Below are 57,671 nucleotides of genomic sequence, written 5' to 3' on the forward strand. Positions count from 1 at the left end.
AACCCCGTTCGGGACTTACACCCTAGAGTTATCGCCCATGCTGGGCGCACTGACAAAGCCACCTTTTGCGGGTGGCTTTTGTTGTTCCTACAGATCGATAGTTATTTAAGTAACGGACAAATTGTATGAATTTATTCCGACAGGTAACCGTGATTTTCGATGAATGTTTATACATTGTGTTGAATGACTGTCTGATTGCTGTGCATTATTCTTTTGAGGAACTATAAATTTTCTTATTTTTCAAATAATTTAACGGGAGGACTGTATGAACAAGTGGCTACTAGGCATTTCTACTGCTGTTTTGTTGTTTAGTCTCTCAGTCGGCTGTAGCTCGAAACCCGCCGACAATATCCAATCCCCTCCACCGCAAGCGACAGCAAAGCCTACTACCTCAGAGCCAATGGTCTTGCAATGGAGCATCACCGGGGAGCCGTCTACGATGGATGCTGGCATTGCAACAGATTCAACCTCAATGGACATGATCAATCTCACCTTCGAAGGACTGACCAGCGTCGACCGTCAAGGCCAGATGATCAACGCCATCGCGGAGAGCTACACGCATACTCCTGACTTCACTCATTTTACTTTTACCATTCGAAAGGACGCCAAATGGAGCAATGGTGATCCTGTGACCGCTCACGATTTTGAGTACGCCATCAAGCGCAATCTCGACCCCAAAACCGCTTCCGGCTATGCGTATCAGCTCTTCTATATCAAAGGGGGCGAGGACTTTTACACCGGAAAAGGCAAGCAAGAGGACGTCGGGGTAAAAGCAAAGGACGACTACACACTAGATTTCACCTTGCGCTCACCAACACCGTTCTTCCGGGAATTGACCTCATTCACTACCTACTACCCGCTTCATAAAAAGACCATCGAGAGCAACCCCCAGTGGGCAACAGAAGCCAAAACGATTGTCGGCAATGGCCCGTTTGTAATGGATAAGTGGGAGCACAAGTCCAAGCTCACCTTCAGCAAAAGCCCTACTTATTGGGACAACGCCAACGTCAAGCTAGATCAGATCCAAATTGTCATCATCGAGGATAACAACACCGCCCTGTCCATGTTTGAAAATGGCGACCTGGATTGGGGAGGCTACCCTTCCTTTGGCTTGTCGCCGGATGCGGTCGGACAGATCAAGGAAGAAGGCAAGCTGCTCGTCGCAGATAACCCCGGCACCAAAGCCGTCATCTTCAATACAGAGAGGCCCCCTTTTACCAACAAAAAAATTCGCCAGGCGTTTTCGTATTCTATCAACCGACAGCAATTGGTGGATAACATCCTGCAGACCGGTGTTCCGCCCGCTTATGGCTGGGTTCCCGTCTCCATGGGGTTGAATCCGGACGGCTACTTTAAGGAGGATGTGGCGAAGGCCAAGCAGCTCTTGGCAGAAGGCATGGAAGAGCTCGGGCTGTCTCAATTCCCTAAAGTCACGTACTACTATGACACCGGAGAAACCGACAAGAAGTTGGCTCAAGCACTCCAGGACGAGTGGAAGAAGACACTGGGAGTCGACATTGACATTCGCACCTCAGAATGGAAAGTGTTCAACGAGGATGTCCAAAATGGCAAGTACGACTTCGGCATCTGGCTATGGGGAGCCGATTTCAACGACCCGATCAATTTCCTCGAAATGTACAAGGACTTGGGTGGCAACAACGTCGTTCGCTTCAACAACAAGGAGTACCGCGATCTGCTGAATAAAAGCTACTATGAGACCGACGAGCAAAAGCGCAAGCAGCTGTTGTTTTACTCTGAAAGAATTCTCATGGAAGAAATGCCGCTGGCACCGCTGCACTTCCGCGGCAATGCTTATATAAAAAACGACAAGGTGAAGGACTTCGTGATCTTCCCTCTCGGCGGTTCCTACTTTAAATACGCGTATATTGAAAAATAACAAAGCGCGGGCATCCTCTCTATGCGAAATAGATAGAGAGAGATGCCCGCGCTTCCATCATAAATACCGAGCGATCATCCGAACTAACTTTGCAGGGAACTCATGCAAATTGGTAATATCCAAAAATCTTTCATTCCCATAGATTTCACTTATCACATCCTTGTCTTGACCGATTGCCGCTGCTAGAAAAGTAACTCCTTTTCGTTCATATTCCTGTATGGTCTGTTTCATATCTGTAACAGCGTAGCTTCCGGTATAGTCATCCATTGCTTTCGGTTGTCCGTCACTTATGCTAATCAACAGTTTTGTTTTTTGGGGGGACGCGGCTAATCGTTCCGCCATCATTCTAAGAGCCATTCCATCGCGATTATTACTTCTCGCATGAATTCTCATTAACCTGAAGCGATCATTGGCATCCGCTTTATCGAAGTCGACATAGGCAAAGATCGACATTTGCTCCAATCTGGAAACATCCGCCGTATCGCCGTAGATCAAAATGGGGATATGACAAAGCTGACAATATTCATATACGGCGATCACTGCTCGTTTTGCTGCTTCTAATCTCCCGTAAGCTGACATAGATGCAGATTCATCAACCCTTAGGCCAACCACAAGAGTAGGGGATTCCGTTGGAGGACGTTTCTTGGCAAAATACTTGTAATCCCTGTAAGCAACGCTGTCTGCTTGAAATTTGCTGCCATAGTAACGATTCCTCGCAAAGTCGGAAGAGATCTCATGCTCCAGGTACGGAAGTGTCTTTCTGGCAATCTCTTGCACGATAGGCATGAGTCCTTGGCAAAGACGAACATATTCTTGTTGGTTTTCTTCATCGTAGTCGGGACGGTGAACAATGAGCTTTACTTTTTTATGAATCGAATCGGAAATGACCTCTCTTGCATCCCGATTCAGCTTTTTACGGAAATCGCGTTCCTTTTGTTTCGCTTCCTCTGACATGGATTCAGGATTTGCCTGATGATAGTTAGGAGAGCCATCTTCCCCCAAACCTGAACTTTCAATATGGGTAGAATCATCAGAGCCACGGGAAGAGCTTTCGTCACTATCGGCAGATTTTTTCAATGCGATTCCCTTTTCCTCTCGATGATTGTCTTTGCCAAAATCAGTGTCGTCTATATCTCCCCATGTCCTGATCTCTATGGCATCGTCAGATTTTCGTTTTTTTTTAGCTCAATCTCGGCTTCTTCCAAGCTGGCAAACAAACCTTGACTTTTTAGTGCTTCTTCCAAAAGCTTTATTTCTTCCGAATCGGTTGTGATCTTGTAGATGACCTTATGATAAAGGGATTCTTTTGCGGAAGCTCCTCCGCCAATCGCATCTGCCCAGTAGAAAAAGGAACGCATTCCAGCCACGCCCTTGATCGCATTGGCCCGCGCTGTTCTGTCTAAAACCATAATCATGTCCGCTAAAATACCCAACATCTTTCCATCTTGAAAACCAGTTTTGGCTATTACACGTTCGATCATGATTTCTTTGGTCGGCAGGTCCATCTTTTCCGTATGCTGAACCCTGTCGCGCAGCGCTTCGTTTAACGGTCTGGTTCCCGCATAACTGCGGTTTGTTGTGATAACCGCGATGAAGTCTGGGTGCCTGCGTATGATCTCGGTGGGAAGATTGATGCTGCCATCCAGCTCCAAGGCAGAGTTTAACGCCATTAACACCGCAGCATCACGAATCACGTTTGGTTCTTGGATTTCCAGAAGATAACCCTTTTGATAGGCTCTGACGATCTCCGAAGGGTAAAATCGATACTCAATCGCTTCACCATCGGTGTTTTCCGCTGCTGCAAGCTTCAGTAATTGCTTCATTTTTAAAGCTGCCTGTTCCTGTGTAATCCCCAGTGCATCCATCAAAATTTCAGCTATGCTTTGAAACCCGTCGCTTTCATATAAAGCTTTCCATACTGTTTGCTCGGCAGGCTCCATTTTCTCTAAACGTTCAGAAGAAATTACGGGCAAAATAGCGCCAATAATATCCGATTTATCCATATCAGCAAAACAAGTCACTTTCGTATACGGCAACCCGAAATCAGCAGATAATGCTTTGGCTAGTTGTGTTTTACCAGAACCGGCATCACCTTCTAATAATATATTGGCGATTTTCATTTCCCCGCGATTCCAGTTGCGTTTTATTTCTTTACGAATGCGCTGTTCTTCTTCACTGACCTTATGAGTGGAAGGCTTTTTCCAAACAAGCTTTTTTTCTGCATCCGTCAGCTGTCTTTCGGGTGACAAATCATATTTTTCATTTTCAGTCATCACATTTCTACTCCCCTCATAATGCTGGTCCACTTTGATCTTTGTTCCTTTTCTCACCAAGAAGAGGAAGCAGCAAAGACGCACCGATCATAATCAACACACCGCTCACCACATATATCCCAACCAACGAGAGCGTCTCCTTCAGATAGCCGGATAGAAACATACCAATCACCATCATCCCCATAAAAACTGGCGTGATCGCACCAGATACCCGGCCAATAAATGCCCCTTCCGTGTTACGTACAATCAGCGTCTGGATTCCGCCTTGAATAAAAGGGAAGAAGAAACCGCTGATCACTAATAGAACAATCATCAACCAAATCGTTGTGGTAGCGCCTACTACCATCGTACATACGGCAGAGACAAGCAAGCCTACTATGAGCAGCATCTGTGGACGTACCTTTTTGGCTATCCCGATTATGATTGCTCCTCCTGCCAACATGGCTAACCCATTGGTCATTACCAACCACTGCAAAAATTGTTTGTCCTGCCCCAAATTCTCGATGACAAGAAAAATCTGAAGCGGTTGTGTCAGACCTGACGCCAATCCGACAGCAGAGAAAGTCAAACAGAGTGTGCGTAAGGATTGATTGGTCCCAATATAGCGCAGCCCCGCCTTCAGCTCCTTTATGAAACCGCCCGCATAGTCAGACTTCGTTTCCTCCGCGTCACGGGGAAGCGTCGCCAATACAAGGGAAGACCCTAAGAACAGAACAGCAGTCAAAATCAGAGAGGCTGTAATTCCAAACTGGATGAAAATAAACGTACCGATGACCGGACCTAAAACCGTAAAGACAGCGACCAGCGTTTGGGACATTGCCATCACGCCTTGTAGTTGTTCAGCTGGTACATGCCTCTTGTACAGTTTCATGGCTGAGGGTTGGGAAAATTGAGACAGGCTTGCAGAAATAAATGTTCCAATGAGAAGTGCCATCCATCCACCATTCATAAGTGCAAGCAGCACAGCCCCGACGGACACGGCAGACAGCAGATCGCTCCAAACCATTGTCCGCTTCGGCAGCCATCGGTCGGCAAAGGTCCCGCCAATAAGGCCAAATAGAAAGATCGGAGCGAATTCCGCAACCGAAATCAGTGATACATAAACCGGATTATTATTCGTCAATTCGCTAACGAAAAGAAGAACGGCATAATTCCGGATCCAGATCCCCAAATGCAACAGCACGCGGGAGAGGATAATCGTACGAACATAACGATTGGAAAACATTTCAATACCCCATATCCTTTACTAGTTTTGATAATGTGCGCAGACGTTCGCCGATCATCTCATCATCGTTGCTCAGCCCTTGGCTAAACAGCTTAATGTCTTCATGAAGACTCTCATTGTCCGTACATATCGCCACGGTCATTGCATCCCCTTGCAGGGCAACCCGGTCGATGACGGGCTCCTGCGGGTCATAATAATGCTCATATCTGTATGCGTCGCGAAAATGGGCCAACGACCGACAAATCAGTATGGACATATCAAGAACACGATGGAGAGGCAGTTCCTCCGATTGTTTTGACCATTCTTCTCCCGTGTATCTCCATACCTTGGCAGATATATCGACCTTTCTTCTGGAGTTGCCCTCTGCCACTCCCAGAGAAAGTGCTTTCGCATCTGTGTTCCTGGCTAATCGGCCATCAACGCGCTCATAGTTATCCGACACGACAACAGGCTTATGGTTCAAGTTCGTAGGTATTTTCATTTTCTTTCCCTCTTTTCGTTTGATTATTGCTCTTTCTGTTTTTCCTGGTTGTATCCGCGCTCTCCGTACGGCTGGAGCTGGTCGAGCCATTTTTGTTCCAGTTTCTTCAGGGCATCCTTTTCATCAAAGTATCCGTCTTCCTTCTTTTTTAAAATCTCCAACACTTCAAAGACGAATGCCTCTTCTCCGTACTCATTCCATTCCTGTTGAAGCTGCTTGTTTATATGCGAACCCATTTTGAGACTGAACAGCTTTCCGTTCATCGTCTTGAGGTTGCGGGTGGCACTGATCCAGATTTTTTGGTTTTGGGTGTTTTTGATCTGATACACCCCTGCCTGCGTTTTCGATTCTTTATACAGTTGTTTCAGTTCTTCTCGATTCATGGTTTCTCCCCCACTTTTCCACTGACCAAATTAATAAACAAAATTCATTTTTGTTTGTTATTTAATAAACATAATGATTTATCGTCTTGTAATTGTCAAGTAAACAAAAAAAGCACCGGAACATGTCCGGTGCCTAATTTGGGTCGGGTAACAACGAGTACAGGGCCAATGAATCTCCAATAAACAATAGAGAGAAATGTCTACGCTTATGCTTGTTAACTGGATGAAAATCGGTACGTATGGTACGGCGTATTGCAAGGTTGACCCTTGGACAATTCAAACTGTCCTTCTGTCAGATTCATCACGATGGAAAATAACGTGCGACCGACCAGCTCTTCTGCTCCAGTCGACTCCACGTCTCCATGTCGGCATATGGCTTCGGGAAAACTCATATGGTCACGAAAGATCGCCTTGATATAGTCAGCTTCGATCTGTCCTTGCGCTGCCGCCAACAGTTTCACGGCCCGCCCCATTCGCAGATGCGTATCGGCTTCCCCCATTTTCGCTTGATCATCTACAGCTATACGGGACCCGACAAAATGATTGGCATGCGCGATATACCCTTCCATTGGATAGAGGACATCGTGCGCTCTTGAAGTCGCTTCCACATCCACCGTCTCTCCTTCCCGATGCGCAAGCAAATAATTGGCTGACGTGCCACGTGGTAGACGGGTTATTTGCCGGATGGCTTGTGAGAGCGTCCCACTATTCAAGATTCCCCGCAATACGATATGAATAGGAACCCCGACGGTTCGCTCTGATATTCGCAAAAAATTCAGACAAACACCCATACCTTTGTCGTTCATTCCGATCTTACCTACGATCCCCGCTTCGGTAATCATCAAAATGTTCGGACGTGGCTGTTGCTCGATCTCCAGTACAACAAGCCCCTTTTCCATGAGGTGTATCCAATCCCAGTTTTGCCCGATGATGGTCTCTTGGTTTTTCGTCACAGGAGGGACAGCCGCCACACTCGTGCACCCATCTGTTTTTCCAAATGGATCGCCTAAGTTGGTCATGATTTCACTACGAACATTGAGCGTCACAATATCAAGCAGATCCCGCTCCGCCCCTTCGCTAATTCCTCTGATTTCCTCCATAATCTCCTGGTCATACCTCTCGATCCAGGGGATGAACTGAGTAGCATATTCGGTTGCGTCCTTCCAGTGAAGACCTGCTCCATCTCGAAAGGTTCTTTCGTACGCTTCGAGATTGATCCATATTTGCTCTTTGGTGAGTTGGCCCATTTGTTGTCCCCGTTCTCGCGCTGTCCCCCTGATCCGATAGACAGGAAACCGTTCCATCGTAAGCGACTCCCCTTCTATAGCGTTTTCACCATATAATAGCGATCGTTTCCACTACCATATTCCGCAATCCGTGTCTCGATAACCGCAAAGCCTGCTTTTTGATAGAGTCCGACTGCTCCAGTATTATCAGGGCTTACGGTCAGGCAAATCTGACGAAACCCATCCTCACGCAACTGCTCTAGCAATCGGTTCAAGAAAGAGAACCCATACCCCATCCCTTTACGATCTGCTCGGATGTAATACCCATACATGTAGCACTTGTCCGGCTGACGAAAATCCCTCAGGAGCTGACATACCCCTACAGGACGCGCCTCCTCTGCTTCCATGAAAAGAGCGACGCAGCCATGTCGCGCAAGCGGTACGAGCACCCATTCATCAATCGCTCCCTGTATACCAAAAGCCTCCTGCTCCATTGCCTTGATCATCTGAAGCTGGTCTTCTGTCAATGCCTCGACGATTTCTACGCGCGTATTTTGCATTCAGTCCTCTCCCTATACGGGTTGCCGCTTCGCTCCGATGACCTGCTCTGACCTCTCCGTTATGTCGGCAAGCACCGCTTCGTCTAGCTCTACACCTAACCCTGGCTGATCTGACACGACAATTTGACTTCCGTGAACCATAAGCTGGGCTACGTCCCGCGAAATGATCGCTGGTCCTGCCAATTCGTTAGAAATGATGTTCTTTTTCGCAAGCGACAAATGTGCACCAGCTGCACTGCCAATCGAAGACTCCAGCATCGAACCAATCTGACACTCCATCCCGGCCATCTCCGCCTGGTTCACCAATTTAAGAGCAGGATATATCCCTCCACTTTTCATCAATTTGATGTTTACTTTATCTGCAGCTTTCTTCGTGATGACTTCTCGCATTTCCTTCGTCCCGTGCAGTCCCTCGTCTACCATGATTGGAATCGTTGTTTGCCTGCGAATTTCCGCGAGAGCATCGAGATCATCAGCCAAGACAGGCTGCTCCATCCAATCAATGTGACAATCCTCGATCTGTTGCAAAACAAGCAAGGAGTTCGCACGGTTCTCCCAACCTTGGTTGGCGTCCACCCGCAACCCTACGCTAGGACCAACTGCCTGCCGAACAGCCCGGATTCGCTGGATATCTGTCTGAAGATCAGCTCCCACCTTTATTTTGATCGAGCCATACCCAGCTGCCACTGCTTGCCTAGCTTCAGCTGCCATGACCTCTGGCTCTAAAATACTTAACACATATGGGAAGGAAAGAGTCGTGTGATATTTTCCGCCCAAGAAATGATAAACAGGTTGGCCAGCCGCCTTTCCCATCAAATCATAGCAGGCAATATCAATGGCGGCTTTTGCTGCTGGGACTCCCCAAACAGCCTGGTTCATCTTCTCATGGATTCTCTCGATATCAAACGGATTCTCACCGATCACAACAGGCGCCAGGTTATGAACGAGCATCGTATAGGTAGACTCCCACGTCTCTCCGGTGACATTTTGATCCGGTACCGCTTCGCCTAGTCCGACCAAGCCATTGTCTGTCTCCACTTTTACAATAATAGACGGCATATCCTCATAAGAGGCGTACGCGATAATAAATGGGCGTTTTAGCGGCAGCTTAATGGCATGAACCCATACAGACGTTATTTTCATACTCGACTACCCTCCGTAGCTGCTACTCGTGGAATGATTCGATAAAAAAGGGACATGGCTTTTACAGAGCCGTCTTCGCCTTTCACAAAGCCAACTGTAAACTCGCTTCCCTCCCTATCGATGATAAATTGATGCTCTCCAATTGGTCGCAATGGATAGTTCAGCTTTTTTTCACCAAACGCATCCGACGTCTTATCTATCATCATCAGGACACCCTCTACCACATATATGATGATATCCATTCCTTCCCCACTAACGTATCGACCGGCATACTCTCCTAATTGGGCAAGAGGGACACTGTATGTCTCGAATTGGTACTGTGGTGTATTCAATGAACGCCCTTCTATCGCATGGAGTGCTGTCAGTGTGGCTTTTTCCACTGGGCTTCCGATCAAATTGGCCAAGGCCATAGATGTAATACCCCGCTCCGGAACAATCGCTAAATGGGCGGCGACACCTTTGATCGCTCCACCGTGCTTGATCAAGGTCCCCCCATAGTAGTCGGGTTGAATGGATAAGCCATATCCGTAATACCTTCCGTAGCTGTTCTGGACATGCGGATAGGTCATTTGTTTGACGCTCTCCTCGGATAAAATCCTTTCCTTGCCCACGCATCCGCCTGTACGGAAGATTTCAGCGTAGTTCAACATGTCATGTACTGTTGAATTCAAATGCCCCGATGCCGCTACGAGTAGCCCATCCTCCCAGTTTGGATCAGGGTAAATCTCAGATACGCCATTGCTCTCTTTAAAATGATAGATGGTCGTTACATCCGGTAGGTGAGGCAGATCGCTCAGAAGGAAGGTGCTGCTCTTCATATTTGCTGGTTCCAAAATGTGCTCTTTGACATACACGTCATACGACTTCCCACTCACTCTGGCTATGACCGCTCCCAATAGAGAGTAGCAATCATTCGAATAGCTGAACAATTGTCCTGGAGAGCCCACCAGCTCATATTCCGCTAAGGCAAGAGCTTCCATCAGCTCCTCGAACGTATAGATCGGTTTCTGGTACTCCTTTTTTAAGTACCGATGCATCGGGTTATCCTCGTCAGGCATGTCATCGAGCATGGAGTTGCGAATCGCCAGGTTATCAATCGGCAGCGGCGGTATGCCCGTCGTGTGGGTCATAAAATGGTGGATCGTCATCTGCTCCGTTTTTTGACGATCCGGGGTACGAAACTCAGGGAGGTATTTGATCACCGGATCATGAACAGAGAGCTTTTTCGCTTCCTGTAGCTGCATGATCGCCATACATGTAAAGGACTTCGTAACGGAGGCCAATCCCATCACGGTATCAGGAGTGATTTCGAGTTCCTTTTCTCGATCCCGGTAGCCAAGGCTTTTGCGAAACAGGCTCTGCCCATCCAGATTCACACCCATGACGAAACCCGGAACTCTCCCTGCCTTCATTTCTTTTGCAACCAGCTCTTCCCATTCTACTAACCAGCCTTGCTGTCTCATTTCTTCCACCTCTTTCGAATGTTGTTGTCATGCCATGCCCTACTCGTTCACCCACATGTCCTGAATAATCAAGGTTGCTAATGGATTTGGCTTGACGCCCTGAATCCGGTTACTGACGACCACGAATGTTTTTGCGGAATAGAGCGGAATCCAATAGGCCTGTTCCACGACTCTTTTTTGAATGTCTGCAAAAACCTGCTGTCGCAGTACTTGATCTGTTGTCGTTCGTCCTTTATCTAGCAGGCTATCGAGCTGTTTATCACTGAGGCGAAAGAAATTCAAGCCCCCGATCTGACTCGAATGCAGTAACAAGTGCAAAATATCTGGATCGACGCTACCATGATCCGTTGAGAACAAATCGAACTCGCCCTTCAGTGCCTGTTCAAGAGCTGTCGCTGATTCATACTTTTGGATATGCAATTCGACACCAATCTCTTTGAACATGCTTTGCACCAGCTGATGTCCGGGATTTGTATCTTCGATGAGCATCGTCAGGCTGAGCGTCTTCCCATCCTTTTCCCTTATCCCTTGCGCGTTTGGCTTCCATCCTGCCTCTTCCAGCAGTTGTCTGGCTTGATCAGCATTGTACTTGTAGCCGTACTGCTCTACTGCCGCATCGTATCCGATCATCGTAGGCGGGATCGGTCCGTAGACAGGCACCCCCTCTCCTTGCAAATCCGCTATGATCAATGCGTCTTTGTTGATCGCCAGGTTCAGTGCCTTTCTCACGCGGACATCCTGCAGGATTTCATTTTCCAGATTCATCCCAATGAAGAACTCTACAGGCTGCATTCCTTCCAACACCGTAAAATCTTTGTGATCCTTGTATTTCTTCGCGTCTTTCGGGGACACAGTGGCAATATCAATCGTCCCACTGTCGAGAGCAGCCATCATAGTCTGATCGTCTTGAATAAATTTCAGAACGAACTTGTCAGGTCTTACAGGTCCTTGATTTTCAGCAAAAGGAGCTGCCCACTTATAATCGTCGTTTCGTACCAGTGTGATCGATTCGCCTGTTTTCCAGCTCTCGAATTTCCACGGACCTACCCCGACAGGATTGCGCCCCAGCTCATTTCCGTATTTGTTTCGTGCCTCTATGGAAATGGGTTGCTGGTAGCCGCTATATGATAAGTTAGAAAGTAACGAAGCGGAGGGCTCATCCAAATGAAAGATCAATGTGGAATCATCAGGAGCTGAAATGGATTTGATCGAAGATACGTCCGGTCCGGTAACCGGTGAGGCTGTTTTCGGTTCGAGTGCGCGTTCATAGCTTTGCTTAAAAACTTCCGCGGTGAGCGGTGTTCCATCATGGAACTTCACGCCAGGACGTATCTTGAACGTCATGGTCTTGCCGTTGTCCGAGATCGTGTACGATTCAGCCAGATGCGGCTTCAACTCAAACGTAAAGGGATCGAGGATCAGCAAGGCTCCCCCCAACAGGCCCCCAACAAAATTTCCCGCTGACAACGACGTCTTTTGCGGGTCCAGCGTATCTGGCTCCATCTGGTAGCCCATGGTGATCGTCCCTCCCTTTTTGGGCTGGGAGCTTTTTGCTGGTTGGCTTGCTTGCTTCTGGTCTGTAGCTGGAGTGGGAGCAGAGCTGCAGCCAACTATGGAAAAAACGAGTATACATATGAGTAAAACGCTGCGTATTTGGCCTTTTGACCGTTCTGATAACATGTCACGACCTCCTTTTTCGAGTCATTTCCATTCGAAGCACGCTTTTGTCGGTATATAGTCGCTAAATAGATCGGATTGTTTCTTAGATGAGAGATGTGGGGGTCCCGGATTTCCATCGTAAAATGGAAAAACCGGGACAGGTTGATGTTACATGAGGAGAGTCATGAATAATTAAGGCGATACACAGCCCGCGGGCGTCCTTGCTGATACGGCTGTTCTTCTCCGACGACCTCTACGACCTGATGCTCGATCAGTTTTTTCAAGGTTCTTTCTGAACTGCGGCGACTGATCTGGAGGTACTCGGCTAAATCGGAAGCGGTGAAGCGGTTATCGCGGCGAAGTTTGACATACTGCATGATTTTCGTGATGGTAGCGACACTTGCGCCAGTCTTCTCCGCGATCTCCAGCACTTCCTTGTTCTCGCTTTTTAATTGGAACGTCTTCGCTTCCGTATTCAACGGACCGATCACTTCTTTTTCATCCGTCACCAAATACGCACTGCTTTCTTTTGTTTTCTGGGCATGATAGATCGCAATGCGTGCGTTCGCTTCGGCCTCTTTCGCTGTTAGGCCAAAACCAAACCCAATGGCAACCGTCACTTTGGCAAGCAGATCGACATTGCCCACTACTTGCATGATCTTCCCGTATTCAATCATTTGCTCGATGCTGCCTCTCGTGCCATAGATGATGAATTGATCCAGTCCCAATTTTTGAATGGAAGCGTCCGTCTCTTTGACAAGCTCCAGCAGCTCTTGCAACAAAATAATCGTCGCATCTTGCCATTGTGTTTCTACTGGCGGACCATCATTTTGCTGGATCGCTGCAATCCCCACAGCTATCTGCGAATTTTTGCTAATTTTCAATCGGCCGTAAGCAATCGCTTGATTGACGGCATCGCGAATATTTTTATCGGGACTAACGAGGGATGCCGAAGGGATGTTCATCTCACGTAATCGACTGTATACGTAGTCAACACCAGTCAAAGCAAAATGGCTCTTTTTCTGTTCCCAGCGCTCCTTGTGGAATTGAATAATCTCCTCCACGTCAAATCTCGTCCCGCCTTCTTCAATAATCTCACTGTAGTCTTTTACATACCAAGGCGTAGAAGTAATGCCCAATTCTTCAGCAACCTTCTCAATATACTCCGCTTTTGGCAAATCTATCGAGATGCGGTCCAGTCCTCCTGGAACGTTCAGCAAGGTATGAAACAACGAGAGGGAAATGGTATATTCATCGAGCGGAATGTACACCGCAGGCAGCTTCTTTTGCTCTACCTTTTCCTTGGCAAAAAAATAAGGAAGTGGGCCAGCAAAAAGCAGCACGTCGCAGTCATGGATTTGATCAAGCAACGCAGCACTCTCTTTGGGGTTCTGGTATGTATACGAGGTCAGTTGAATGTAATCGATGGATTGGGTATGCTTCAAGATCCTTGGCAAAAATTCTTCCGAAGAGATTACCGCTATCGTAATGGTCAATGTTCCACTCCCTCATCTCTCTATGATTTCCACACGTCCTTGAACACGCGAATGAAGTTTTTGCCCAAAATACGCTCAATCGCTTCATCCTTGTACCCTCTTTTGGCAAGGGCACGCGCAAGCTCCGGAACCTTGGTATGTCCTTTTACGACATCAAAATCTTTGCGTCCTGCTTGGATAAACGCATCGGGAGAATCGTATTTCATAAATGGCTCGATGATGTCCAGACCCAGTCCGACGTGTTCAATGCCAACCAGCTTCACGATGTGATCGACGTGGTTGATCATGTGCTCGATATCAGCCTGGTCGTCTGTGTCCGCTACAAACAGATTGACGCCATTGATGCCGATTACGCCGTTGGTGAATGCGATCGCCCTGATTTGCTCATCCGTCAGATTGCGCATAGAGCTCGCTAATGTCCGGCAATTGGAATGAGAAGCGATGATGGGCTTTCGTGCTACCTCGATCAGATCCCAGAAGCCTTCGTCATTCAGATGACTGACATCAATGATGATTCCCATTGCTTCTGCCTCTTCGACGACGCGGATGCCGAACTCGGTGAGCCCGCCCTTGCGCCCTTCTCGTACCGGACTAAAATGACTGCCGTCTCCAACGAAGTTCCGCCTGCTCCATACAAGGCCCATAAGGCGCACGCCCAGCTCGTAAAAAACACGGAGCATACTTAGATCATTATATAACGGCTCCGCGCCTTCCAGAGAGAGCACAAAACCAATTTTCCCCATTCGATTCGCGGTCTCGATGTCTTCCACACTTTTGCAAACCATGATCTTCTCAGGCGATTCATCTGCCTCCGCGTGCAACGCGCTGATTTGTTGTAGTGCTTTTCTCAAGCCCATCTCCGGCAGGAATTTGTTGTCGATATAAATCGCTGCGACAACCGTCTGCACCCCGCCCGCCACGAAATCAGGTAAGTATTCCGATTCTATTACTTTTCGCCTGCCGTACTCGCGTTGAATAGCGACATCTAGCAAAAGGTCAAAATGCGCGTCGATTCCATGTGTCATGTCTCATGCTCCTCCTACTCTTTCAAGTTTTCCGGATTAAGTGGTGCAAGCTCTGGCAAGAGAAAGCGTCCGTCTCTGCGAATCAAATGGTCATCGAACCAAATCTCACCGCCACCGTACTCTGGGCGTTGAATCATGACCATGTCCCAGTGGATGTTCGATTTGTTACCGTTGGATGCCTCGTCATAGCATCGTCCCGGGGTAAAGTGGAAGCTGCCGTCGATTTTTTCATCGAATAAAATATCCTGCATGGGCTCCCGAATGAACGGGTGGACCCCCAAAGCAAACTCCCCAATGTACCGGGCACCTTCATCCGTATCCAAAATGTTATTCAAGCGCTCCGTGTCATTGGCTGTGGCGCTAACGATCTTCCCGTCCACAAACTCCAGCCGTACCTTTTCAAAGGTAAAGCCTTGATAAGGCGAGGGGGTGTTAAACGATATGACACCGTTCACCGAATCACGAACAGGGGCCGTAAATACTTCACCGTCTGGTATGTTATAGTGCCCCGGACACGGAATCGATGGAATTCCTTTGATTGAGAAAGTCAGCTCTGTGCCAGGTCCCGTGATTTTCACACGGTCCGTTCGCTCCATCAGCTCCTTGAGCGGCTGCATGGCTTTTGCCATTTTGGCATAATCCATTGTGCAGACATCGAAGTAAAACTGTTCGAACGCTTCTGTACTCTTATTTGCTAGCTGTGCCATGGAAGGCGTCGGATAACGGAGATAGACCCATTTCTTTTTGAGACGCACGATACTTACTTCTTTGAAAAAGGACGTAGCCAGCTTCATCTGCTCATCAGGGACATCAGACACTTCATTGATGTTCAGCCCACCCTCGATGATGATGCACGCTTGCATTTTTTCCATTCGCTCTTTGTCCATCTCTGCCTCTAAACGGAATTGCTCCTCTGTTCCCGCTAGCAATAACTGACGGCTAATCGAGGATTCACGCAGGTTCACAAAAGAATGTCCACCTGCTCGCGAAACTGCTTTGACAAGCTCCTTTATCAGAGCGGCGTCCACCTCCATCGCATCGATCAGCACGTTATCTCCCGGCTGCACATTCGTCGAGTAATTCACCAGCACATTCGCCAGCTTCGTAAAACGTGGGTCCAACATCTATCTATCACTCCTGCTCCCTTATTTTGTATAGAGATGACACGCAACCAGTCTGCCGTCTGCTTCTGTGAATGGAGGGGTTTCTGTCTTGCACACGTCCATGCACGCCCAACAGCGCGGGTGAAACTTGCAGCCCTGCGGCGGATTGGATGGAGACGGCAGATCCCCCGTTAAAATGATCCGTTCTTTTTTCTCGTCAGGATCAGTGATGGGAATGGCGGAGAGAAGCGTCTGAGTGTAGGGATGCATCGGGCGCTGAAACAGCTCTTCTTTTTTCGCCAGCTCAATCACTTCTCCCAAGTACATCACCGCTACTCGATCGGCGATATGCTCGACGACACTCAAGTCATGCGAGATAAAAAGATACGTGAGCGAAAACTGCTCCTGCAAATCCTGAAGCAAATTGAGAATTTGCGATTGGATCGATACATCCAGGGCGGACACAGGCTCGTCAGCTATGATGAGCTTTGGCCTGAGCATCAAGGCGCGAGCGATCCCGATTCTTTGCCTTTGTCCTCCGGAAAACTCATGCGCGTATCGTGACAAATGACTTTTGTTCAAACCGACGATCTCCAGCGTCTCTTCGATCATGGCTGCTCGCTCGCGCTTTGGGATACCATGGGCAATCAATGGCTCTGACAAAATGTGCTGGATCGTCAGCTTTGGATTGAGGGTATCAAATGGATTTTGAAACACCATTTGCATATCACGCCGCAGCTTTTGCATGTCTGCCTTCTGTAAGCTGCGGATATTTTGACCCTCGAACACGATCTCGCCGTCTGTCGGCTCGATCAATCGCAAAATGCATCTGCCCAGTGTTGACTTGCCACAGCCTGACTCTCCCACGATTCCCAACGTTTCACCTGCGTTGACAGTCACGTTCACCCCATGGACGGCATGCACGTAACTCGGCTGCTGGAACCACCCTTTGCCGACTAGGAACTTCTTATTCAGGTTCTTCACTTGCAAAAGAGGCGTCTTCATCCATTCACCGCCGTGCTTTCCCTGTTCTCTCGATACAGCCAACAACGGCACTCCGACTGTTGATCCACATCCAGCAACGGGGGATTTTGTTCCAAACAGACAGGCATCACCTTCTCGCATCGCGGTGCAAAACGGCATCCCTTCGGATAATGATCGGGGGCCGGCACACTTCCCGCGATACTGTGCAATCTCTTCTGGCCTTTGGCATTATGTGGCGTTGACTTGATCAAGCCCATGGTGTACGGATGCTTGGGGCTTCGGAGCAGTGTGCGAACGTCCGCCGCTTCAATGACCTGCCCGGCATACATCACCAGTACCCGGTCACATGTCTCGGCGACGACGCCCAAATCATGCGTGATCATGATGAGCGACATGCCCAGTTCTCTTTGGATTTTTTTCATGACATCCAATATTTGCGCCTGGATTGTTACGTCTAGGGCAGTCGTCGGTTCGTCCGCTATCAGCAGCTTTGGATGACAAGCAATCGCCATCGCGATCATCACGCGCTGTCGCATCCCCCCTGACAGACGATGCGGGTACTCATGATAGATTTCATTGGCACGTGAAATACCCACCTGCGTCAACAGCTCGAGCACTCTTTGTCTCGATTGAACTCGGTTCATGCCCTCATGCTTTTCCAGTCCTTCACTCAATTGCTTTCCGATGGTCAGTACCGGGTTTAGCGAAGTCATCGGCTCCTGAAAGATCATAGCGATCTCTTTTCCTCTGATCTTCTGCATCTCTTTTTCGCTATAGCGCAAGAGATCGGCTCCGTTCAGTTGAATACGCCCTGCAATGCTTCCGTTTTTACTGAGCAAGCGCATCATGGATAGAGAGGCAACGCTTTTTCCACATCCTGATTCTCCGACGATCCCGACCGATTCACCTCTTTTAACCTGTAAGCAAAGATTGTCCACCACCTTGAAAGCCCTTTCATTTCTTGAAAACGTGGTAGTCAATCCTGTCACTTCCAACACATTCGTCACGTTACTCACTCCTTTTTCGGGAACGGAAGCTCGCCAACTATGATTTGGGATCAAAGATATCCCGCAAAGCATCCCCGAGCAGATACACCGTAAAAACGACTGCCGTAATCGCAAGACCGGGAAACGTAGCGAGCCACCAAGCTTCTCGCAAGTAATTTTTCCCTTCATTCAGCATCGTTCCCCACTCCGGTGTAGGAGGCTGGGCACCCAAACCGATAAAGCCCAGTGCCGAGGTCCCCAAAATGGCACTGCCAATAAACATGGTCGTATAGACGACCAGCACGTTCGAGATGTTCGGAATGAACTGGCGTGTAATGATCCACCAATTCGAGCTGCCGATGGAGCGACTTGCTTCCACATAGCCGGATTGCTTGATGGAGAGTGCCGCACCACGAATCAGAATCGAAAAGGCCGGAATCGATGATATTCCGATCGCGATCATCGCATTTTCCTGACTCGGTCCGAGCAAAGCTACAATTGCTAGAGCAAGCACAATACCGGGCAACGCCAGCATGATGTCCATGATTCTCATGATCAGATTGTCGACAATTCCTCCGAGGTAAGCGCATGTCACACCAATCAGCGTTCCTGCTACAAACGTCATGACAGACGCCAGCACGGCTACGGTCAGTGTCACTCGTGTTCCGTACAGCATCCGGGATAAAATATCACGGCCAATCGCATCTGTCCCTAGCCAAAAGTCTTTCGACGGCCCTTGCATAAATGCTTCGTAGTACGTTTTCGTAGGATCATGTGGAGCTATCCACGGCCCGATGATTCCCAGCAACACGATGCAGAGCATCATCAGGAAGCTGTATTTCGCTTTCTTTTGCTGCATGATCTTCTCCCATAATTCCAAACGAGGCATGGACCATTGCTTGCTCCAGAACACGCTACATCCCCTCCTTCGCGGTGTAGTCAATGCGAGGATCGAGAATCGCGTACAGGACATCAATCAAAATGACAACGAGGACATATACAGCTCCAATAAACAACGTCGTTCCTTGAATCATCGGAAAATCCCGCGAGCTAATCGCTTGAATCGCCAAAGTACCCACTCCCGGCCAGCCAAAAACCTGCTCGACAATCACAGCCCCACCCAGCAAGCCAGCCAGCTCCAGGCCAATGACAGCCACAATCGGAATCATCACATTGCGAAAAGCGTGCCGCAGCAGCACAATTCGTTCATTCATCCCTTTCGCACGTGCTGTTCGGATATAGTCATTGGACAAAACCTCTACCATGCCAGCACGAGTGAGTCGGCTAAGTGCCGTCGCCATCAATGTCCCCAAGGTAAACGCTGGAAGAACCATGTCTTTTAGCCCCGTCCCTCCCGCAATCGGAAACCAGCCCAAATGGACGGAGAACACAAGGATAACGAGTAAGCCCAACCAAAAGCCGGGTATGGACATCCCAAAGGTGGAAAAGGTCATAATCGCTCCATCGATGGGTGTATCCTTGTATTTCGCCGCTAGGACACCCAGCCCGATACCGATCACAACTGCCACCACGAGGCTGGCTACTGCCATTTTTGCTGTCGCGGGAAAACGATCAGCAATTTCTGTGCTGACAGGCCGGCCCGTTTTCAGGGAAGTGCCGAGATCCCCTTTCAAAACGCCAGAAGCATAGTCGAGATACTGGACGACCAAAGGTTTGTTCAAGCCCAGCTCTCCGCGAAGCGATTCGATTTGTTCCACAGTCGCCCGCTGCCCTAGCATGATCCGCACAGGGTCACCCGGGATGAGATGAATGAGCAGAAATGTAAAAACGGAGAGTCCAAACAGGACAATGATGCCCGACAATAAGCGCTTCACTATATACTGCTTCATGAGGTCTTCACCCAGATGTGAGAAACCGTATAAACTAGCTTCTTCCTGTTGCGTTCCGGCACTTTGTTCTCCTCCCTTTTTCATCACTAACGACACTTGTCGTTATAGTGTCGTTATTAGTTAAAAATAGTCTATTCCAAATTTACAGAAAGTTCAACTCGTTTTTTTCTTGCCCCATTCAAAAAGAGCATGGTCCCTTTCTACCATGCCCCTTCCGAAGAATCGCTCCGTTGTCATTCCTTGCCGTGCCTCATTTGTAGCAATACGTTTGCTGTTAGCTGTGGGTGACTAATCGGAAAATGATGAGCGACAGAGAACCTTTCGATCTCTACATGTGCTTTCATGAAAGCATCCTCTGTTCCTTTTGTCAGCTGATACGTTTTATCCTGTGTCCCCCATACGATCTGGGCTGGAAAAGGGAACGACTCTGCTGTTAGCGCCATTTGCCGGAATTCATTCATAAAATAGCGCAGCACGTCTGTATGCGTCTTGCTGATGCGTGGCGATTGCAGGAGCTTCCCGGCCTTTTCTACATAGCCTTTTGGCATTTCCTCCGCGGACTGAAATACCCCTTGCTCAAGCATTGCTTTTTCCATTTGGGCTGGCGTTACCTGCTTTTGCAAAAAACGCTGTAGAAGGGCTGGACTTTTTCCCAATCCCGCCAGCAGCAAAGAATACTTCGGCGCATGCAGGGGCGGCTGCAAAAGGTATAGCTTCTCGATTTTTTCCGGTACTCGCTTTGCTGCCTCCCATGCCAAAAACCCGCCAAATGAATGTCCTGCAAGATGAACCGGAGACGGCAGCTGTCGCAATGCCTCGGCCATTGCCTCGATAAAGCCCTCGATCGGTTTTTCGTGATGGTGATAGGGCGATCTGCCAAACCCGGGCAAATCCAGTAACCATACTGCCTGTTCACCCAGCTGTTCGGCTAGCGGGAGTAAATCGCTCATCTCACTGAAAAGCCCGTGCACGAGCAGCCACGGAGTACCCGAGCCTTCTTTCTTGTACGCGGCCATGCCTGCGATTTGCTCTCGGTGAAAGTGAGGAGGCACTTTCTGATCCTTGACCGACAAACGGTAGTCGAGATCGGCAATCACACTGGGAAGATACGCCGCTACGTCGTATGCATCGATGCTTTTTTTCGCTTTCATTTGCTGAAAGGGAGCGAGCGGGAAGTCTTTCTTTACGACAAAATCCATCGAATTGGCAGGTACCCCGAGCAAGCCGCTGCCGCCGTTATGCAAGATTTTTTTCAAGACCGATACCGGGAAAGGAATGGCTGGTGGCTTCATCCGTAATTCTTTAGCCATCAACGAAATCAGCTCTGAAAAAGCTGGCGTCGCACTCCGCTCATTTAAGGCGTAATACGTTTGATGCTCGATGTGATTTGTCTCTACAATCCCCACAATGACCTCGGCCAAATCGTCGACGGCAAGCAAGGGCAGCCACCACTCCTTACCACCGGGAAGAACAGGGATCTTACCACGCCGCATAGAGCTGATCACGAGCCCCAATCCATCTGTTTGTTCTGTGTTCCCGGTGCTTCGCGGGCCTATGATCGTACACGGATTTACCACGACCAGCGGCATTCCTTTTTGATACGCCTCTTGTCTGAGGTATAGATCTGCCAGAAACTTGTATTTCTCGTAGCCCCCTGCCTCTCGTAAAAATTCGTTTGTCGCAAAAACATCTGTCGCCAACTTTCCACTCTCATCGTCAAACGGACTCATGTAGCCAACGATATGAATCAGCTTTTGCAGACGCTGTTGTTTATGCAATTCGTTCGCTACTGCTGCAAGGTGACTTGCTCCTTGTAAAATCACGTCCCTCCCCACTGTTTCATCCATCGAAATATCCATCGGGACACCTGCATGGATGATGACAGTAGCGTGCAATACCTGTTCGTAATCGCTCGCCGATAATCCCAAGCCCTCCTTTCGCAAATCACCCCGCACGGCATTGCAATTGGACCTCTCTGTTGGTGTCATCTGCATCAGCAATTCATCCCACTTCTCGGTCGAACGAACCAGCGCCAGCACGGTATGACCAGCTCGTGCCAGTTGTTTTGTTACCTCCTTGCCGATAAATCCAGTCGCGCCTGTTATAAAAACGACAGCCATTGTTTTTGCCTCCTTTATATTTTTAGTACTAATTAGTACTAATTGACTTCAAAAAAATCCTACACTTGAATCAAGTGTAGAAGTGTCTGACCAGCACCTACGAGTGCCTGTGCATGACCCTGCGATTCAGCCATGAGCATCGCTCCTTCCACAATGGTCACGAGCAAGACTGCCGTTTGCTGAATCGAGATATTTTCCTTGAATTCTCCACGGCCGATTCCCTCCACGAGCAGCTTTTCCGCTAGGTTCTGCCATTCGATCAGGAACTCGTTGATTCGCGCTTTGACTTCTGGTATTTGTGCCGACAGCAAGGAAAGGATGGGACAGCCTCCTACGCAGGAGCGCCCCTCCAGTTCCTCTGCGATGGTGGTAAAAATCAGCCCCACCCGTGCGGAAACAGACAGGTCTGCCTGTTGCAGGATGACTTCCAGCGCTCCTCTCAGCACATTGATTCTGTAGCCGAGCACAGCTACGACGAGCTCCTCCTTGCTTTTGAAATGGTAGTAAATGTTGGACTTGGAGACTTTGCTCTGTGCTACGACATCATCCATGCTGGTATTCATGAGTCCTTTTTGCAAAAACAAATCGGAGGCAGTGGCGATGACATGATCACGGTTTGAGGTTCGTTTCATATTAGGACTATATAGTACTAAAAGATTATTGTCAATCGTTCGAGTGGATAGTGGAGGAGAAGAAAAAGCGCAGTTCTCTTCGACTCTGACACGCCAGCAAGGGGGGAATTACTGTCCGTCTACACTTCAAAAAGGGGACCGTCGAGCCAAAGCCACCCCACGGGCGGAAGTCTCTCAAAGAAGAAGTGTTCGACAAGCGTGGTCCCCTTTTTGAAGTTCCGACTGGGTAGGCGTTGTCAAGGTCTGCGAGCCCTGCGCTTTTTCTTCTTACCAGCTTTGCCTTTTAAAACTTCGTATAAAAAAGAAAAGGTTGATGCCGTCTGTCACGGCATCAACCTTCACCCTTTAACTGATCGCAAATCTGTTTAATTTCGTTACAGCAGCAAGCATGGCAGCCGCCAGTTCATTTTCCTGGCTATCTTGTGCCCTTCTTAGATAAAGGCTGCGCAAAAAGTTTTTACTGTTCACTCGAGCGATGACCTGGGTACGACTTTTCGGCAGTTCTGCACAGCTTGCCAAGCCATTGATCCAGTCAGCGAGCTCCTGCTCTGGGAGCAAATCTTTAACTATCATCGTGTCGACAATGCTTGCCAGACGTTCATCTTCTTCGTCATTGAAAATATGCTTTCTGTTATCCAACACGCCCTGGATCGCACGAAGGATGTCTCGCTGTACGGCTTCGTCGCTCTCTGGGCACTGCACTAGCTCTAGGAATACGTCTGCCCCGTGTGCCGTACTGTGCGCCCAGCCTCCTTCTGACAAATAGCCGCGCAAATCCTTTTCTTCTTGAAAATAGCGGAGCATGGTGTTCTTCACATGCTGGAAATCAGCGAGCTCCAAAAAAGGCTTCTGCCTGTGACGTCGCATGATCAAGGCAATCGGCAATGCAGAGAATGTCCTCGTAAATACAGATTGATCACCCTCGCTACCGATCTGATAGAACAAATGCGTATCGTCCGTCAGTTCTCGGAGAAGGCTGCGCAATTGCGCCTCCGTCAGATGTTTCTCATCAAGAATCCAGTAATAAAATGCCGGGTAAATGAGATTATCACGCAGCTCCGGGTCAGGGTCCCCTATGTATTGCAGCAATAACCCGACGAAATCCTGTAGTTGCTCCCCTTCACGAATCAGGTATTGTTCCTGCTCCAATCTTTGCAGGTCCAGTATGAGTTTTGTTCTCGTATCCCTCACGTTTTCATCCGCCTCAACATCATCAAAATTTCCTCGACCACGATATCCGGTTCATCATGATGAATATAATGCCCGCTGCGACCGGCAATTCTTTGCTTGCTTGATGTAGATAGCCGCCTGAAATCGGTTTGCAGATTTTGTTCGATTTTCAAAATTTCCTCGTTCGGCCATTTCTCGTCCCATATGTCCGGTAAGCCTCTCGTAATAATTGAGACAGGTATGTCGCTTTGCAGAAAATGGTCAACGATTTCTTGGTAGCTCCGTATCTTATCGATCTTCTCGCTGTTTCGCATCGGATTCTCGTAATATTCTCGATTGGCTGCGATCAGGTTATCAGGCAAAACCTTTTCATAGGCGAGCTCCTTATATTCGGGAGCAGCGTCAACCAAAACCATCCCCGAAACAAGCTGCGGATATAGACTAGCAAACAGTCTAGCCACCAGACCGCCAAAAGAATGTCCGACCAAGATACAAGGCGCCTCCACCTCAATCTCCTGCAGCAAATCGTATAGCTCCTCCACCAGATCGCGACAAGTCCGGGGGACGACTGCTGCCGCTGGGCTCCTGCCAATCCCCGCACGATCGTAGGATAAGGTAGACGCTTCCTGCGAGATGCGGTCTTGAACGATCTGCCATGTCTCACCGCTATCGCCCATTCCTGCTAAGAAGATCACACAAGGTGCTCCACTTTTTCGCGAATATAGCCTATGTATCCGTCGACACATGATCCCAGTCATCCTCCATGTAACGAACCAGCCAATTCAATGCTCTGTGTCTTTCTACGACTACTTCGTCATTCAAACCGCCTGCAACCGTGCGATTGTTGATGCGCGCATCCACGCATGCCCAGTCATAGCGATAGATTAAATCTGCTTGGTCGAGAATCTCCTGTTTGCTTCTCACAACCGCATTGCCGTAGAAGGTGTCATAGTCACCTGCGCTTCTGAGAGCGTCAATCGCGGTGTTCACATCACAAATTTTATCAGGGAAATGGAGCTCTTCCACATACCCGAGCGCCCACAGCAGTACCCAGTAGCATTCGTACATCCATACCATCTGAATCATATCGGTTCGGTCTGGCTGAGGATCATTCAAGAAGTCTCTCTCTTTTTCCGTAAAGAATTCAGCAGCGCCAAACTGCTCAATAATTCCCTCGATGAACTCCCGCTCTTCCTTGATTTGTCCGTTTTCGGCGATCCCTCCGGCATATACCGCAATCAAGCATAGAGCAATCGCTCGCTGAACCATCTCATCCTTGCTCCTGATGACAGCGTCCTCGTCGCCTACGATGACAGGAAGATGCGGGATGTACGGAATGCCTTGCTCCTGCAATAGCTCGATGCTCCGCTCCTTGCGCGCTTCTCCTGACTGGGAGGGCTGAATATGTCCATCGATCAGGTCTACGCTAACCGTCACCAGAAAATCGTCCACTTGGGACTCTCCTGCCGTATTGAGAATCAACCTTCCTTGTTTATCGAGCATGTCTCCGGTAGGGAGAAAGACGATCCCGTGTACTTCTTCGGCAATCGCCATAATGGCCGCAAACGTCTTCTGGTCGATTTCCTTACTCGCTACAATTCCTACCGCCACGTTGAGCGCTGTAATTTGGTACAACAGCTTTTGCTGGACCTTCTCGTGGGCCGTTTCAATCTGTGCGAAGTAACCGTACATCCCTTTTTTCATCTGAAGAAAGTCTTCTTGGTCATCATCCTCGCGCATAAGATTGAAGGTGATCTTGCTCTTGCTAAACCATTTTTTATCTGTCACGGTCACGGCCCGCTCGTCTGCGGATACCTCTACCAATTGATCACGAAAAGCCTCGACAATCGCAGCGACGACTTTCTCGCATTGTTGGATGGAGACATAGATGGTGCATTGATTCATCTGGCAACCTCCTTTGCTGAGCAAACATTTTCAAGGTGCTGAATTTTGTAATCAATAGTCAATTATGGTATTCTAACCCTGTTTAATCAAGCCCAAATCTTTATAGTTATCGGCGAATCTACCACGATGATTGAAGGTGAAACCTATGAAAAACATCCTATTAGAGGAGTTCTCTCCCATTTGTCCGATTCAAGCTTTTGTCGAAGAGGATGAGAACGGCGTCTTTTTTTATTTGTGGGATTATCCCGGTGAGGAGCATGCCAGCATTCGCTCTTGTTGGGTAAGAAATTACGGACCTGCACCGGACTCGATCGATTTCGATGCCATGCAGGATGGTCAAGCTCCCATGCTGCCACGCGATTGCTGCGCTCATCCGGATGGAGCAGACAGGCTGGACCCGGAGCAGCTCTCGATCGTTTGGCTGGAGGAAGGCGATGCAGCGGCACTTTTGTATGAGGATGAGGTGCTGTGTGTGATTCCCAGCTGGGCTGGCCCTTCCCCGGACGGCTCGCACTATCCTTCGTATGCGCGAGATTGCACCGGAGAATCTCATTTATGCTTTCCGCTGGGAACACCAGAAACGAACGCCATGTTTGCCCGTATCGAGGCCGCCCAGCATTTTTGGACGAGCTGGGATGGCAACCCTTGGCCTGACATCCAGCAGCAGTTCATGGACGCGATTACCTCGACTCTCGGCCCAGTTAAACAGTATTACGGCATCGACGGCGGTCACTGGCCCCCGAAAGCATTGGTGACCATCGAAAAAGGAGACATTACCTATGCGATGACCCTCGGCGTGTCCATATTGCGCCAGCCAAAAGTCGAGCAGTATACAGAAGAGCCAGAGCAATTACGCCGATTCGAGCTAGCCTTTGCCTGCGAAACCAAATGGCTTGCCCAAAACGAACAGCAATTGCTGGCCTACATCAGTGGCCAAACCTCTCTGCCGTGGTCGTATATGACCTTCCTCGCACAAGGTCACACCATTCCGTGCCAGGAAATCAGTCAAATCAACAGCTGCTTCTCCTCCATGCTGCTCGCAAAGCCTGAGGATGCACCGACTATTCCACTTCCGCTCATGGCGGGCGATCCTGTGAATCTGTTATGGATGATTCCGACAACCGCAGAGGAACAGCAGTATGCAGAAATGAACGGTTCTGAGCAATTGTTTCAGCGCTCTGCGGGAGATGGTGCGGAATGGATTTTTAATGGGGAATCAAAATTTATGAAATAAATGTGCTCCTCGTTAGATCGAATTTGTGAAGCAGCCCTGTCAACTATGGGCTGCTTCACGTATCACACCGTTTGCAAAAAAGCCGGGAGGTCGCCGATGAAATTTAGCTTATTTCCAATCATGTTTATCCTTATTGCTTTCACAATGACAGCCTGTTCTAACGAGAAAACCTTACAAATAAATCAAGCCGAGATAGAAAGGCTACAGGCTGAAATCACTCAATTGAAAAACAAAAACAAAGAACTTGAAGCCTCTTTAGTTGAGGAAAAACAAAAGAATGATATGAATACTAAAATCTACGAAATACGAGATATCGTTGATCTACAGGCAAGAGAGATTTTTCGAGCTATGATGAAGGCTGATACTGAAAAAGTTAAACAGTATATTTCCAAGCAAGCTGCTGTGGAAGGAAAGAATTTTGTTTATAAGGTGGAGAACGAAATCATAACCATGCCATTTGTTATGGAGGGAAGCACTTTTCGTCAGAGGTCTTTCGGTATATATAAAGATGGACGATTTATTACAAATTATGAAGTATGGTTAAACGATGAGACTTACTCAGGAACACTAGAATTAGGCTTTACAGAGGAAAATAACGAATGGAAACTAAGTAGTATGCAAGGCGATAGATAATTCCTTGCCTGCAGTCGACGGTCCTCCTCTTCTGCAGGCCTTAGGCCCTAGCCCCACTACAAATCAAGCAACTCCATTCTCTCCATCTCTTTTTTCCTCTTCGCCTTCATCGCTCTTCTGCCTTCCGACCAAGCCAACGATAGAATCGCGATCCCTCCAATTGCTACCAAGATCAACGTCAGTTCACTGCCTTCTTTAAATAAACCAGTAACATAACCGTAGACCAGGTACGCCAAAAAGAAGCCTGGGAAAATAGCCCCCCAATAAGCGTGATTCAGTCTGCCGAGTAAATTTTGCATCCCCACAATACCGAGCCCAACCAAAAATTGAATCATCCCCGTACTCATCTGCTTTCATCTCTTTCTTGTTTGTATTTTTCAATAACGAGCTTGGCTACCTCCAAACTCATCCGTTCGTCAATGACCAGGTTTTTGATCATTTGCACGAACTCTACTTCCGCTTCCTTGCTATGTAATTCGATCTTTTTAATGATTCGGTCGAGCTTGGCCCGAACTGTTGGGTACGATACACCGTACTCATCAGCCATCCCCTTGAGAGAGCCCGAACTGATAATAAACTTCCTGATAAATTCGAGGGTCTCCTTGTCCAGAGCTAACACCCAAGATGGAATTTCGTCGCGTTCCATGAATCGCCTCGCCTCCTGTCTTTCATTATATTAATGAAAACTTTAATTTTATTCAAGTATTTTTTAATAAAATGAAAAATAACCATGGAAAAGGAGCATCCTCACCTGATGCTCCCGCTCGTGTCCTCATCCTTCTATTCAACCTTCGTTAATCGAATATCCATCCAATGTGCCCAACTCTCATTATTGCCCAAATACATTGATTTCGGCCGCACTTGTCCATGGGTTATTGTTTACCTCGCTTAAGGCACGCAGTTTCATATAGCGACCTGTCTTGGCTGCAAAGCTGGTTTCTTTCAACGTAGTATCATTTGCAAAGCTACCTGTGGCTACAGCTGTTCCCCAATTCACTCCATCACTGCTGACGTAGAACTCATAGTTCTTGATCGTTCCGTTCACTTGACCATCTTGTCTGGGCAGGTAACTAAATTTGGAAATGCTATACGTTGCACCCAAGTCAATTTGAATCGTGCGGCATTGGAGCTACAGGGCTCCATTTCGTGTGCCAAAACGTGCTGTTGTTTCCATCAAATGCTTTCGGAGCTTCATTGTACAATTCATCGCTGTCTACGTATTTTAGCGTCCAATTCGTTTTCGGAATCAGACTAGCTTCTCCTGATGTGACTGCCACATTCACATTCATGGCAGAATTACTTGTGCTTGTCGTCGTAATCGTTACTCCCGATTTTTCTCCTGTGTAGGTATTACTGTTCGGATTGGTGTCTGGACTAAAGGAGGCGGCATGATTGTTATTCGTGTAATAGAATGGGTCTTGGTATTCACTCACGGATTGCTCTATGTCAATGAAAGGATGAGGATCATTCGTATTATTACTCATGGATTCATCAACGTGCCAAACCGCGATGCCTCCAGAAACTGTTTGCAAGCTAGCATCGTATCCAACTTTTTCGCGATTCTCAACTAAAAAATACGTATTATCCTTTATAGGAACCTTTAAAACATTATAATTATTCGGGATGGCTTGAAGCGTAAAATTGTTAGTGGCATTTACTACAGTTGGTGTGACAAATCCTAATTTTGCTTTTGACCAGGCATCCATATGAGTGGGTGTCGTTCCTGGTTCCTCCCCTTGGAGATTATTCCAGGTTCCATTTGCCATTATACTTAGACCACTCACATGATTATTAGCACCATAGAGATCCGGAAGGCCCAAGGAATGACCCAATTCATGGGCAGTGATACCCATCGTTGCCATATGACCAAATTGTTTTTCACCCTGCGTCGTATACATCCCTGATACTGTAACCCCATCATGATTTGTGTTGGGAGCATACCACTGATGTGCCCAAATATTTGGCACTGCACCACCACTAGCCTCTTCATTACCAGCAAGAACAGTTACAATGTAGAAGCTATCTTTAGCGTCGATGACTTGATCATTATTTGTATCAAAACTAGCAAAGTTCACCACAGGATCCGCTTTATCCAGTGCATCTGTTATAACCGTCCTAATGTCTTTTCCCGATGTATCCGGATGGGCGTAATCTAATTTTACTTTCACAACTCCATCATTTTGCGTACCATACACTTCGGATGCTGGGGTGATCTGAGCTTTTCCATTACTCACTTCATTATAGTAATTCTTTACCGACTTCTGATTTGCAGAAAAGAATTTGTTGCTCCAATCGTTGTCGTTATAGGCGATATCAACATCTGTAAATCCAATTAACAAAACAAGCAATTTTTGCGCTCCTGTAACTGGCGTGATACTTCCGTCGATATTTTTTTCTAGCGATCCCGAAAATTCTTGTTGAAGCTCATTCAGGAACTCCTGTTTTTTATTTGCTTGAGGGTCGTACTCATTTATCCATTCCATCAAATTTTTCTCATTTACCGCTTCTGAAGGCTTTTCGTCAATTTTATATTTTATCCCCGTCGATTGCAGATCATCTGATGTAAGTTCAGCGTAATTCCAATATCCCTCCTGATCTTGTAAAAGTACATCGCCATCCTTTGTGCTCGCCCAATGGAACCATTCATCTCCATGCATCACGGCTTGAAACGATTCACCAGACGGTTGCTTCATTTTGACAACTCCATCGTATGCGGGTGCGGCAAAAACATCCGTTTGAAAGTACAAAACACAAATCAAAGAAAAAACAGACGTGAACAGGCCTTTAAAACTTCTTTGCATAAATGTTCCTCCCGATTTAGAAGTTGTTATCCTGTTGGAATAGTTTCCTCTATAGATTCATGAAGATCGCCCCCCCCCTTTTTATGGCATCCTGAATATTCCGTCGATAAATGGACCTGATTCATACGTAGAATGAATCGACAGATCATCTATACAGAACTACCAGAATGCCCTTACCTACATTATTGGGAATTTTTGGTAACATGTTAACTTTTTCTATAAATCGGGGATTTTTTTTTTATCATTAACTAATAAAGCGCCCCCGTTCGGGACTTTCACCCTAGAGCGACGCCCATGCTAGGTGTACTAAAAAAAGCCGATATTGCTACGAGAGCAAATCGGCTGTTATGTCATTTATTGGCGGGACACTTTGATGAGCTTCCCTGTCGAAGCATCGATAAAGCTATAGCCACTCTTCCATTTCTGTTGATAGACTAGTTGCGGTTCGGGAGCTCTTTGTCCATCATACTGCTCCCACACGTAGACCAGCTCCAGGTCAATTTCTTGTTGGATCGTTTCTTTAGCTTCTGCTGCACTTATAATCTTTTTGGAATCTGGAAGGGTAACACCCGGGTTGAGTGGATGGAGGTTTAAATCGGTAATCGTCCCCGTCGCCTTGTCTATACCCATCATATAAAACTCGTCAGACACTTCGATCCCGTTGCGTTTTCCCTGAAAAGTGAATGAATACACCTTATCTTCTTCCTTATCCAGCTTGTTCATGTCTACCCACTCCGGAATATCTTCTTCAGGAGACTCTACGATAAGCGTTAGCTCCGTTAACGCCGGGTCAAGATAAGGTACCAGTGCTGCGATCGCTTTTTTCTTCGCTTCCTCTACACTGATTTTCTGCTCTGTTTTTCGTTCGTCTGGGAAATTCAGATCGAAGTCGATGAGCCGATCACTTTGTTCATCTGTAATGAGGCTAACCATCTCAAATGCAGGCGTACCTTTATTTGAATCGTTCATCCACCGATAGGATTCGATTGTCTGAAGTCCTTCTAAAAGATTGTCCTTGTGATCATCGTATTCAAAGGTCGCACCAGAAACATCAATACCAAACTGTGTTTTCAGCCATTTCTCTCCTTGTTCGCGGGAAGCTATTTTGATGCTTTTCCCTTCTCCTTTTATATGAACACTCTCCCCTGCCATTTCTGTTTCTTCCCCTGTGACTTTACCGGTAAGAGCATCGATCCAACCAATGGTATTCAGTTGATAAATAAGCATCGGTTTCTTTTCTGCCGGTTTTCCATTTTGAGCATAGGAAATCGGTTGCTCCCATACGTATACCAGGTCCAGCTTAAGCTTGTCCTTATAGATTTTGCTTGCTTCCTCAAGTGTTATCGCTTTTTTCGGATCAGGCCAGTTCACTTTGCTAGGATCGATGAAACGATACGCTTCATAGCTAATAATATGGCCAGCATGATCAACGGATACGGAGATAGAGTTGTTAGACAGAGGGAGGTTATTGATGAGAGAGTGGTATTGCACAGTGGAGTGAGCCCATTCCAGCTTGTTGCCCTTCCCGTCACCTGATCCTGCTTTTCCCCTGCTAAGTTTTTGAGCGGCTTTCAGCTGTTTGGCTTCCGTACCGAATAAGTTCTCGATAAAAGCGGAAGCCTTCTCTCTGGCAAGCTCTTCTTCCGGATAATCGGCTGAAGCCCATGCTGGATTTTGGATATCCATGAGGAGCAATTGGCCTGTCTGTGCATCCAGCTCAAGGCTAACGGATGAATATGCGTCATACTCTTTTTTTTCATCTGTTTTTGGCCTGTTGGTGAAGTGCAAGCTCCAGATCGGTGCCGGATAACGGCGAAAACCGTCTTCCTCATAATGCTTATGAATTAGTCGATACCCTTTTAGCTCTGGAATCACCTCAAATAGCTTGTCCAAAGAATTCTGAACATCTTGGGAATAATCCTTTTCTTGAGACTCTGGCTTTTTCATATCGCTTGCTGCTTGTACCGTTGGTTGATGGGGAGTCCATACAGGTGCAGAGGCAAGTAAGCACGCCGCTATAACCGTCATCATGGATGGCTTAAGTTTCATTGGGCACCTCCAAATTGTATTCAGATTTGGGGATCAGTTCTGTTTGACCTTACCAATAGTAAGACGGAGGGGCAAATACTCTCGTCACATATTATTCCATTTTTTCTATAGAACCCCTTATCTCTATTGAAAAAACGTCCTCGCGTTAATCGGCGAGGACGTGTAGTCTAAAACTATATTTCCACGGAACAGTCCGTTCTATCTGACCCCCTGAAAAGCTCGCGTATCTTCGTATCCGTTTTCTTCGTTGGAAAAGAGGAAAGCTTATCCTGTGGTCCTCCTCTCTGACACCGTCAACCACGAGGGTGTTTTGCATTTTCTTCAAACCGATGTATCCGTTTGTAGAACGTACTTCTGGGGATTCCCAGAAGCTTTGCCGCTTTCGACACACTCCCGTTCGTCTTTTGCAGCGCCTCGACCATTTGCTGCTGAAGTATCTGATCGCGAAACGAAAGAGAAGCCCGGTGCTCCTCCGTCCTCTGTTCAGGAAAGCTAAGGTTGGTAGAGACGCTTTTGCTCAGCTCTGCGTTTTGATAGAGCAAGGAATGCAGAAGATGTAAGAGGTCGTCGCATCTGTTCCTAGAGAGAATCCGCAATTTATCCAGCAGATTCATAAGCTCGCGAATGTTTCCTGGCCAGGTGTAATCCATCAGCGCGGCAAAGAATTCCGGAGGGAAAACAGCGTCCCAGTCATGCTTTTCACAGTAATGGTGAACAAGGTGCGGGATATCTTCCGCCCTCTGCCTGAGTGCCGGAACAGGCACGGGATATACGTACAGACGATAAAAAAGGTCTTCTCGGAACTTCCCTTCTTTGACCAGTTGATGGATATTGCGGTGCGTAGCCGCAATCACGCGAAAATCGACGGGTATCTCTTGGCTGCCGCCCAGCGGAGTTATTTTACGTTCCTGCAAGACACGGAGAAGCGCCACCTGCATGGAGTGCGGGATTTCCCCAATTTCGTCCAAGAAAATAGTTCCTTGGTGGGCAAGTTGGAATTTCCCCTTCGCCCCGGTTCGCTTCGCCCCGCTGAATGCCCCTTCCACATAACCGAATAGTTCGCTTTCCAGCAGCTCTGCCGGGATCGCCCCGCAGTTCACCGCAACGTACGGCCCGCTTGCCCACTTGCTGTTCTCATGAATCGAACGGGCGATCACTTCTTTTCCGGTGCCTGTCTCTCCCAGGATGAAGACATTGATGTCCTCGGAAGCTACCCGCCCAAGCTCTTCCAGCGTCTTTCGAAATGTACGGCTTGTGCCAGCCTCGCCAAGGAACCGAAACGGCTTGGCGGAACCCTTATCCTGATAGACGACCTGCCTTACCTGCTGCTCCCCTGCATTCAGAAGGTAGATATATTTTCCGATGAAACCACCGTGCTCCGCAGAGCAAATCGGCACTTCCATCCGATTGCGGTACCAACGCATGTATATTTCTTCGGTACGCATCTCGCGCCAGTTCGGAATGTTCTGACGAATCAATCTGCTCGCCGCGACGACTTTTTGACGAGGGTTGCAAATGATGAGCTGCTGTTCCTTTTCCAGTACTTCCATCGAACCCTGAATCAATTCCATCTCGTCCCGATGAAAGCGGATCTTCACTTCTTTCTCCAGCGTATAGGCGGCCTGGGTGACAATCCCTAGTATGTATGGATGCGCCTGGTCGACCGGGCACGAAACGTCGAGGATACCCAGGACCTCTCCGTCATCGTTGCGTATTGGAGCGGCAGCACAGCTCCAACCATGGGAAGCTATGGAATAGTGCTCCGAGCCGGTTACCATAATTGGCTGCCCCAGCGACAACGCCGTCCCAATTGCATTTGTCCCCATCTCGGCTTCCGTCCAGCGCACGCCCTCTACGAATCGTATTTTTTCGGCTACCTCTCGAACACTTTTACTTCCCTTCATCCAGAGCACGTAGCCTTCCGGATCAATTAAAAGCACGATCATTCCCATCTCGCTCGCGAGTCGATCCATTTTTTCGAGAAAAGGGGCAGCGACGTCCATAAGCAAAGCATTCTTTTGCTGTTGGTGCCTAAGAGATTCCCCGCTCAGAATATGCCTTCCCCGATCCAAGTACGGGCTGACTTGGGCGTTCCGGGAGCGATACCACGATTCGATGATGGATTGGTGAATCCGTGAAGAATCCAGTACGCCTTCCTGAACGAACCGCTTCCACATCTGCGAACTTAAAGCGAATTCAAACAAGATACATTCCCTCCCTCAGTAACGCGCCTGAAGTAACTCCTGCCAGAATGTATGCAAGATCGTCTCCTTTTGTTTAAATTCTAATCAATAATGGCAGCGCTTACAATGGCCCAAAGCAAAATTCCCCCTGGGTTACAGGGGGCTTTTGGTTAGGTCAATGCTTCAGGCGTGTACGGCATGACCGATGGCAGACAGCAGAGCTTCGTGAAGAGCTTCAGACAACGTCGGGTGGGCAGAAATGAACGTTTCCATCATATCCGCCGTCATTTCCCCGTGGATCATGACCGTTCCTTGCCCGATCAACTCCGTCGCCCGTGGACCTACGATGGACACACCCAGTATCTCATTGTATTCCGGTTCCGTGATGACCTTCACCTTTCCGATCGCTTCACCGAGAATCATTGCCTTTCCATTAACGGAAAACGGGAATTCTCCGATTGTTACGTCCCCGTATTGGGATCTAGCTTGCTTCTCGGTGAGGCCGACACCAGCGATTTCCGGCGACGTGTAGATGCACCTCGGTACAGCCCGATAATTGGCTTTGGCGTCCAGACCGCATGCATGCAAGGCTGCTACCGTTCCCTCATGAAAAGCGACATGGGCGAGCTGGATACCCCCGACAACATCCCCGCATGCGTAAATATGTGGGACGTTCGTTTGCATATGCCCGTTTACGGAAATACCTTGCTTGCCGAATACTACACCCGCCTGATCAAGTTGCAGTTCTGACGTCCGCGGCATCCTTCCGACGGCAACCAGCACGATCTCTGCTGTGGCTTCCCCGCTACCATCGGGGCTCTTGAAACGAACGGTTTTCGTCTGCTGGTCGACTGATGTCAACGACGTGGAGGTCAAGATTTTCACCCCGCTTCGTTCCAGCTGATCTTGCAGAACACCCGCAATATCCGCATCTTCGCCGGGGAGAAGCTGATCCGCCATTTCAATCACTGTCACGTCGCACCCCATGCGACTGTAAATGCTAGCAAACTCGCATCCGATGACGCCTCCGCCGATGATCAGCAATGTCTCGGGAATCGACGAAAGCGACATCGCGTGTCCACTGTGGATGATCCAGCGACCATCAAACGGCGCAAACGGCAGCTCAATCGGCTCCGCTCCCGAAGCGATGATGATTTTATCGGCTTCAACAATTTCTTCTCCCTGATCCTTCTCTACTGCTATTTGGCGTTGGCTGACAAAACGAGCCTTGCCCGTAAGCACCTTGATTTTGTTTTTTCTCATAAGAAATCCGATTCCCATAACGAGCTGCTGCACGATTCTGTTTTTGTAGCTCTGCACTCCCTGCCAGTCAATCGATACTTCCTGTTCGGGCACGCGAATGCCGAAACGGCCGGCATGCTTTACTTTCTCGGCCATCTCCGCGGACTCTAGGAGCGATTTGGTTGGCATACATCCTTCGTTCAGACAGGTCCCACCCAACGCCCGCTGCTCGATCAGGGTGACCTGTTTGCCCTTTTGGGCGGCGACAATCGCCGCAACGTAGCCGGCAGGTCCCCCTCCGATCACTGCAATTGCACTCATCCCATCACGTCCTTCACAAGAGCATCCGATACGGCTCTTCCAAGTATTTTCTCAGTGTGTGCAAAAATTCGGCTGCCGGTGCTCCGTCCAGTACGCGATGATCGAACGTCAGGCTGAGCGGGAGAATGCTCCGCCGCTGTACTTCCTCACCGATGAAGACAGGCGTTTCCTGCACGGCCCCTACGCCGAGAATGCCTGCCTCCGGCGGATTCAGCACCGGCGTAAAGAAATCAATTCCGTATGCCCCAAGGTTCGTGATGGAGAAGGTAGACCCTTGCATCTCCTCCATGCCGAGCGTCCCTTCCCGCGCCTGTACAGCCAGCGCTTTGATCCGGCGGGAGAGGTCCAGCACCGATGTTGATTCCGCGTACCGAACGACCGGAACGACCAGCCCTTGTTCGAGCGCGACGGCTATTCCCAGGTGGACGTTCCCGTACCGATGAATCCGGTCATCGATATAGGCGCTGTTTACATGCTTGTGCCTTTGGAGAGCAAGAACCGTCGCCCTCGCAATGAGATCAGTCACGGTCAGCTTGATGTCGTGCTCTTTTTGCGTGACTTTGTTCATTTTCTTTTGCAAAGCGATCAAGTCCGTGACATCGGCCCGTGTGGTGATCGTAAGCTGGGCGCTTTCCTGCAAACTGGCCATCATCCGGGAAGCAATCACCTTCCGCATGCCCGTGACAGGCAATTGCTCCATCGTTTCCTCCACGGCAACAGCAGGTAGCCGATCATCCTCCGCTGCTACAGCCTGCTTCACCTCCCGTTCAGCAATCGCCTTTTCTACGTCTTCCTTTGTGATCCTGCCCACCGGTCCCGTGCCGATGAGAGATTCGACGGGGAGGCCTGCCGCCTCGGCCAACTTGCGCGCGACCGGGGAAATTTTCACTTCTTTCGCATTTTCCAGACTTGCCGCTATCGTGGCCGACTTCGCCGAAGCCACGGGCTCCTCCGGCTTTTTCTCGGGAGCAGCCGTCTCCAACGTCGCCGTTGCGGCCGTTTCCTCCGCGATTTGCTCGTTTGGATGACCGATATATCCAATGACCGTTCCAGGCGGCACACCCTCCCATTCCGAAACAACGATTTTCAACAAAACGCCGTTCGCCGGTGCTTCCAAGTCCGCCTCGATTTTTTCCGAACTGATGCTAGCGATCACTTCTCCTTTGGATACCAGATCGCCGATTTGTTTGTTCCAATGGGAAACCGTTCCCTCTTTCATCGCCATTCCCATCTTCGGCATGAGCACCTCGACTGCCATCGGTTTTCCCTCCGTTTTCTTCTATCTTTCTGAATCAGACGCTCAACAGCGATTTATCGCCAAGCAGTTCGGATACCACTTGAATCACCATTTGCGGCGTCGGTAAATACAGGTCCTCCAGTACAGGCGAAAACGGAACCGGGGTATGCGGTGCCGTAATCCGCTTGATCGGCGCATCCAGACTATCGAAGCCTTTATCCGCGACCAAGGCCGCGATGTCGGTCGCAATGCTGCAGCGTGGATTCGCCTCGTCGATGACAATCAGCCGATTCGTCTTTTGAACGGACCCCAAGATCGCATCCTCATCGAGCGGCGACAGGCTGCGCGGATCGACGACCTCCGTTTCAATTCCTTTCCTGGCGAGCTGCTCCGCCGCCTCCAAGGCTGTATGCACCTGTTTACCGACCGCGACGATCGTCAAATCCGAACCGGCACGCTTGATGTCCGCCTTGCCGATCGGAATTGTGTAATAACCGTCTGGCACCTCCCCTGTCATGTTGTATAGCGTCTTGTCCTCAAAGAAGATTACAGGGTCATTGTCCTCGATGGATGCCAGCAGCAGTCCTTTCGCGTCAGCAGGTGTGGACGGAACCACCACTTTAATGCCCGGAATGGCCGTGAACAGAGCATAAAGGCTTTGCGAATGCTGCGCCGCCGCCCGGAATCCAGCGCCGTGCGTCGTGCGGATCGTAACCGGCACCTGTGCTTTGCCCCCAAACATGTACCGGAACTTGGCCCCCTGATTCAGCACCTGGTCCAGGCAGCTCCCGATGAAATCGTTGAACATCAATTCTGCAATCGGGCGAAGACCAGTGGTCGCAGCAGCCATCGCCGCCCCGATATAGCCCGCTTCGGTAATCGGGGTATCCAGCACCCGTTCTCGGCCGAACTCCTGAACGAGGCCTTTCGTTACCCCGAGAACGCCTCCCCATGCTTCTTCATCCTGTAAATGGTCGACCTGTGCCCCGCCAGCTACGTCCTCGCCCATCAAAATCACGTTCTCGTCTCTGCGCATCGCGAGTTTCATCGCCTCGTTGATTGCCTGCGACATGGTCATTTTTTTAGTCATGTTCCTTTCCCCCTTTGCTATCATTTTTTCAGTACGATACGTATACGTCAGTCAACAGTTCGGACGGTTCCGGGTACGGACTGTTTTCCGAAAACGCGACTGCTTCCTCGACCGCTTTGTCAACAGCGGCTTCGATTTCATCTAGCTCGTCTACAGTAAACAGCTTTCCAGAGAGCAGATCATTCCGGAATTTTCTGATCGCGTCTATCTCCGACAGATGCGCCTTCTTCTCTTCTTCTTTTTTGTATTTCTGGGCGTCGCCCTCAAAGTGGCCGTAGTTGCGGTACGTCACGCACTCGATCAGAGTCGGTCCCTCTCCCCGACGGGCACGCTCGATTGCTTCCTGTGCTGCCTGATAAACGGCCAGCACATCCTTGCCATCCACTCGGATACCGGGAATGTTGTAGGCGATCGCACGGTCCGCAATGGTTTTGCAGCTGGAGGCGTACGAAAACGGCGTGGCTTCCCCATATCCGTTGTTCTCTGCTACGAACACGGCTGGCAGCTTCCAAATGGCTGCCAGGTTAATCCCTTCATGGAACGTACCCTGGTTGTTCGCTCCGTCTCCAAAGAAACATACGCTTACAGCGCCTGTCTGCTTGTACTTGGCTGTCAAAGCGGCTCCGCAAGCAAGCGGATAGCCTCCCCCGACAATACCGTTTGCCCCGAGCATTCCTTTGTCCAAATCCGCAATGTGCATGGAGCCTCCCTTTCCTTTGCAAAGTCCCGTGACTCTGCCGTAAATCTCCGCCATCATTCCATTCAGATCGCACCCCTTTGCGATGCAGTGTCCATGCCCTCGATGCGTGCTGGTAATGGTGTCGCTGTCGTCCAGGTGCGCGCAAAGCCCGACTGCAATGGCCTCCTCCCCCGCGTATAAATGGACGAAACCGGGGATTTTCCCTTGGCCGAACAGGTCGTGCACCTTGTCCTCGAACTTCCGGATCTCCAGCATTTTTTGGTACATCCAAGCTGCCTTTTCACGGGACAACGGAATTCCTTTGACTTGCTGATCCACTTTCGTCATTTGCGTGTCTCCTCCTCGAATATGTTTTATTGGGGTCCAGCCTTTGACACAAGGGATATCGCAAAAAGTATGCCAACCGTCGAAGCAGGTCACATTGCGTTTTTTTGTAACCGCTTTACTTTTGGCGGGGAACAAAAGTGGACACCTGTCTCGTTTTGTCTCCTTTTGTACAATGGCTCACCGCGTGCCTTTGGACGGACTGTGTCTTCCTTTTCAAGCGCTATCTGGATATCCCGTGGCGGAACGGAGTGCGGCAACGCAAAAAAACCTCCCGGCGTTATACCAGAAAGGCTTCATCTGCAAATCCTATTCTTTACCCGGAACAGCCTTATGCTGCTTTAATGCCTGTTGGTACTTGCCCATTTGGCGTTTAAAGACATCTTCCAGCATGTTGAAACAAGGGAGTATCTTGGTCTTGAATCAATTGTATAAGCGATAATTTATCTTTTGCAGTAAACTCAGACAAAAAACTGTAGCCGCCATGACACTGTCGTCTATCGGCGGATTTGCTTCCGTTGCGTCAGTCATACCCGGCAACCTCGAGCCCAGGGATAAACGGTGTGCTGTGTGCCTGCTAGTGCTTACCGTGGCTGCAACAAGCAAGCTGGCCGCGGTTGCAGATGTATTCCTGCTCGGTGTCTTCAGCTTCGGCATACTGCCTTGCCTGACCGTCTACGTCATGAATCAGGCCATGGGGGCTCCAAATCTGGTCACCACCCTAAACGTGTCCGCCCTGCACATCAGCAATGCAGCGGGTGCCTGGCTCGGCAGGCTTGTCATTGAAAGCCGGTTCGGCCTGCCCATGGTGCCGTTGTTTGCCTCGTTCGTGACGATGATCGGGATAATGTTGCTGTTAGGCAGCATGGCATTGGCTGGCAATCGACGGCAATGCTGGGGGCCAACCGGATGTCATCCAGTCGACCAATGATTTATGGTTCAACAATCAAGCTGTTGCCGGATTTCAACTCGGCTCCTACAGCGATGCGTTTCCTGCGAGAGTCGGCCAACGAGCGTTGGAGGCGCTGCACATGTTGGCCGAAGAGTACATCCGCTCTGACATTTACGGCATCTATCCCGCCGAAGAAGCGAATGAAGCGTTACGTTTACTCGAAACGGGCGCAACCAGGGGGAAACTGCTTCGGTATTCCCTGTTATCTTCCAATCTCTGCCCAAAAGATTTGCATAGTAGGAAGCCATACTTCCATGATTGTCATAAGCGTGTGTGAAGTACACCTGATTAGACGCATCATAGCCGATGATCTCAATGGTTTTGACTTCTTTATCCCCTATCAAACCATCTACATGGTGAATAAGGAAAAATCCCCCGGGTAGCCATTCGTATGTATCTATTGCTTTCAACTTCACGGCTGGCCCTGACGGACTTTCCGTAATCAGTCCTTCTGTCATCCATTTCCCTACAAAAACGTTCAGATGAGAAAGAGCCGGATCAGGCTTGAGCACCTCTTGTAAAGTATGATTGACATGTTCATTCGTCATTCGGAATTCCTTCTTATTGATTGCTATTTACCAACAAAAATCCCGCCCCTCATGATGGGAAGCGGGAGAACGTATGTGTTTACTTGAATGCCTTTCCTGTTACCGCATCCAACTTGAAGTATGACTTTGTGTCTATCGAATATGCTGGGACTGGCCGTGCTTGCACTTTCCTGTTTAGAACAGGGAACACATACCCCAGCTCTGTAGGATGGGCTTTCAAAAACAGTTTGGCAGCTGCTTCTTTGGAAATGGCTTTCTTTTTGTCCGGGAACGGAGCGGTCGGCTTCGTGAAGTAATCCATAAAGTTCACAATTTCCCCTGTCTGTCCGTCTACATTTACGAGGTATTCCTGGTCGGAGACGACAACGCCATCGTGCAGGGCGAAAAAACTGAAGCTGTACGCCGTGGCAGTAGGCATCGAGATTTTGCTTTGATCGATTTTCAGCTCTTTCACACTTGCGTCAAGGTAGGGCTGCAAAAACTGAACCGCTTTTTCCTTCGCCTCTTCATACGTTAGCTGGACATTTTCCGGATTGTTATGATGCTGTGTGGCCTTAGCTGCCTCGCCTTCTTTGCGGATTTGGAAGCCAGTCACGTCCTTGTTGTTCGTATAAACCAAGATCTTGTCAGTTCCTCCCTTAGACTTGAAAAGCGTCCCCTCTACTCCTTTCTTTTCCGGTAGGATCCGCTCATCCGTATCAAAGCTGATTCCCTCCATATTGAGCTGGAACTGTTCTGCTAATACTCGCTTCACGTCATCGGCATTTCGAGCTGAAAACCGCTTACCTCCAGACTTGACCGCAATAACTTCAGAGTAACGACTTGTATGCGAAGAGGCGCTTTCGACCTTTTCTCCTGTCACTGCATTCATATATCCACTCGATTTTAGCGAATACGTCAAAGCAGGCTTTCCTGTTGCCTTTTCATGCGCGGAATACGTAAGTTCCATAAACGACGCTACTTTCTCTGGGAGCTTAGCTTCCACCAACACTTTCCCCGGCTGGACAAACAACTCAGATGATGCTCGTAATGGCGCACCTTCCAACGTATCCACGTACATAACACCTTTACCGTTGACGCCGACGACATAACGATCGGTGAAAACAGGCAAACCATTTTCGTAGCGTGTATACGTTACCTGCCAATCATTCGATTCTTGACTGGCTCTGTATTTGTTGAAATCGTCGCCCAATAGCGCCTGTAAGAACGCGTCCGCATTTTGTTTGGCAACTGCTGCTGATGGCTTGTTCTTCTGCTTCGCCTCATATTCGTTTTCATACGTATGCAAAGCACCAGTCTCTGCATCAAGTAGCAGCCTAGCATACCGCTCCTTTTGATCTGTAGAATGAAAAAGCAACTCGTACACACCATTTTTCGGCGGGTTGATCATGAGGTCCATACTTTTCAAGTCCGGCTGTAGAGTGTAAATCGTTTGGAGTGTTTGTTCTGCTGCTGGCGGCAATCCCAGATTTGTCTCAGCTTGTGCAGTTAGCACTGGATGCTGGCCCCACATTGGGGTCGTTGCTAAAATACTTGCCGTCAGCATTGTTGTTACCAGTTTCTTAGTATAATTCATAATCTTTTCCTCCATAGTAATTTTTTATTTCCTCTATGTAATAGTCGAAAAATAACCACGGAGGTTACAAAATAGGGAGCATCTTCACCTGATACTCCCTCTCTTTTACTACTTGACTAACTTTCCTGATATCGCATCAAGCAAGAAATAAGCCCTCGTGTCTACAGAATAAACCGGAAGTGGTCTTAGCTGCAGGGTCTCCTTTTCTACAGGCAGTATGTAACCCAATTCAACAGGGTGACTCTGCAAAAATTGCTTAACTGCTTCTTCCCTCGATATGGCCGTATCCAAATCCGGGAAAGGTCCAATCGGCTTCATAAAATTGTCCATGAAATTCACAATCTGTCCTGTCTGCCCATCTACATTGACGAGGTAATTCTGGTCAGTGACGACTACGCCATCATGCAGGGCGAAAAAACTAAAGCTATACGCTGTTGAAGTAGGCATCATGATCTGACTCTCATCGATCTTCAGTTCTTTCACACTACTGTCCAAATAAGGCTCCAAAAACTGAACGGCTTTTTCCTTTGCCTCTTCATACGTAAGCTTTGCATTTGCAGGCTTGTTATCATGCTGTGTTGAACTAGCCGTCTCGATTTTCCCGCGAATCTGGAAGCCTGTTAGCTCCTTGTTATTCGTATAAACCATAATCTTTTCTGTTCCACCCGAGGACTTGTAGAGAGTCCCTTCCACACCTTTCTTGTCAGGCAGTATACGCTCATCTGCCTCAAAGCTAACCCCATTCATATCAATCCCGAACTCCTCTGCCATTACTTTCGCTACTTCATCCGCATCCCTAGCCGCCAGCTTTTTACCTCCTGGCTTGACAGAAATCACGTCAGAGTAACGGCTCGTATGTGAGGAGACACTCTCAACATCTTCTCCTGTCTCCGCATGAAAATACCCTGTCGTCTCAAGAGAATACGTTAACAACGGCTTACCTGTATCTTTCTCTAATGAATAGGTCAGCTCTATGAGGGATGCCACTTTTGCGATCACCTCTTCTTCGGACAAAAACGTGCCCGGTTTCGGAAATGCCTCTGACGATACAGGGGGTTGTGCACCTTCAGGTGTATTTACATATGTGACTCCCTTACTGTTGACACCAACGTAATAGCGGTCCAAAAATACCGGCAGCCCATTTTCATAGCGAGTGTACGCAACGCTACTCCAATCATTATTGGCATTCTGACTTACTTGGTATTGCTTGAATTCGTCTCCCAACAGCGCTTGTAAAAAGGCAGCAGACATTTGCTTCGCTTCTTCTTCTGTAGGCGAAGGGGCTTCCTCATTCATCGCTTTCTCATTTTCGTAGTTACTGATTTTCCCCGTGGCTGCCACCATCTCGACAGATACGTACCGCTGCTCCTTTCCTTGCTCCTTTTGATAAAAGACAATTTCATAGACGCCATCTTCTTTTCCGATGACTTTGGGTTCCATCGTCTTTAGCTCCGGAACGAGATTGAACAGCTTTTCCAAGGTTTGCTTTACGGCAGGTGATACTTCCGCCAGCTTTAGCTGCTGACCCTTCAACACGAGAGGTGCTTCTGGCTTCGTCGTCATGATGGATTCCGGATGGGTAATCAGCCGGGTAAAAATCGGCGCCAGGAAAAAGACCGCTAGCAGCACCGCTGCGGATAATCCCAGTCGAATGGTCGTGCGTCGCATTTTGCTTCTGCTTCGATGCTGTTGCTCGACCTCGACCAGCTTTCTTTCCAATGTGTGCAAAAACTCGCTGCGGGGGACTGCATCCGGTCTGTTTCGAAATTCCTGTAACACTTCTTCATCGCTAGGAAATTTCATTCACACCAGCCCCCTTTTCATAGATGTGTAACGCCACTTCTTTTACCATCTTCATCGCACGGTGAAAGTCTACCTTGACCTTCGCCTCTGTGCAGCCGAGAATTTCTGCTGTTTCCTTCACCGTATACTCTCTAATTCCCCGCAATACAATGACGTTTCGGTACTTGGGCTTCAGTTGTAGCAGCGCTTTTTCAAAATGAGTACGTTCCTCTTTATCCTGCAGCTCTTTTTCTGGCAAACCCTCTGTGCTGGGCAACAGCTTTAGCAAGGTCCCGGCAAAAATCGTTTGCAGCCGTTTCTTTCTGTATTCATCGATGGCGACATGCTTGGCAATATGTAAAATCCAAGTGCGCATACTCGAGCGCTCCTCAAACCTGTGCAAAGATTTAATGACGCGCACAAACACTTCTTGGGTCAAATCCTCTGCGGCTTCCCGACTTCCAATAAAATGATAGAGATACTGATAGACTTCTTTGGAATACATCCTGTATATCCCTGATATGTCTTGCTGACCTCGATCTTCTCGAGCATCCAAGGCTTCTTCCTCCTCTTCTCGCGACAGGACATGATGGAATCCCGCTTCTCATGATAGGAAGCGGGATCGAATACGATTATTTGAATGACTTTCCTGTTACCGCATCAAGCAAGAAGTAAGAAACCGTGTCGATGGAATAAACCAGACTTGGCCTTGCTTGCACCTTCTCATTCTGAACAGGGAACATGTACCCGAGCATAGCAGGACGGTCTTTCAAAAACTGTTTGGCGGCTGCTTCTTTGGAAATGGCGGTCTTTTTGTCCGGGAACGGAGCAGATGGCTTCGTAAAGGAGTTCATGTAATTCACGATTTCCCCAGTCTGTCCGTCTACGTTGACGAGGTAATTCTGATCCGTAACAATCACGCCGTCATGCAGCGCGTAGAAGCTGAAGCTGTATGACGTTGCAAATGGCATCCTGATCTCTTTTTGATCGATCTTCAGCTCTTTCACACTAGCGTCGAGGTACGGCTGTAAAAACTGCACCGCTTTTTCCTTGGCTTGCTCGTACGAAAGCTGGGCATTTGCCGGTTTGTTGCCATGCTGTATGGCATTGGCCATCTCGGCTTTTCCGCGGACCTGGAAGCCGGTCACTTCGTTGTTGTTCGTATAGACCGTGATTCTGCCGTCTTTACCCTTGGATCTGTAAATTGTTTCCCCTTCTCCTTTCATTTCCGCTGGGGTATGTGTATCCGTCTCTAACGTGATTCCATCCATCTGAATTTGAAATTCTTCTGTCATCACTCTCATCGCTTCATCGGCATTGCTAGCTGTAAGCTTTTTGCCGCCTGGCTTGACCGCTATGACATCCGAGTAACGGCTTTTAAGGGAAAAGGCACTCTCGATTTCTTCTCCTGTCACAGCATCCAAGTATCCGGTCGACTCCAGCGAGTATTTCAAAGCCGGCTTTCCTGTCTCCTTTTTATGCGCGGAATACGTAAGCTCCATGAGCGAAGCGACTTTCCCCGTCACTTCGTCTTTGGACATTACCTTTCCTGGCTTGGCAAACAAGGAGGAGGCTGCTCGGAGTGGAGCGCCTTCAAACGTGTTCACGTACGTGACACTCGAACTGTTGACGCCAACGACATAACGATCGGTGAACACAGGTACACCATGCTCATGGCGCGTATAGGTAACAGCATCCCATTCGCCCTTTGTTGTCTGAGTGGCTTTGTACTTTTTGAAATCGTTGCCCAAGAGCTTTTGCAAAAATGCCGCAGATTTTTGTTTGGCAACCGCTTCCGATGGCTGATTGTTTTGCTTTTGCATTTCCTGATCATTTTCGTAGCTATGCATAGCACCAGTCGTTGCATCCAGGCCCACCATGGCATATAGCTCCATCTTGCCTGAGGCAATTTCTTTATCAAAGCGCAGCTCGTATACACCGTTTTTCGGTCCGTTCATCTTTTTGTCCATATTTTTCAATTCAGGCTGGATGGTGTAGAGCGTTTGGAGTGTTTTTTCTGCTGCTGGTGAGAGCTTTACTTCCTGCCCTTGATTGTCCGCAGCTTGTACGGTCATCGTCGGGTGTTGTAGCCATACCGGGGTTGTCGCCAACAGGCTTGCCATTAGTAACGTGCTTGCCAATTTCTTTGTATGTTTCACAGTTGTTCCCTCCCAAGGAATTTTGTGTTTGTTTTTTTGTCCTATGTAATAGTCGGAAAAACCACCGGGAGGTTACAAAATAAAAAAACCACCCTTTCAGGTGGCGATTTTCATGACCCGTGAGCAGTAGATAGCGACTCTTCTGGTACCTCTGTTTGAAAATGTTCTCCCCATTCTCGCAAATACTCAATGACAGGTCCCAAGCCTTTCCCTAGCTCGGTCAATTCGTACTCTACTTTTGGCGGAACGACCGGATACACTTCACGCTTTACGATTCCTGCTTCCTCCAGCTCCCGCAATTGTTCTGCCAGCATTTTATGATTCACACCGATTATATTTTTCTTTAATTCCCCGTACCTTTTTTTCCCTTTGAACAGCTGACAAATGATTGATACCTTCCATCGTCCCGCAAAAACCGAGACAGCAAGCTCGATCGGGCAAGGATATTCCTTGCCATTTAATAGGTACCTCATCGCTGGTTTCTTCTTCATCCCACTCACTTCCCTTTTCGTAAGTATTAACCGAAAAAGTGCGTACTTACTTTTCTTTAGTGTATTCGGTATGCTCAATTTTGTAAAACACTTTTAAAGGAGGGACCCTCATCGAGGTAAGCGCCCATTTTCTATCAACGGTTTCATAAACTTATTCGAAAGTAGGATGACATTATGCGTAAAGATCAAATCATAGAAGCCTATCAATTCAGACACGCCTGCAAAGAGTTTGATGCAGCTAAAAAAATTACGAATGAAGACTTTGATTTTATTATGGAGACGGCTCGTCTGTCCCCCAGCTCCTTTGGCTTTGAACCATGGAGCTTCCTCGTGCTGCAAGATCCAGCTCTTAGAGAAAAGCTGCTACCCGTCACATGGGGTGCGCAAAAACAACTGCCGACCGCAAGCCATTTCGTCATCGTACTGGCGCGGACCAAACAAGAAATGGCCGCTGATTCCGAATATATCCAGCATATGATGAAAGACACGCAGGACTTGCCGGAAAGCATCGTACAGCAAAAAGGCGCTGCTTACGATCACTTCCTGAAAAATGATTTCGCCCTGTTTGACGACGAGCGAGTCATGTTCGAATGGGCATCCAGACAGACCTACATCGCGCTTGGCAATATGATGACGTCTGCTGCCATGATCGGCATTGATTCCTGCCCTATTGAAGGCTTTGCAAAAGAGAAGGTCGAGGATATCCTCGCGGCGGAGGGACTCCTCGACAGAGAACGCTTCGGCGTCGCTTGCATGGTGGCTTTTGGCTACCGGAAAAATGAACCCCGTGCGAAAACCAGACAAACGAAGGAAGAGATTATTCGTTTTATCGGGTAAAACCAGTTATTGGCTCCACGTAAAAAAGCATTCGAATTCCGAATGCTTTTTGTCGTTTACTTACTCATCCGTATACTTAAAGCCTACGATACGACCTGCTTCATCCACGGAGATCGTGATTCCCTTGCCTTTGGCTGGACGGAACGTCACCTCTGCTGTCACAAACCCATAGACGTAGTCTTCAAAAATGGCACGGCCACCGCCCTGCTCGACCTTTGCCTCTACTTTATACTGGCTTGCTTGATCGCCCACCAGCTGTTTCAAGAAAGCGGCTGCCTTCTCTTTTGCCACCTTCTCGGCAGGGAGCTTTTTCGACACCCACTCTGGATTTTGGATCATTACTTTACTCAATTCGTTTGTACGGGTATCCATGATAACGAAAGCTTCTGCACGAGGAGTCGGACTGTACACTCTTTTTTGCGCTTCAAACATTTTCAGGAGTTGCCAGTTACCTTCGATGCCATAGTTATCATAATCGGAAAACTTTGCAGTGTCTGGGAAAAGCTTCGTCACCTCGGCTACTACCTTTTCCACCTCAGGGGAAAACTTGCGCTGCTCCACACCCGCTGGAATGCTCACTTCGAATGTTTTCTCATCGAATACAGGTTGGAAATCCACCTTGTCTACGGTATACGAAAACGCTTGCGCTTGATTGTGGGAGAAGGTGCGTTTGAGCAGCAGCCCTGTTTCTTTATCGATCCACAGGTCATCCTGGTAATGGTGAAGCTTGCCATCGATTTTCGCGTCTTCTTTTTTGACGACGTGATACACGGCTCGATTCAACAGTTGTGCTTCCTTCACGGTGATCGCCACCTTCGAATCTGGCAACGCCACTTTCAAGCGCTGTAGCTCTCGCTTCGTCTTGTTGATTTCATTATCGTATGTGCCTATCGTTGCGGAGTGGACAAACCCGCTGCCGCCTTCTTGATACGCCGCCACCTGCCCTGCCTTCCCTGCGGCATGCTGAACCCTTTTCCCGTCTGAGATTTCCTCTCTCCATTCTCCTTTGATCGTGTTATCCCATGTTTTTGCCTTTTGGGTCTCGGTGCCCTGCTTCCCTTTCGATGTGTGCGTGGATTCGATGAACATGGAGATAGGCTGTTTTTTGTCCATTTCTTTGACGAGCTGATCAAAAGTGATCGCTTGCACTTTATTCGCAGCGATTACCATGTTCGTTTGCGCTTGTGCGCTCCCCAATGGGGATACCGCTGAGAGAAGGAGTGCTGCCATGCTAGCGGTAACAAGTGCTTGCTTTTTCATGTCGGTTCATCCTTTCGACTCGTTGATTGCTGTTCACTTGTTACGATCCTCGTCATGCACAGCTTGTGACACAAACCCCTAAAAAATATGTTTTTCAAATTTCTGTCACGTTTTTCTCCCCGGCAGGATCATCCCTTTTAGCAAATCGCTAGTATACATAGGGAGAACAATTCACATGAAATTTCAAATGGTCAACCACGCTTCATTTCTATGGGAACACGATTCCATCAAATTATTGACCGATCCTTGGCTTACGGGAACTGCCTTTGATAACGGCTGGGGCTTGTTAGCCAAGACCCGCTTCACCTCTGAGGATTTTGCCGAGATTACGCATATATGGTTTTCTCATGAGCATCCGGATCATTTTCATCCACAGAGCCTGCGAACCATACCCGAGGAGTATCGCAAGCGAATCACAATCCTCTACCAGCAGTCAGCCGATAAAAAAGTAATCGAATGGTGCCGTGCTTTTGGCTTTCAGCAAGTCATTGAGCTCTCCCCGGACGAATGGTACTCCTTGTCCGACGATGTCTCTGTCTTGTGTCGGCCGTTTCCTGTCGGCGACTCCTGGCTGTGCATCAAGACAGCTGACATGACGATCCTGAACCTGAACGATTGCGAGGTCAGCACCACACAGGAAGCCAAGGATATCCTAAACCATGTCGGTGACATCGATCTGTTATGGACGCAATTCTCGTATGCAGGCTGGGCGGGGAACAAGGAAGACTTCCTACTCCGAAAAAAACGAGCCATGGAAAAGCTCGCCCGGGTGAGAAAACAGGTGGAAGTCCTTCAGCCTCTCTACGTGGTTCCCTTCGCCAGCTTCGCCTGGTTTTGTCACGACGAAAACTATTACATGAACGATGCAATCAATAAAGTAGACAGTGTGTACCGCCTCCTACAGGAAGAAACGGATGCCGAACCGATTATTTTGTATCCCGGCGATACGTGGACGCCACATAAAGCTCATGATCCTGCAAAGGCGCTCGCTCTCTACGCACGCGACTATGAGAAGATGGCTTCCTCTCCTACTCTTCTTCCTTCTGTCAAAATCGACTGGAACAAGCTTTTTGAGGCTGGCTTGGACTTCAAGGAACAGATTCGGAAAAATAATCATTCGCTGTTTCTCTCTATCGTTAGGCCCGTTACCTTTTATTTGTCAGACTATCAAAAGACATTTCGCTTTTCCCTAGCAGATGGGTTGATCGAATCCCCATGCGATCCACTCGATTGTGATGTGGAACTGTCATCTGAGGCCCTGCATTATTGCTTCACCCATTTGTGGGGATGGAGTACACTGCGCATCAATGGCAGACTACAAGCACCAAAAGGTCGGAAAGCCCGTTTCAAGCGCTTTATCATGCTCGGGCATGTTGCACAGTTGAACAATTTCGGTATTTATATGGGTTGGAACTGGACGTTTGTCCGTTTTGCGGTAAATTATTTGGGAGAGAAGATTCGCAACCGCTATATTGCGACACACAATATATGAAAATAGGAAAATACACCCATTTTACCGTTTTCTAAATGGGTGCATTTAGCCCTAGTCACCTTGAGTGTGTAAGAGAGAAGGATTGTTGTTTGAATTTTCGAAATTAACCTCTCGTATTTCCAGTATTATACACCCCATGATAGAATCGAAAAGGAAATTCCGTACATTTCCAATTATGTATAAAAAGGTGGATCTATTCAGATGAAAAAACTAGTATCCGTAGCTTTGCTGCTCTCTATGTTGGCTATCACTGCTTGTTCGAACAAGCCAGCTGATACAAAGCCAGCTGAGCAAAATGCAGCACAAACAACAGAAGCTACTAAAACAACAGAAGCTGCTAAAACAACTGAAGCGCCAAAAACAGATTCTGCTGCACAAGCGCCAACTGCAACAACAAACGACAAGCTGGAAGCGAAAAAGGTTCTGAACGACAAAGTAGAAATCTTGATTCCAAAAGGCTTTACTGTCATGTCTGAAGAGATGGCGAAAGTAAAATACCCAATGGACAATCGCCCTTCCTTGATTTATACCGATGAAAAAGGCACCATTAACATCGCGTTTAGTCATACGGAAACCCCTGTTCTAGAGGACAGCCTCATCAAAGACATGAAAGACCCGATGAAAAAAGCGTTTTCCAATTTGTACAAAGATGCAACCTGGTATCGCGATGAAGTAATCGAAATCAACGGGAAAAACGTTGGTGTGTTTGAACTGCTGACACCTGGCGCTGATACGAAAATTTACAACCTCATTTTCTTTACAGAGCTCGATGGCAAAATGCTGATGACCACTTTCAATTGCACCGAAGCACAAATGGAAGAGTGGAAGCCGCTTGCGCAAGAAATTTTGATGTCTTATAAAGTGCAATAAGGAAACAACGATCCCCCCCTCGTAGAGTAAAAGCACCCTCCCATGGGTGCTTTTTTAGTTTTTTCTTTTTGCTGCATCCAACTCTTTCTTCCGACGAAGCAAAGCCTCCCGAGAAGGATACGGATTGGGAAACTGCAATGCTCGCTCGATGGATTGAAAAGCTTGAGCATGCATCCCTGCTTTTCTTTGCGCGTCACCCAGGTAGTACCAATACCTCGCCGAATCGCTCTCTTCAAGAACAGACTCATAGTAGGTAACCATCTTCTGAAAATAATAGGGATAGACATCGTCTGCGATTACCAGATTTCCTGCGTCCCACCTATACACCTCTACTTGAAACGCTTTTCCGCTATCATGTAGCCACAGCGCAAGCTCAGCGTTGCCATCCGTTCCATTAAACCCCGGCATGTCTTCCACCTCAACCCTGCTTGCTCGTGTCTCCTGATGGAGCATATGCATAAATCCATTCGCCGTCCACTGTAAAATATCTATATTCGACCATACCCCGCCTATTTGCCACCCAATCAATAAGCTATTCATTTGAGCATCGACAATAGGAGCAGCCAATAAATCGGAAACCGTATAACCTTGTCCTTTGAAATTGCCGATTGGATGCCAGCGATTCTCATCCTGCTTGGCAATCATGACGTACATTTCTCCTTGATTGCGATAAACACAGGCTATTTCCTGATGATTATCTCCATCGAGATCAGCGATGATAACGGCTGGTTGATCGTGCGGCTTTGGCATGACTACTAGTTCTGCCGTAGGAGGTAACAAGCTCTTTATGATGCTCCAATGCTGCGTTCCGATTCGCTTCATATTAGTCTCACCCATCTTTCCAGTCTCATCAAAATATATGCTACTTTTTTCACCACATGCTCTCAGTATCCACGATTGCACTCGCTCACAAATAAAAATAGACATTTCGTTTAATTGTCTATTATAATCAAAACAACAATTACGGATGTTTGATTTTTTTGAAGGAGGCCTATCATGAACCAGTTTGAAAACAAAGTAGCCGTTATTACTGGAGCCGCCAGCGGTATTGGTCGCGCATTGGCAATGCGCTGTGCTGAGGAGCAGATGAAGGTAGTTCTTACCGATGTAGAAGTAGCGGCGCTCCAACGAGTAGAGCAGGAGTTAAAGGCAACAGGAGCAACTGTCCTCGCGGTTGTAACGGACGTTAGCAAAGAAAAAGATATCCAGAAGCTTGCACAGAAAACGCTAGACTCGTTCGGTGCTGTCCATCTATTGTTCAACAATGCAGGGGTTGGGGCAGGCTCGACAAGCTGGCAAAGCACCCTCGCTGATTGGCAATGGGTCATGAATGTGAACTTGTGGGGAGCCATTCACGCTACACAAATTTTCGTACCCATGATGTTAAAACAAGGGACTGAATGCCACATCGTGAACACCGCCTCTCTCGCTGGCCTTGAGTCCGGACCAGGGAATAGCATTTATCGTGTAAGTAAGCATGCGCTAGTCAGTCTGTCGGAAACCCTCTACCACGAATTGAAAATGATCCAAGCCAAAATCGGTGTTTCCGTTTTATGCCCCGGCTTTGTTCAGACGCAAATATGTGACGCCCATCGCAATCGTCCAGCCGAGTACAGCAAACCAGGAGATATCGTGGAGCCCTCACCAATGACCACCGCCATCGACCAGTTCATTCGTTCAGGTGTCGAGCAAGGAATTTCTCCGAAAGAAGTAGCTGATCACACCTTCCTGGCGATCAAGAGCAATCGCTTTTACATTTTGCCAGATCCCTCGTATAAAGAGACTGTGCGTCAGCGAATGGAAGATATTTTGAACCAGCATAACCCGACATTCGTGATTCCCTCGCATATTTAACTCCCAACGAAAAATGCGATTCAAACCAAAAAGCCACGCTCTCAAAGGAACGTGGCTTTTGTTTTACCTATTACCTATTCTGTTAATTCTCGATCTCGTAAAGAAACCAAAATCAAGAATCCAATCATCACCTCTGTAATGTTAAACGCTACCTGCTGACCATTCCATACTTGTGATTGCCACATGGCGAACCACTCTGCGCCTACAATTGCAAATCCGAAAAACCAGATACAAAAAGCAACCATGTAAGCGATGTATGCGAATGTTTTAGAGTTATTGAACGTTTTTGCATCCTTCTTTACATTCCGCAGCATATTTCCTGTAGCGATCCAACCAAAAACTGAGAACAATCCTTCCGCAATGATGATTCCGATATAAGCTATGGTGTGAGCAGTAGGATCAGTAATCGCTCGCCACATAAGTGCGTTACCCTCAAACGTGGTATCCATGGACAGAACATGTTGAACAAATTGATAATTGGAATGGTAGTCCATAAGATTCCCTAAGAAAATGGACGTCCCAAATGCTGCGGATAGTGCTACAACTAAAACCTTTAAATACCGTAACGTCAAATTACTCAATGCCAATCACGCCTCTTTTCCCTCGCTTTGTGTCTTTACTCATTCTCGATTGGATTGACACACCCTTTCTCTTTGCAAGAAAAATCTATCTATTTTCATCACGAGTATTCATCACCACCAGATGGAAACCTAATCATACTCATTCGGAAATGAAACCATCCAATTCATCATTTTTTTACCCATCCATGTTCAACAGTTTGGAACGGTTTTGTCACATGTATTTTTCTTAACAATGTTATGATGAAATGGATTCCCCCCATATAACAAACAATGAATATGTGCAAGGTTGTGATTATCATTTGGAAGCCTGATCGGTCGAGCAGTCAAACACTATACCACCAAATAGCCGATGAGATTGAACGCAGAATTTCATATGGAGAGTTCCCCCCTGGGAGCCTGCTCCCTTCTGAGAGAAAATTGGCTGAGCAATTAGGGGTAAACCGAAGCACTGTTATTTTAGCGTACGAGGAACTTCGGGCATTAGGCATCATCGAGAGCAGAACAGGAAGCGGTACTCGTGTGAGTAAAAATAAATGGGAGGCAACTCCGAAGCATACACCGAACTGGCATCGATATGTAGAAGGTGGTCAATTCCTCCCGAATTTGTCTTATCTGCGGCGGATCAGAGAGGCCTTGCAAAAAGACAGCAGCCTCATCGATTTTGCGAGTGGAGAATTGTCTTCCCAGCTCTCACCAGGCACGGAAATCAGTACCCTGATGAAGGAAAACCCCTTCACCGAATATTTGGGATACGACAATCCACAAGGCTTTACGCCTTTGCGTGAAGAGCTGGTCTCGTATTTGTCACGATATCGGAATGTGCAGACAACCGACTCTTCCATTCTCATCACGTCGGGTTCTCAACAATCTCTGTATTTGATCACACAATGTCTGCTTGCACCCGGCGATGCAGTTGCCATCGAAGATCCCTCTTATTGTTACTCGTTGCCTATGTTTCAATCTGCTGGCCTTCGTCTGTTCCGCCTTCCTGTCAGCAATAACGGTATCGATCCAGAAGATATTCGAGCCTTGTATAAAAAACATCGGATCAAGATGATCTTTATCAATCCTACTTTTCAAAACCCGACAGGGGTTTGTCTTGATCCCACTCGGCGCACGCAGCTGTTGGATGTAGCAAGCGAACTCGGTCTTCCGATTGTCGAGGACGATCCTTTCAGTTTGACTTCCTATGACGGCAAGCCTCCCCTGCCACTCAAATCATTGGATCAGCTTGGCTCCGTTGTCTACATTGGTTCCTTTTCCAAAATTGCTGCATCCGGTTTACGAGTCGGTTGGATGGTAGCACCTCATTCCGTTGTCGAACGTTTGGCAGATGCCCGCCAACAGATGGATTTTGGCCTGAGCGTGGTGCCACAAAAAATCGCTGCCCAGTTTTTGCATTCCGATAACTTCTTGCCACATTTAGAGCGATTACGTATGCATCTACAGTACAGAAGAGATTTGCTTGTGGAGGCACTGCAAAAAGAGCTGCCCAATGAGCTGTCTTTCACCGTTCCCCAAGGCGGATTACATTTGTGGTGTAAAATTAACCCGGATGTGAACGACAACCAATTATTTGAAGAAGCCCTTCGCAGAGGCGTCGTTTTTGTGCCAGGCAGTGTGTATGGTTCAGACTCCGGCTACATTCGCTTTACCTTTGCACGACCAAAAGAAGAGGAAATTACGCTTGGTGTCACTAAATTTGCGGCTGCTTTGAAGGCTATTTTGACCTAAAAGATGCTGGTCCGCCAACGATTGTGGTCGGGGGAAGCCCTGCCACATGTTTTCCAGTCGCCTGTATCCTCTCTACGTTCGGGCGGTCTCCTTCCAAACATATGACAGGAACTTTCGTACAGCTTTTGTTTATTTCAAACTTTAAAACAGATTTGCAGGTTAGAGCATGGAAGCTTCGGTTCACGATTTTACTACTTGCATTGACCTGCAAGTATTGCTAAAGCTTCTTCCCCCACTACAGCAACTACAAAATAGACCTCCACCGCTTTTATCAAGCACTGGAGGTCTTCTGCATTTTAAAAACGGACTTATTTCATCCACTTCACATTCTCTTTTTTCTCTTCATTCACCAACAACGTAAAAACATCCGGTCGCGAGTAATGTCCAACGACATCAAAATCGAATTGGCTATAAGCGATATCGCGAATGTCCAGATCAGCGTAGAGAATCTCCTCCCGACCAAAAACAGGCTCGACGATATAGTCACCCAAGGGCCCCACAATCGCACTTCCACCTCTGCTCATCTCGTCTGGCGAAGAGGCAAGATCGTCGTAGCAGGCCAAATCAGTTGGATACATATCTTTTGTTACGTACTGATTGCTCGATAAGACGAAGCATCTGCCTTCCAATGCGATATGGCGGATGGTAGCTTGCCATGCATCCCTCGCATCAGCTGTAGGTGCGATATAGATTTGAACGCCTTTTGCATACATCGCTGCTCGCGCTAACGGCATATAATTCTCCCAACAAATCAGGGCCCCGATCTTACCGTAAGGAGTATCGAATACCGGCAAAGTACTTCCGTCCCCTTCGCCCCAAATCAACCGTTCGGATGCAGTCGGCTTCAGCTTGCGATGCACGCCGAGCAACTCACCATCAGGACCAAAAAATAAGACGGAACAATATAAGGTGCCGCCGCTATTTTCATTGTCTCTTTCGATCACACCAATGACGAGATACACGCCAGCTTTGCGTGCTGCCTCCCCGAGCTTGTCTGTCTCTTCACTCGGGACGACAATCGAATTGTCCCAATAACGAAACCAGTCTTTACGCCCCTCAGGGGAACGACTGCCTACTTTTGTCCCAAAAGTAAGGCCTCTCGGATACGCAGGGATAAAAGCTTCGGGAAAAACAACGATTTTCGCTCCTTTTTCGCCTGCTTCCAATGTCAGTGAAACCGCCCTTTCCGTACTTCCATCACGATCCATTATGACCGAAGCAGCTTGAACAACTGCTACTCGTACGTTATGTTGCTGAATTGACATGTTACATCCCCTCCCAAATAGAGAATCTGTCTTACTTTCCTATTATTCGGCGTACCCGACTGGCTCCCCTACTCCTGCAACGCTTTCATATCCTCGATAATTTGATTGTAAGGCACGTCCGTCATTCCTTCATAACGGTTAACCACTGTTCCCTTTTGATCGACCAAGTATAAAAACGTGTCGTGGATGATTTGATCGGAATTAGGGTCCTTTTCTATTGGAGTCTTAAATGACTTGAGAATAAACGTTTTGATCTCATCAAATCCATAGCCAGTCAATGCATGCCAATTGGAGAAGTCAGCATTGAATTTACCCAGATATGACTTCAATGCCTCTGGCGTATCTCTTTCTGGATCAACCGAGAAGGAAACAAACTGCACATCAACGCCAGCTTCTTTTGCTTTTTTCTGCAATTCAGCCATGTTTGCTGTCATCGTAGGACAAACGGTTCCACAATAAGTAAAGACAAAGTTAGCAACCCATACCTTATTTTCCAGGTCTTTCGATGAAAAAGGCTTCCCTTTCTGGTCCGTATAAGCAAATTCATTAACCGGATAGTTGTAATCATATCTTGCTGGACCACACGCAGTTACCAAAACCATCAGGATACTGAGCATGATCAACCAAGCTGTTTTTTTCATTGTACCGCTCCTCTCCTATTCCTTTTTCTCAGAGAGCCACTTCGCTAACTGGCCGACTTCTTCGGCGCTGAGTACATTTTCATAACCAGGCATGCCATTTGCGCCGACCGTAATTATTTCAACGAGTTTTTCCTCCGTCATTTTCGAGCCAACTTGCTGCAAGCCTGGACCCACCCTACCGGATAAATCGTTACCGTGACAGCTCATGCAATTATTTTTGTATAGCTTCATCGC

The 57,671-nt window shown here is 48.1% G+C and carries 51 protein-coding genes and 2 pseudogenes (1 of these 53 running past the window's edge); 10 read left to right on the top strand and 43 right to left on the bottom strand.

The window, feature by feature from the left end; genetic code table 11:
- Nucleotides 1–265: 265 nt before the first annotated feature.
- Nucleotides 266–1,897 carry a peptide ABC transporter substrate-binding protein gene (locus C7R92_RS22930; RefSeq protein ID WP_106835755.1) on the top strand — a complete coding sequence of 544 codons (1,632 nt, stop codon included), beginning with the start codon at nt 266–268 and terminating at the stop codon, nt 1,895–1,897.
- A gap of 57 nt (nt 1,898–1,954) precedes the next feature.
- Here C7R92_RS22930 and C7R92_RS22935 read toward each other — a convergent pair whose 3' ends face one another.
- The 22 genes from C7R92_RS22935 to C7R92_RS23045 form a co-directional block, all read right to left on the bottom strand.
- Complete coding sequence (locus C7R92_RS22935; protein ID WP_106835756.1) at nt 1,955–2,974, bottom strand: vWA domain-containing protein; 1,020 nt, start codon at nt 2,972–2,974, stop codon at nt 1,955–1,957.
- Between the two features lie 74 nt (nt 2,975–3,048).
- Nucleotides 3,049–4,170 carry an AAA family ATPase gene (locus C7R92_RS22940; RefSeq protein WP_106835757.1) on the bottom strand — a complete coding sequence of 374 codons (1,122 nt, stop codon included), beginning with the start codon at nt 4,168–4,170 and terminating at the stop codon, nt 3,049–3,051.
- A 16-nt stretch (nt 4,171–4,186) separates the two neighbouring features.
- A complete protein-coding gene (locus tag C7R92_RS22945) occupies nt 4,187–5,395 on the bottom strand; it encodes an MFS transporter (RefSeq protein WP_106835758.1) in 1,209 nt (402 codons plus the stop codon).
- Between the two features lies 1 nt (nt 5,396).
- The gene (locus tag C7R92_RS22950; protein ID WP_106835759.1) at nt 5,397–5,876 is read right to left on the bottom strand and encodes a DUF6530 family protein; all 480 of its coding nucleotides are present in this window, start codon (nt 5,874–5,876) and stop codon (nt 5,397–5,399) included.
- A gap of 23 nt (nt 5,877–5,899) precedes the next feature.
- Complete coding sequence (locus tag C7R92_RS22955) at nt 5,900–6,259, bottom strand: GIY-YIG nuclease family protein (RefSeq protein WP_017251772.1); 360 nt, start codon at nt 6,257–6,259, stop codon at nt 5,900–5,902.
- A 215-nt stretch (nt 6,260–6,474) separates the two neighbouring features.
- The gene (locus tag C7R92_RS22960) at nt 6,475–7,563 is read right to left on the bottom strand and encodes a C45 family autoproteolytic acyltransferase/hydrolase (RefSeq protein ID WP_106835760.1); all 1,089 of its coding nucleotides are present in this window, start codon (nt 7,561–7,563) and stop codon (nt 6,475–6,477) included.
- 17 nt (nt 7,564–7,580) lie between these two features.
- Complete coding sequence (locus C7R92_RS22965; RefSeq protein WP_106835761.1) at nt 7,581–8,045, bottom strand: GNAT family N-acetyltransferase; 465 nt, start codon at nt 8,043–8,045, stop codon at nt 7,581–7,583.
- Nucleotides 8,046–8,057: 12 nt separating this feature from the next.
- On the bottom strand, nt 8,058–9,188 hold the full coding sequence (locus tag C7R92_RS22970) for a mandelate racemase/muconate lactonizing enzyme family protein (RefSeq protein ID WP_106835762.1): 1,131 nt from the start codon (nt 9,186–9,188) through the stop codon (nt 8,058–8,060).
- Nucleotides 9,185–10,651 (bottom strand): serine hydrolase domain-containing protein, encoded by a 1,467-nt coding sequence (locus C7R92_RS22975; protein ID WP_106835763.1) that lies wholly within the window; start codon nt 10,649–10,651, stop codon nt 9,185–9,187. Before C7R92_RS22975 ends, C7R92_RS22970 begins: the two co-directional genes overlap by 4 nt.
- A 39-nt stretch (nt 10,652–10,690) precedes the next feature.
- Complete coding sequence (locus tag C7R92_RS22980) at nt 10,691–12,331, bottom strand: ABC transporter substrate-binding protein (RefSeq protein ID WP_106835764.1); 1,641 nt, start codon at nt 12,329–12,331, stop codon at nt 10,691–10,693.
- A 161-nt stretch (nt 12,332–12,492) separates the two neighbouring features.
- Nucleotides 12,493–13,806: a helix-turn-helix domain-containing protein gene (locus tag C7R92_RS22985; RefSeq protein WP_106835765.1), complete on the bottom strand. Its 1,314-nt coding sequence runs from the start codon at nt 13,804–13,806 to the stop codon at nt 12,493–12,495.
- A gap of 20 nt (nt 13,807–13,826) precedes the next feature.
- Nucleotides 13,827–14,831 carry a dipeptidase gene (locus C7R92_RS22990; RefSeq protein WP_106835766.1) on the bottom strand — a complete coding sequence of 335 codons (1,005 nt, stop codon included), beginning with the start codon at nt 14,829–14,831 and terminating at the stop codon, nt 13,827–13,829.
- Between the two features lie 14 nt (nt 14,832–14,845).
- Complete coding sequence (locus C7R92_RS22995) at nt 14,846–15,955, bottom strand: aminopeptidase (protein WP_106835767.1); 1,110 nt, start codon at nt 15,953–15,955, stop codon at nt 14,846–14,848.
- A gap of 21 nt (nt 15,956–15,976) precedes the next feature.
- Nucleotides 15,977–16,939: an ABC transporter ATP-binding protein gene (locus C7R92_RS23000; protein WP_106835768.1), complete on the bottom strand. Its 963-nt coding sequence runs from the start codon at nt 16,937–16,939 to the stop codon at nt 15,977–15,979.
- On the bottom strand, nt 16,936–17,925 hold the full coding sequence (locus tag C7R92_RS23005; RefSeq protein ID WP_106835769.1) for an ABC transporter ATP-binding protein: 990 nt from the start codon (nt 17,923–17,925) through the stop codon (nt 16,936–16,938). Before C7R92_RS23005 ends, C7R92_RS23000 begins: the two co-directional genes overlap by 4 nt.
- Before the next feature lie 37 nt (nt 17,926–17,962).
- Nucleotides 17,963–18,817, bottom strand: a complete 855-nt coding sequence (locus C7R92_RS23010; protein WP_106835770.1) for an ABC transporter permease — start codon at nt 18,815–18,817, stop codon at nt 17,963–17,965.
- Between the two features lies 1 nt (nt 18,818).
- Nucleotides 18,819–19,838 carry a nickel ABC transporter permease gene (nikB, locus tag C7R92_RS23015; RefSeq protein WP_244195799.1) on the bottom strand — a complete coding sequence of 340 codons (1,020 nt, stop codon included), beginning with the start codon at nt 19,836–19,838 and terminating at the stop codon, nt 18,819–18,821.
- A gap of 149 nt (nt 19,839–19,987) precedes the next feature.
- Complete coding sequence (locus tag C7R92_RS23020; protein WP_106835771.1) at nt 19,988–21,874, bottom strand: alpha/beta fold hydrolase; 1,887 nt, start codon at nt 21,872–21,874, stop codon at nt 19,988–19,990.
- Nucleotides 21,875–21,933: 59 nt separating this feature from the next.
- A complete protein-coding gene (locus tag C7R92_RS23025) occupies nt 21,934–22,506 on the bottom strand; it encodes a TetR/AcrR family transcriptional regulator (protein ID WP_106835772.1) in 573 nt (190 codons plus the stop codon).
- A 345-nt stretch (nt 22,507–22,851) separates the two neighbouring features.
- Nucleotides 22,852–23,697 carry a DUF2785 domain-containing protein gene (locus C7R92_RS23035; RefSeq protein WP_106835773.1) on the bottom strand — a complete coding sequence of 282 codons (846 nt, stop codon included), beginning with the start codon at nt 23,695–23,697 and terminating at the stop codon, nt 22,852–22,854.
- A complete protein-coding gene (locus C7R92_RS23040; RefSeq protein WP_106835774.1) occupies nt 23,694–24,422 on the bottom strand; it encodes an alpha/beta fold hydrolase in 729 nt (242 codons plus the stop codon). The genes C7R92_RS23035 and C7R92_RS23040 overlap by 4 nt, the downstream gene beginning before the upstream one ends.
- Complete coding sequence (locus C7R92_RS23045; protein ID WP_106835775.1) at nt 24,403–25,581, bottom strand: DUF4272 domain-containing protein; 1,179 nt, start codon at nt 25,579–25,581, stop codon at nt 24,403–24,405. Before C7R92_RS23045 ends, C7R92_RS23040 begins: the two co-directional genes overlap by 20 nt.
- A 145-nt stretch (nt 25,582–25,726) precedes the next feature.
- On the opposite strand from C7R92_RS23045, the gene C7R92_RS23050 reads away from it, so the two are divergent.
- Nucleotides 25,727–26,815, top strand: coding sequence for a suppressor of fused domain protein (locus C7R92_RS23050; protein ID WP_106835776.1), 1,089 nt, complete (start codon nt 25,727–25,729; stop codon nt 26,813–26,815).
- A 96-nt stretch (nt 26,816–26,911) separates the two neighbouring features.
- On the top strand, nt 26,912–27,448 hold the full coding sequence (locus C7R92_RS23055; protein ID WP_106835777.1) for a hypothetical protein: 537 nt from the start codon (nt 26,912–26,914) through the stop codon (nt 27,446–27,448).
- A 56-nt stretch (nt 27,449–27,504) separates the two neighbouring features.
- Here the strand turns inward: C7R92_RS23055 and C7R92_RS23060 are convergent, their stop codons facing one another.
- From C7R92_RS23060 to C7R92_RS23100, 9 genes and pseudogenes are all read right to left on the bottom strand, one after another.
- The gene (locus tag C7R92_RS23060; protein WP_017251753.1) at nt 27,505–27,795 is read right to left on the bottom strand and encodes a hypothetical protein; all 291 of its coding nucleotides are present in this window, start codon (nt 27,793–27,795) and stop codon (nt 27,505–27,507) included.
- Nucleotides 27,792–28,094, bottom strand: a complete 303-nt coding sequence (locus tag C7R92_RS23065; protein ID WP_106835778.1) for a DUF2089 family protein — start codon at nt 28,092–28,094, stop codon at nt 27,792–27,794. Before C7R92_RS23065 ends, C7R92_RS23060 begins: the two co-directional genes overlap by 4 nt.
- Nucleotides 28,095–28,277: 183 nt before the next feature.
- Nucleotides 28,278–30,249 (bottom strand): annotated as a pseudogene (locus tag C7R92_RS23070) (M6 family metalloprotease domain-containing protein).
- A gap of 354 nt (nt 30,250–30,603) precedes the next feature.
- Nucleotides 30,604–32,298 (bottom strand): YcdB/YcdC domain-containing protein, encoded by a 1,695-nt coding sequence (locus C7R92_RS23075; RefSeq protein WP_106835779.1) that lies wholly within the window; start codon nt 32,296–32,298, stop codon nt 30,604–30,606.
- A gap of 293 nt (nt 32,299–32,591) precedes the next feature.
- Entirely contained in the window at nt 32,592–34,475 is a 1,884-nt protein-coding gene (locus C7R92_RS23080) for a sigma-54-dependent Fis family transcriptional regulator (protein WP_146147625.1), read from the bottom strand.
- Between the two features lie 189 nt (nt 34,476–34,664).
- Nucleotides 34,665–36,044: a dihydrolipoyl dehydrogenase gene (gene lpdA / locus C7R92_RS23085; RefSeq protein ID WP_106835781.1), complete on the bottom strand. Its 1,380-nt coding sequence runs from the start codon at nt 36,042–36,044 to the stop codon at nt 34,665–34,667.
- Nucleotides 36,045–36,057: 13 nt separating this feature from the next.
- On the bottom strand, nt 36,058–37,302 hold the full coding sequence (locus C7R92_RS23090) for a dihydrolipoamide acetyltransferase family protein (protein ID WP_106835782.1): 1,245 nt from the start codon (nt 37,300–37,302) through the stop codon (nt 36,058–36,060).
- Between the two features lie 34 nt (nt 37,303–37,336).
- Nucleotides 37,337–38,371, bottom strand: a complete 1,035-nt coding sequence (locus tag C7R92_RS23095; protein ID WP_106835783.1) for an alpha-ketoacid dehydrogenase subunit beta — start codon at nt 38,369–38,371, stop codon at nt 37,337–37,339.
- Nucleotides 38,372–38,399: 28 nt separating this feature from the next.
- Nucleotides 38,400–39,398, bottom strand: coding sequence for a thiamine pyrophosphate-dependent dehydrogenase E1 component subunit alpha (locus C7R92_RS23100; RefSeq protein WP_106835784.1), 999 nt, complete (start codon nt 39,396–39,398; stop codon nt 38,400–38,402).
- A 586-nt stretch (nt 39,399–39,984) separates the two neighbouring features.
- Between C7R92_RS23100 and C7R92_RS23105 the strand changes: the two genes are divergently transcribed.
- Together C7R92_RS23105 and C7R92_RS33420 are read left to right on the top strand one after the other, a co-directional pair.
- The gene (locus tag C7R92_RS23105; protein WP_146147624.1) at nt 39,985–40,326 is read left to right on the top strand and encodes an MFS transporter; all 342 of its coding nucleotides are present in this window, start codon (nt 39,985–39,987) and stop codon (nt 40,324–40,326) included.
- Entirely contained in the window at nt 40,310–40,624 is a 315-nt protein-coding gene (locus tag C7R92_RS33420) for a zinc-binding dehydrogenase (protein WP_412678999.1), read from the top strand. Before C7R92_RS23105 ends, C7R92_RS33420 begins: the two co-directional genes overlap by 17 nt.
- Here the strand turns inward: C7R92_RS33420 and C7R92_RS33425 are convergent.
- From C7R92_RS33425 to C7R92_RS23140, 6 genes and pseudogenes are all read right to left on the bottom strand, one after another.
- Nucleotides 40,599–40,895 (bottom strand): annotated as a pseudogene (locus tag C7R92_RS33425) (DUF1579 family protein); the annotation flags it as partial. The gene C7R92_RS33420 and the pseudogene C7R92_RS33425 sit on opposite strands and share 26 nt — an antisense overlap.
- Nucleotides 40,896–40,974: 79 nt before the next feature.
- Complete coding sequence (locus C7R92_RS23120) at nt 40,975–42,471, bottom strand: YcdB/YcdC domain-containing protein (protein ID WP_106835786.1); 1,497 nt, start codon at nt 42,469–42,471, stop codon at nt 40,975–40,977.
- A gap of 108 nt (nt 42,472–42,579) precedes the next feature.
- Nucleotides 42,580–44,274 (bottom strand): YcdB/YcdC domain-containing protein, encoded by a 1,695-nt coding sequence (locus C7R92_RS23125; RefSeq protein WP_106835787.1) that lies wholly within the window; start codon nt 44,272–44,274, stop codon nt 42,580–42,582.
- Nucleotides 44,261–44,809, bottom strand: a complete 549-nt coding sequence (locus tag C7R92_RS23130; protein WP_106835788.1) for an RNA polymerase sigma factor — start codon at nt 44,807–44,809, stop codon at nt 44,261–44,263. The genes C7R92_RS23125 and C7R92_RS23130 overlap by 14 nt, the downstream gene beginning before the upstream one ends.
- Nucleotides 44,810–44,885: 76 nt before the next feature.
- Entirely contained in the window at nt 44,886–46,412 is a 1,527-nt protein-coding gene (locus C7R92_RS23135; RefSeq protein WP_106835789.1) for a YcdB/YcdC domain-containing protein, read from the bottom strand.
- Nucleotides 46,413–46,522: 110 nt separating this feature from the next.
- The gene (locus C7R92_RS23140) at nt 46,523–46,903 is read right to left on the bottom strand and encodes a winged helix-turn-helix transcriptional regulator (protein WP_106835790.1); all 381 of its coding nucleotides are present in this window, start codon (nt 46,901–46,903) and stop codon (nt 46,523–46,525) included.
- Between the two features lie 174 nt (nt 46,904–47,077).
- Between C7R92_RS23140 and C7R92_RS23145 the strand changes: the two genes are divergently transcribed.
- A complete protein-coding gene (locus C7R92_RS23145) occupies nt 47,078–47,740 on the top strand; it encodes an NAD(P)H-dependent oxidoreductase (protein WP_106835791.1) in 663 nt (220 codons plus the stop codon).
- A 60-nt stretch (nt 47,741–47,800) separates the two neighbouring features.
- Here C7R92_RS23145 and C7R92_RS23150 read toward each other — a convergent pair whose 3' ends face one another.
- Nucleotides 47,801–49,000, bottom strand: coding sequence for a hypothetical protein (locus tag C7R92_RS23150; RefSeq protein WP_106835792.1), 1,200 nt, complete (start codon nt 48,998–49,000; stop codon nt 47,801–47,803).
- A gap of 175 nt (nt 49,001–49,175) precedes the next feature.
- Here C7R92_RS23150 and C7R92_RS23155 point away from each other — a divergent pair, with 175 nt between their 5' ends.
- Both C7R92_RS23155 and C7R92_RS23160 read left to right on the top strand, forming a co-directional pair.
- Complete coding sequence (locus tag C7R92_RS23155) at nt 49,176–50,492, top strand: MBL fold metallo-hydrolase (RefSeq protein WP_106835793.1); 1,317 nt, start codon at nt 49,176–49,178, stop codon at nt 50,490–50,492.
- A gap of 201 nt (nt 50,493–50,693) precedes the next feature.
- A complete protein-coding gene (locus tag C7R92_RS23160) occupies nt 50,694–51,362 on the top strand; it encodes a hypothetical protein (RefSeq protein ID WP_106835794.1) in 669 nt (222 codons plus the stop codon).
- A 54-nt stretch (nt 51,363–51,416) separates the two neighbouring features.
- On the opposite strand, the gene C7R92_RS23165 is transcribed toward C7R92_RS23160, so the two are convergent.
- Entirely contained in the window at nt 51,417–52,199 is a 783-nt protein-coding gene (locus C7R92_RS23165) for a tetratricopeptide repeat protein (protein WP_106835795.1), read from the bottom strand.
- A 159-nt stretch (nt 52,200–52,358) separates the two neighbouring features.
- Here C7R92_RS23165 and C7R92_RS23170 point away from each other — a divergent pair, with 159 nt between their 5' ends.
- Nucleotides 52,359–53,216 (top strand): SDR family NAD(P)-dependent oxidoreductase, encoded by an 858-nt coding sequence (locus C7R92_RS23170; protein WP_106835796.1) that lies wholly within the window; start codon nt 52,359–52,361, stop codon nt 53,214–53,216.
- A 74-nt stretch (nt 53,217–53,290) separates the two neighbouring features.
- Here C7R92_RS23170 and C7R92_RS23175 read toward each other — a convergent pair whose 3' ends face one another.
- Nucleotides 53,291–53,803, bottom strand: a complete 513-nt coding sequence (locus C7R92_RS23175; RefSeq protein ID WP_244195802.1) for a DUF2165 family protein — start codon at nt 53,801–53,803, stop codon at nt 53,291–53,293.
- A 264-nt stretch (nt 53,804–54,067) separates the two neighbouring features.
- Between C7R92_RS23175 and pdxR the strand changes: the two genes are divergently transcribed.
- Nucleotides 54,068–55,531: a MocR-like pyridoxine biosynthesis transcription factor PdxR gene (gene pdxR / locus C7R92_RS23180; protein ID WP_069851672.1), complete on the top strand. Its 1,464-nt coding sequence runs from the start codon at nt 54,068–54,070 to the stop codon at nt 55,529–55,531.
- Nucleotides 55,532–55,839: 308 nt separating this feature from the next.
- On the opposite strand, the gene C7R92_RS23185 is transcribed toward pdxR, so the two are convergent.
- The 3 genes from C7R92_RS23185 to C7R92_RS23195 form a co-directional block, all read right to left on the bottom strand.
- Nucleotides 55,840–56,796, bottom strand: coding sequence for a carbon-nitrogen hydrolase family protein (locus C7R92_RS23185; protein WP_106835797.1), 957 nt, complete (start codon nt 56,794–56,796; stop codon nt 55,840–55,842).
- Nucleotides 56,797–56,864: 68 nt separating this feature from the next.
- Nucleotides 56,865–57,437: an SCO family protein gene (locus tag C7R92_RS23190; RefSeq protein ID WP_106835798.1), complete on the bottom strand. Its 573-nt coding sequence runs from the start codon at nt 57,435–57,437 to the stop codon at nt 56,865–56,867.
- Nucleotides 57,438–57,452: 15 nt separating this feature from the next.
- Nucleotides 57,453–57,671, bottom strand: the 3' portion of a protein-coding gene (locus C7R92_RS23195) for a c-type cytochrome (RefSeq protein WP_106835799.1). The gene runs 108 nt beyond the window's last position; 219 of the gene's 327 nt are visible here — the last part of the coding sequence; its start codon lies beyond the right edge, outside the window; the stop codon is at nt 57,453–57,455.

This window comes from Brevibacillus porteri, assembly GCF_003013475.1.
GTDB classification, from domain to species: Bacteria; Bacillota; Bacilli; order Brevibacillales; family Brevibacillaceae; genus Brevibacillus; species Brevibacillus porteri.

Excerpts from the sequence above, each read along its gene's own strand:
- C7R92_RS23150 (WP_106835792.1), bottom strand. The coding sequence starts at position 49,000 with ATGAAAAAGCAAGCACTTGTTACCGCTAGCATGGCAGCACTCCTTCTC.
- C7R92_RS22990 (WP_106835766.1), bottom strand. The coding sequence starts at position 14,831 with ATGACACATGGAATCGACGCGCATTTTGACCTTTTGCTAGATGTCGCT.
- C7R92_RS22965 (WP_106835761.1), bottom strand. The coding sequence starts at position 8,045 with ATGCAAAATACGCGCGTAGAAATCGTCGAGGCATTGACAGAAGACCAG.
- C7R92_RS22945 (WP_106835758.1), bottom strand. The coding sequence starts at position 5,395 with ATGTTTTCCAATCGTTATGTTCGTACGATTATCCTCTCCCGCGTGCTG.
- C7R92_RS23025 (WP_106835772.1), bottom strand. The coding sequence starts at position 22,506 with ATGAAACGAACCTCAAACCGTGATCATGTCATCGCCACTGCCTCCGAT.
- lpdA (WP_106835781.1), bottom strand. The coding sequence starts at position 36,044 with ATGAGTGCAATTGCAGTGATCGGAGGGGGACCTGCCGGCTACGTTGCG.
- C7R92_RS23065 (WP_106835778.1), bottom strand. The coding sequence starts at position 28,094 with ATGGAACGCGACGAAATTCCATCTTGGGTGTTAGCTCTGGACAAGGAG.
- C7R92_RS23095 (WP_106835783.1), bottom strand. The coding sequence starts at position 38,371 with ATGACTAAAAAAATGACCATGTCGCAGGCAATCAACGAGGCGATGAAA.
- C7R92_RS23000 (WP_106835768.1), bottom strand. The coding sequence starts at position 16,939 with ATGAAGACGCCTCTTTTGCAAGTGAAGAACCTGAATAAGAAGTTCCTA.
- C7R92_RS23080 (WP_146147625.1), bottom strand. The coding sequence starts at position 34,475 with ATGTGGAAGCGGTTCGTTCAGGAAGGCGTACTGGATTCTTCACGGATT.
- C7R92_RS22955 (WP_017251772.1), bottom strand. The coding sequence starts at position 6,259 with ATGAATCGAGAAGAACTGAAACAACTGTATAAAGAATCGAAAACGCAG.
- C7R92_RS22995 (WP_106835767.1), bottom strand. The coding sequence starts at position 15,955 with ATGTTGGACCCACGTTTTACGAAGCTGGCGAATGTGCTGGTGAATTAC.
- C7R92_RS23125 (WP_106835787.1), bottom strand. The coding sequence starts at position 44,274 with ATGAAATTTCCTAGCGATGAAGAAGTGTTACAGGAATTTCGAAACAGA.
- nikB (WP_244195799.1), bottom strand. The coding sequence starts at position 19,838 with ATGAAAAAGGGAGGAGAACAAAGTGCCGGAACGCAACAGGAAGAAGCT.
- C7R92_RS22950 (WP_106835759.1), bottom strand. The coding sequence starts at position 5,876 with ATGAAAATACCTACGAACTTGAACCATAAGCCTGTTGTCGTGTCGGAT.
- C7R92_RS22930 (WP_106835755.1), top strand. The coding sequence starts at position 266 with ATGAACAAGTGGCTACTAGGCATTTCTACTGCTGTTTTGTTGTTTAGT.
- C7R92_RS22940 (WP_106835757.1), bottom strand. The coding sequence starts at position 4,170 with ATGACTGAAAATGAAAAATATGATTTGTCACCCGAAAGACAGCTGACG.
- C7R92_RS23145 (WP_106835791.1), top strand. The coding sequence starts at position 47,078 with ATGCGTAAAGATCAAATCATAGAAGCCTATCAATTCAGACACGCCTGC.
- C7R92_RS22960 (WP_106835760.1), bottom strand. The coding sequence starts at position 7,563 with ATGGAACGGTTTCCTGTCTATCGGATCAGGGGGACAGCGCGAGAACGG.
- C7R92_RS23040 (WP_106835774.1), bottom strand. The coding sequence starts at position 24,422 with ATGTGTCGACGGATACATAGGCTATATTCGCGAAAAAGTGGAGCACCT.
- pdxR (WP_069851672.1), top strand. The coding sequence starts at position 54,068 with ATGAATATGTGCAAGGTTGTGATTATCATTTGGAAGCCTGATCGGTCG.
- C7R92_RS22975 (WP_106835763.1), bottom strand. The coding sequence starts at position 10,651 with ATGAGACAGCAAGGCTGGTTAGTAGAATGGGAAGAGCTGGTTGCAAAA.
- C7R92_RS23020 (WP_106835771.1), bottom strand. The coding sequence starts at position 21,874 with ATGGCTGTCGTTTTTATAACAGGCGCGACTGGATTTATCGGCAAGGAG.
- C7R92_RS23155 (WP_106835793.1), top strand. The coding sequence starts at position 49,176 with ATGAAATTTCAAATGGTCAACCACGCTTCATTTCTATGGGAACACGAT.
- C7R92_RS23140 (WP_106835790.1), bottom strand. The coding sequence starts at position 46,903 with ATGAAGAAGAAACCAGCGATGAGGTACCTATTAAATGGCAAGGAATAT.
- C7R92_RS23160 (WP_106835794.1), top strand. The coding sequence starts at position 50,694 with ATGAAAAAACTAGTATCCGTAGCTTTGCTGCTCTCTATGTTGGCTATC.
- C7R92_RS23190 (WP_106835798.1), bottom strand. The coding sequence starts at position 57,437 with ATGAAAAAAACAGCTTGGTTGATCATGCTCAGTATCCTGATGGTTTTG.
- C7R92_RS23075 (WP_106835779.1), bottom strand. The coding sequence starts at position 32,298 with ATGAAACTTAAGCCATCCATGATGACGGTTATAGCGGCGTGCTTACTT.
- C7R92_RS22970 (WP_106835762.1), bottom strand. The coding sequence starts at position 9,188 with ATGAAAATAACGTCTGTATGGGTTCATGCCATTAAGCTGCCGCTAAAA.
- C7R92_RS23100 (WP_106835784.1), bottom strand. The coding sequence starts at position 39,398 with ATGACGAAAGTGGATCAGCAAGTCAAAGGAATTCCGTTGTCCCGTGAA.
- C7R92_RS23060 (WP_017251753.1), bottom strand. The coding sequence starts at position 27,795 with ATGAGTACGGGGATGATTCAATTTTTGGTTGGGCTCGGTATTGTGGGG.
- C7R92_RS23170 (WP_106835796.1), top strand. The coding sequence starts at position 52,359 with ATGAACCAGTTTGAAAACAAAGTAGCCGTTATTACTGGAGCCGCCAGC.
- C7R92_RS23045 (WP_106835775.1), bottom strand. The coding sequence starts at position 25,581 with ATGAATCAATGCACCATCTATGTCTCCATCCAACAATGCGAGAAAGTC.
- C7R92_RS23055 (WP_106835777.1), top strand. The coding sequence starts at position 26,912 with ATGAAATTTAGCTTATTTCCAATCATGTTTATCCTTATTGCTTTCACA.
- C7R92_RS23120 (WP_106835786.1), bottom strand. The coding sequence starts at position 42,471 with ATGAATTATACTAAGAAACTGGTAACAACAATGCTGACGGCAAGTATT.
- C7R92_RS23050 (WP_106835776.1), top strand. The coding sequence starts at position 25,727 with ATGAAAAACATCCTATTAGAGGAGTTCTCTCCCATTTGTCCGATTCAA.
- C7R92_RS23185 (WP_106835797.1), bottom strand. The coding sequence starts at position 56,796 with ATGTCAATTCAGCAACATAACGTACGAGTAGCAGTTGTTCAAGCTGCT.
- C7R92_RS23090 (WP_106835782.1), bottom strand. The coding sequence starts at position 37,302 with ATGGCAGTCGAGGTGCTCATGCCGAAGATGGGAATGGCGATGAAAGAG.
- C7R92_RS22980 (WP_106835764.1), bottom strand. The coding sequence starts at position 12,331 with ATGTTATCAGAACGGTCAAAAGGCCAAATACGCAGCGTTTTACTCATA.
- C7R92_RS23165 (WP_106835795.1), bottom strand. The coding sequence starts at position 52,199 with ATGGGTGAGACTAATATGAAGCGAATCGGAACGCAGCATTGGAGCATC.